The following is a 57671-nucleotide window of genomic DNA, read 5'->3' on the forward strand; positions in this document are numbered from 1 at the left end:
GTACCAAGGTTAAATGGATTCTTGACAATATAGAAGGTGCGAGAGAAAAAGCGAAGAATGGCAAACTCTTATTCGGGACGATCGACACATGGTTGATCTGGAAAATGTCTGGTGGAAAAGCCCACGTAACTGATTATTCCAATGCTTCCCGCACGCTTATGTATAATATTTACGATTTGAAATGGGATCAGGAGCTACTTGACATATTAGGCATTCCCGAGAGCATGCTTCCAGAGGTCCGTCCCTCATCTGAAATTTATGCCAAGACGGTACCTTACCATTTCTTCGGGAAGGAGATTCCAATTGCCGGTGCAGCAGGGGATCAGCAGGCGGCATTGTTTGGACAAGCTTGTTACGAAGAGGGCATGGCAAAGAATACGTATGGAACAGGTTGCTTTATGCTAATGAATACAGGTGAAAAAGCTGTAAAGTCTAATAATGGTTTACTCACAACCTTAGCATGGGGAATCGATGGAAAAGTGGAGTATGCTTTAGAAGGAAGTATTTTCGTGGCTGGTTCTGCGATTCAATGGCTTCGAGATGGTCTTAGAATGCTTAAGGACGCGAAGGACAGTCAGGCGTATGCAGAAAAGGTAGACACTACAGACGGCGTTTATGTTGTTCCTGCCTTTGTGGGATTAGGAACTCCTTATTGGGACAGTGATGTTCGTGGAGCAGTGTTCGGTTTAACAAGAGGAACATCTAAGGAGCATTTTGTAAGAGCCACCCTGGAATCCCTTGCTTATCAAACGAAAGATGTACTGACAGCGATGGAAGCCGACTCTGGAATCTCCCTTAAGAAACTGAGAGTGGATGGCGGTGCTGTTAAAAATGACTTTTTAATGCAATTCCAGAGTGATATTTTATCTGTTCCTGTTGAGCGACCGGTTGTAAATGAAACAACTGCTTTAGGTGCCGCTTATTTAGCTGGATTAGCCGTAGGGTTCTGGGATAATCGGGATGAAATATCCAAGCAGTGGAATAAAGACAAGCAGTTTGAACCTCAAATGCCTGTTGACACTCAAGGAGCACTATATAACGGATGGAAAAAAGCTGTTAAAGCAGCTATGGCTTTTAAATAAAAGAAACGTATGATATACTGATTACAAGTTAATAAACTCGGTTAGAGACCACGAGAGACCAAACCTGCATTATGGACCAGTCACCATAATGTTCGTTTTGGTCTCTTTTTTTACGGTTAAATAATAAGAGTGAGAGTGCAGACATATATAGATACCTGAGGAGGATCCACTTATGACATTTTCAAGTACTGCAAGAAGAGAAGTGAAAGAAACATTGGCCTCAAACCACTTTGATGTAATCGTGATTGGAGGCGGGATTACCGGAGCAGGGATTGCCCTCGATGCTTCGAAACGTGGAATGAAGGTGGCATTAGTCGAGATGCAGGATTTCGCATCCGGGACTTCCAGTCGTTCTACAAAGCTCGTTCATGGAGGTTTACGTTACTTAAAGCAATTCGAAGTGAAAATGGTTGCGGAAGTAGGAAAAGAACGTGAAATCGTTTATGAAAATGGACCTCACGTAACAACTCCCGAATGGATGCTACTACCCCTTCATAAAGGGGGCACATTCGGTAAATTCAGTACATCGATTGGATTAAAGGTGTATGACTATCTTGCTGGGGTAAAGAGAAGTGAACGACGCTCCATGCTTTCAGTTTCAGAAACATTGAAGAAGGAACCTCTTGTGAAAAAAGATGGCCTTAAAGGTGGGGGTTACTACGTTGAATATCGGACTGATGATGCCCGTTTAACGATAGAAGTCATGAAAGAAGCAGTTGCACATGGTGCCACTGTCATAAATTATATGAAATCCCAGCGATTCCTCTATGATAATAAGAAGGTAGTCGGAATTGAAGCTGAGGATCAGGTGACGGGAGATACGATTGAAATCCGCGGTTCGAAATTTGTCAACGCAGCTGGCCCATGGGTCGATGATGTTCGAGGAAAAGATTATAGTACGAATAACAAACAGCTTCGGTTAACGAAGGGAGTTCATCTTGTCATTGATCAAAGCAAATTCCCGCTTCAACAAGCGGTTTATTTCGACACACCTGATGGGCGAATGGTATTTGCGATTCCCAGAGATGGCAAGGCCTATGTAGGAACAACAGACACATTTTTTGATCAGGATAAAACATCTCCCCATATGACTTCAGAGGACCGGGATTATATCTTGGATGCCATTCATTTTATGTTTCCTGATGTATCTGTAGGAAAAGAGGATGTGGAATCGAGCTGGGCTGGTGTTCGCCCATTAATTTTTGAAAAAGGGAAGGATCCTTCTGAAATTTCCCGTAAAGATGAAATTTGGGAAGCGGAAAGTGGACTCGTAACCATTGCCGGCGGGAAGCTCACTGGTTACCGTAAAATGGGGGAGACAGTGGTTGACCTTGTATCAAAACGATTAAAAGAAGAGAACAAGATGAAGTTCCCCGCCTCTTCCACGAAGCATATGCCGATCTCTGGAGGACATGTAGGCGGATCGAAAAACTTTCAAGCGTTTATTGATCAAAAAGCAGCCGAGGTACATCAATTTGGATTAACAGAGGAAGAGGGAAGAAAGCTTGCAGCCATGTATGGTTCAAACGTGGATCAGCTCTATAAGCTTGCTCATGCTTATAGTGGAACAAGTGATGAAAGGTCCGTCCCTCCTTATTTATATGCTCAACTGATTTATGCGATTCAGGAGGAGATGGCTGCGACGCCGGTGGATTTCTTTATTAGACGGACTGGTGCTTTATTCTTCGATCGTGCGTGGGTGGAGAAATGGAAGGAACCTGTGATAGAAATAATGGCAAAGCTTCTGAAATGGAATGTAGAGCAGGAACATCAATATAGAGCGGAGTTAGATAATGAGCTTAAGAGTGCAGTAGTGCCAGTAGATTTGCAGTCATAAGCAGGAAAACGGCAGAATGAAATTTTCTGTCGTTTTCTTTGTTTTACACTGGGAATTCCTGTAGGAATCATGGTAAAATTAGGATATTGATACCGAATTGGGGGAATGTTGGTTGGAAGAAAAAAAGAATACCTTGGGAAGATTCCTCCTATCACTGTCACTGTCTTCACTAATTGCCTTTGCAATCACTTTCTATTTTGAAAAAGGTGACTCTATCACAAGAAAGGGTGCATTAAGGCAGCACCTTGAACAGTTAGAATTCAAGGACACTTACCATGATCTGAAAGTTGTTTCAGAAAAAGAAGCCGGGGAGCAATACCTCCTTCTCTATACCTATATGAATAAGGAAGGAAAAAGACAAATCGGACTGGCCTTTTATAGAAAAATGACCATCATTCCCCTTTATGAGCTATACCGGATTAATGATTCTCCACATTTATCTGTCGGAACGGAATTTCTCCATACTAATCAGTTTATCGTTTACGGTGACCGAGACGAAATAGGAGCAGACTACTTTACATACCGGGCAAATATCCAGTTTAGACGAATAGAGCTTGAAGAGAATGAGTATTTCATTCATATAGAACCTTACGAGGGAATGCTCCATGTTCCTCAAGTGAACTTTTATTCTATAGATGGAAAAATAGTTAGTTCAACTCAGGCAAAATAATCATCCATAAATATGCTTACAATTATATAAATATATGAATAGTTGATGAAATTGACCGTATATGACTATTCATTTCCCGAGAGAACTGTTCATCCCTTCTTAGTGTTGTTGAATATCATATGGGATTGCTGTAGATTAAGAATAGAAATTGACACGACTTCCTCGTCAAAAGGGTGGCTTCAATGGGATGAAGCCACCCTTTTTTTGCATTTTTTGATAAAAAACTCAGTGGATCAAAACGATTATTGCTATACTGATAGAAAGAAAAATGGGGAGGAAGCTGGAATGAATCTTAAAATAGCTGTGGTGACGGGGGCAAATAGCGGATTTGGTTTTCTCTCAACGCTGGAGCTGGCACAACTTGGATATAAAGTGATCGCATCCATGAGAGACCCTCATAAAGGAAGTGCATTGCTTCAACGTGCTGAGGAACTAAAGGTGGGGCATTTGGTTGAGGTTCATCCATTGGATGTAACGTCTGAAGCATCCATCAAGGAATTCTCTACCTCTCTTAATGATTTGGGCAGGGTGCACATTCTCCTGAATAATGCAGGGTTTGCCGGTGCAGGATTTGCAGAAGAAGTTACAATCGATGAGTTCCGTGAACAATTTGAAACGAATGTTTTTGGAGTCATGAGAATAACTCAAATTGTTCTCCCTTATATGAGAAAGCAAGGGGAAGGGAAGATCATCAACATGAGCAGCATTAGCGGCAGATTCGGCTTTCCTGGACTCAGTCCTTATGTTTCATCCAAGCACGCATTAGAGGGATACACCGAAAGTCTGAGATTGGAGCTTAAGCCCTTCGGCATATCCGTGCACCTGATCGAACCCGGTTCTTATCAAACCAATATCTGGACATCAGGAAAGAAAGTCACTCCACTCTCGATGCAAAAAAACTCTCCTTACTTTCACTACATGGAGGCCATCAACACAGAAATTCAAGCAGGTGAAGATACACTTGGAGATCCCAGGGAGGTTGCCTCGATTGTACGTGAAATAGCACTAAACAAGAAAAAAACTTTTAGAATTCCCATAGGCAAAGGAGTCCGATCAACCTTATTACTCAAAGCCATCCTCCCATGGAGCATAATGGAAAACATCATCTTAAAGAAACTCCGAATGAAAAAGACCAAAGAGGGACGGACCTTATAGTAAGCATGAATAATGTCTGAATATAAAGACTTTTATTATGTAGAAGGAGAATTTTGTCAAAAGAGAGAATATGCTAAATGAGACATTTCCATAAACTCATTTATTAAATTATTGAATGAGTTTAAATGCTTCCACACGAAATGAGGTGATTGATTGAATGAATGGATTGGTGCATCTGCTCTTTGCATGCATGAAGGACGTTTATTGATGGTATTACAAGGGAAAGAAGGAGAGAAACGTTGGTCGGTTCCTTCAAGGGGGATCGAATTGGACGAATCCCTTCAGGAGTGCTGTAACGTGAAGTTTGGGAAGAAACAGGCTATGATATACAAAGTGGGGGAATGAAGGAAGTATTTCTATAAGAATTCATTACTATGAAGTCAGGCTCCTGGGAGGAGAAGCAACCATACAGGACCCTGATCAACTAATACATAAAAATAAATGGATTTCACTTCAAGAGTTAAAGAATCTGCCCCTGGGATTTCCAGAAGATCTTTCCATCCTGGAAGCCTACATGAGTAAGAAGCTAAACACACTATCCATTTAAGGGAATAGTATCGTTTTAGCACAATATATTATAAAGTAATTATCTATAAAGGAGAGAGTAGAATGGTGAAACGTACAGGAGAAGTAGTGATGGGAGTAATCGGAATTATCTTATCCGCATTATTTTCCATAATCGGAATCGTACTTAATATGGGGATGAGTAATCCCGAGTTCATGTCCCAACTCGAAGAAGGTATGGAGAGTGATCCAAATATACAAAATGCGGAGATGACTGCAGGAGATTTAAGCTCCATTATCAACGCTGCTGAATCAACTGGATCTTACCTTGTTATATTAGGAATCATTGCGTCCATCCTGGGAATTATTGCTGTATTAACCATTGTGAAAAATAAAAAACCGGTATTATCCGGAATCATGTTTATCATTGCTGCCCTTGTCATCGGACTTGGCACGATAGGATTTGGTTTCGTACCTGGCCTTCTGTTCCTAATCGCAGGAATCATGGCTCTTGTGCGCAAGCCTAAGACAACAGACCCAGTGTATTAAAAAAGCATTGAGAGAATTTTTTCTCTAAACTAGATTTTTCGTAAAGTTTTGCTTGTACTCATCTTGCTTTCAGACTCGATTTATACTATCTTAAAAGTAGAGCATAATGATAAAACAAGAGACACTGGCGGCAACCAATGTCTCTTGCTACACAGCAAACTGCAAGGAAAGCAGTGGCCCAATAGAGAAAGGAACATAACTCTACCCTTCAAAGTTTAGGCGCTTCATGAGGGTGGGGTTATTTCTTTTTGTCATTCGAAATAACTACGGCAATGATGGAGACAATTAAAGAGCCAAAGGTAATCATTAGCGTTAACGCCTCATACGTTGTCACTATAAGCACCACCTCCTTCTATAAGGAAGTGGCCACTCCCACCCTACATTCACTGTATGCTTCAAATTATATCACAAACCCCCTCCGTACTTTATAGGCAAGAGGTAGGAAAAGCGTACCCCTATCAAAAAAACATTAAACCCCATTGAGAACCTTCAGTTACAATACGATTATTTCAAACTTTCTTCAAAATGTGTTAGCATAGATATGCTCATATTAATCTATTACATAACATCACGAAATTCGAGGAGGAACTCACGATGAAACAACGTATAGAAATGCTAAAAAATTGGTTAAAAGAAGAAAATATCGATGCCGCGTTTATCAATTCAACTGAAAATGTATTCTACTTAACAAACTTCCACACGGATCCACATGAGCGATTGATGGGACTGTTTGTATTTCCCGATGCCGAACCATTTGTGGTCGTACCTGGAATGGAAGCACGTCAAGTGAAGGATGCCGGCTGGAGTAACGAAGTAATCGGCTACTCTGATCACGAAAACCCATGGGAATTCATTCAACAAGCCATTCAAAAAAGAGGAATTGATGGCCGCGAGGTGGCTTTCGAAAATGAAGTCGTAACGTATGGCCGCAGTCAGGCATTTATTAACATTTTCAACTCACCGACTATAGTGAATGTTGAAGACAAATTAAATGAGATGCGTGTTGTGAAGGATGAGGGTGAAATCGCCATCATGCGTCGAGCAGCAGAAATGGCAGACTTCGGGGTTGAAGTAGGTGTAAGTGCACTTCAAGAAGGCATTACAGAAATGGAAGTTCTTGCGAAGATCGAGTATGAGTTAAAGAAAAAAGGCATTCGTGAAATGTCTTTCTCTACGATGGTGCTCTTTGGTGAAAAAGCTGGAGATCCACACGGAAACCCAGGAGACCGGAAGCTGAAGGCAGGAGATTTTGTCTTGTTTGATCTAGGTGTGGTCCTTGAAGGATATACTTCTGACATCACCCGTACATTCGCTTATAAATCGGTTTCAGACAAGCAAAAAGAAATCTACTCTACCGTTTTAAAAGCAGAACTGGCTTCACTGGAAGCAAGTAAGCCCGGAACCCGTATTGGTGATCTGGATCAAATCGCACGGGATATCATTACAGAAGCAGGGTATGGAGACTATTTCCCACACCGCATTGGTCACGGCCTTGGGATCAACGTACATGAATTCCCATCAATGAGCCATTTAAATAATGGGATATTAAAAGAAGGAATGACCTACACCATTGAGCCTGGAATTTACGTACCGGAAATTGGCGGCGTAAGAATTGAAGATGATGTGCTGATAACAAAGGATGGTTACGAAACCTTGACTAAATTCCCTAAAGAACTGCAAATTATTAAATAAGACATAGAGGAGGCTAACGGCGTGTTAGCCTTCTTTTCATGAAAAAGAAATGAAACCATTGCGAAGGTCATTCGTATATATTAGGAGAGAAAGCTAGGGAAGGATGAAATTCAGTGAAAAAATTTATCATATTAACCAGCTTCTTTATGCTGGCAGGCTGTGGAATCCTCGAAGAAGCAAACAACAGTTTGACCTATGTTGAGGAAATGACCGATTATCTCAATGAAGCAGAACAATTTGCCAACGATTTTCCTGGATTAGTGGAAAATGCATCTGCAGACCCATCCACCATACCGGCACTTGAAACTAGGTTAAAAGACATGGAAACAGAAATACAAGAAATCAATGATTTGACTCCGCCTCAGCTCGCAGAAAACATCCACAAAAAAGTGGAAGGATATAATGAGCAAGCGCTGGAAGGAATTGATCGAGCCTTAGTAGAAATTGATAAGGGAGAAGTCCAAATTTCTGAGTTACAAAACCTTGAGATCGTTAACACCTTTAATCAGTTACAAGAAATTAAAGGTAATCTGGAAAATTTAGGACAATAAGCTAATGGTGTTACGGATAATACTTTTCCGTAACACCATCATACTGTAATATAACATTACCCAATTTCCACTCTAGCTACAGTCACATCACCCCCTTGGCAAAAAAAATCAACCCTATTCTATCAAGTAGATTTGTATTAAACTAGTTTCAAATATGACCGAAAAAAACAAATATGATTTCTCACATATAGAACAAGAGTTCTTAAAAACATGCTATAATGAAGGAATCATAGAGATGGACAGGAGATTGTTATGAAAGTTGTTATTGCCGAAAAACCCGATCAAGGAGCAACCCTCGCTAAACCTTTCCCTCATCGAAAACGCCAAGGTTATATTGAAATACAATCTAATGATGTGTTCCCTAAAGGAGCTTATATTACATGGGCTGTAGGTCACCTCTTTCAGCTTCAAGCCCCAGAAAAATATGAAAGCAGATGGAAAAAATGGACGTTAGAAGACCTCCCCATCATTCCCCATCGATTTCAATATGAGCTTCAACGGGCAAAAGCTAAACAATTCGCAGTCATTAAAGAACTTCTAAAGAAAAGTGAAGTCACAGAAATCATCCATGCAGGGGATGCGGGGCGTGAAGGTGAGTTGATCATCCGGAATATTATTTCAATGTCCCGCGTGCAGAAGCCCATGAAAAGATTATGGATATCATCCCTGACAGAGAAAGCCATCATTCAAGGGTTCACCAGTTTGAGAGAAGAAACGGAAATGCGGAGCCTCTATTATGAAGCCTATTCCCGCGCTTGTGCGGACTGGCTTGTTGGAATGAATGCATCGAGAGCGTATAGCATTCTACTAAAACAGCAAGGTATGTCGGATGTTTTCTCTGCAGGAAGGGTACAAACACCGACTCTTGCTTTGATTGTAAAAAGAGATGAAGAAATAGAGCAATTCAAAAGCGAACCCTTCTGGGAAGTGAAAGCAGCCTTTCAAATGGGAGACCACACGTACGAAGGGGTTTGGCAAAAGGATGGAGAATCCCGAATTCAAACAAAGGAACTGGCAGAGAAGATTGCTTCGTTCTGCCAAGGGAAGCCTGCAAGCGTTCTGGAGATGAAAACAGAAAGAAAAGAATTTGCTCCTCCATTGCTTTTCAATCTATCAGCTCTTCAGGCAACGATGAACAAAATATATAAATTTTCACCAAAAAAAACACTGGATGTCCTGCAAAAACTTTATCAAAAGGGCATTGTATCTTACCCAAGGTCAGATTCACAATATGTAACGAAAGGGGAAGCTGAAACATTTCCGGAAATATTGTCTAAGCTTCAAGAATATAGCCCATACAATAGCTGGATCCCCACTCCTAATGAGAGCCTGCTGAATAACAAGCGTTTTGTAAATGAAGCAAAGGTTTCAGATCACTACGCGATTATTCCAACAGAACAAGTAACTGACCCTCAATCGTTATCAGGGGACGAAAGGAAAATATATGATGTTGTGGTTAAACGCTTTATCGCTGCACATCACGACAAAGCTGTGATCCATTACACTACTATCACTACCGTCGTGGACGACCGGGCTGAATTCATTTCTAAAGGAAAGCAGATTCTTCAAGAAGGATGGCGGCAGGTTCTGATGCAGAATGAAAAGGATGATGAACCGCTGCTGCCACCTGTTGAGGAAAGCGACAAGGGTAATGTCAAAAGTGTCCATACGAAGGAAGGAAAAACCCAGCCACCTAAGCGTTATACAGAAGGGCAATTGATTACCTTAATGAAAACAGCGGGTAAATACATGGATAATGATGAGCTCGAGAAAGTGTTAAAGCAAACAGAAGGTCTGGGTACCGAGGCAACACGCGCTGGAATCATAACCATGCTTAAAGATCGGAACTACATTGATATCCAAAAGAATATTGTTTATCCAACCGATAAAGCGAAAGTTTTGATTCGGGCAATAGGTGAAAATGTGTTGGCATCAGCTGAAATGACGGCAAAATGGGAACAGCGACTACATGAAATAGGAAAAGGGCAAGCTTCCGCACCCGAGTTTATGGAGCAAGTGAAGAAATTAAGCGAAAAACTTGTTCAAAACGCTCTTGAAGAGGCAAACAGATGGAATTTCGAAGATCTTGATACCGCTTCCATCCAAAGGTCCAAAGGGAGTAAAGGTAAAAGATCAGCGAAAACCATTGTCGGCACATGTTTGAAATGTGGTGGGAAAGTGGTTGACAAAGGAAAATTCTACGGTTGCTCCAATTATCAAAAAACAAAATGCAGCTTCACCATTTCTAAGACCATTCTCTCGAAGCGTATGACACAAGCAATCGTAAAAAAAGTGCTTGCGGATGGAAAATCCGAACGCATCGACGGTTTCAAAAAAGGAGAGAAGGAGTTTTCAGCTTACCTTAGTTGGGATCCTGTTGAAAAGAAAATTCAATTCGTATTTGATATACATTAATCCATATAAACGACTCTCAATAAAGGAGTCGTTTTTTTCTGCTTAAAACCTTGTAAAAGAAAAATAATTGGATTACGGAAGTTTAACTTCATGAGAAGAGGATAAAACAAAAGGGTAGGAAAACAGCTATATAAAAATGGAGGGTACACATTGAAAAAGATATTAATGGTCTTAACGAATGAAAGTAAAATTGATGATGAACACGAAACAGGTCTTTGGTTATCTGAGTTCGCTGAACCATATGAAGAATTTAAGAATCAGGGATTCGGTGTAGATGTGGCTAGCTTAAAAGGAGGCCGAATTCCTTTAGATCCTAACAGCCTTGATGATGAACAGGTGGAAAAGTGGAAGGGTGTGACCAAAGAATTGGATCAAACAATGGTCCTTTCGCAATTGAACGTTAACGAATATTCAGGGATATTCTTACCTGGCGGACACGGAACGATGTTTGATCTACCTGACAGTCCAGAACTTCAACAAGCACTGGCCCACTTTGCTGAAAACAACAAAGCCATCGGATCTGTATGCCACGGTCCTGCTGGTTTCGTTGGAACGAAACTCTCAAATGGAAAATGGCTGGTTGAAGGAAAAAGCATGACAGGGTTCACCAATGAAGAAGAACAACAAACGGGCCTTGACTCATTAATGCCTTTCTTATTGGAAACAAAATTAAGAGAGCAAGGGGCTCAATTTGAAAAATCTGAAGCATGGAGTGAGCATGTCATCACTGATGGGAAATTCGTGACTGGGCAGAATCCACAATCCAGCCAGTCAACAGCAGAAGCGTTCGTAAAATTAATTTAATAACGAAATAATTAATGAAAGGGATTTTCTTTAAGGAGCCAATCCATACTATTCTTACTAAAAGAGCATGGGGTGAGAACACCTCATGCTCTTTTTTTGATTTCAACCTATTCTCTATTGACCTGCCATTTGTGATAAAATCGTGAGAAGACTATAAAGCGAGGAGAAAATTATGCAGGTTGTTCGGACCATCATTCAAATTGCCATTCTATGCTTATTTTATGAAATTGGAAAGTGGTGTACAGACTTCTTTCAATTACCCATTCCCGGAAGCGTAATCGGGATGCTTTTTTTGTTTCTACTATTATTAACGGGTGTAGTGAAAGAAAGGTTATTAATGGACGGGACAGGATTTTTCCTAAGACATTTTTCCTTCTTTTTTCTTCCCTTGTCTGTTAGTGCAATGGTTCTGGGGCCATATTTTATAGATTTCGGATGGAAACTCATTGTCATTCTGGTTATTAGCGGGATAACTGGATTTGTAGCAACAGCCTTATCAGCAGAGAGTTTAATAAGATGGAAGGAGAAACGAAACCATGATCCATCTCATTAGTACACTGTTGGCATTAGCCATTACAGTATTGTATTTTATCTTTGGGGTAAAGATTCACCGACTTTGGCCAAACCCCGTAACGATACCTATATTTATTAGTACGATTGCTGTCATTGTCACATTATTGATCATCGATATTCCTTATGAACAGTATGCAGACTTCACTTCTTTCATAACGTATTTACTAGGACCTGCTACTGTTGCCCTTGCGTATCCCCTTTATCAGCACCGAAAATTATTAGTACAGCATGTACAGCCTATCCTTATCGGTATCCTGTTCGGAAGTGGAATGTCTATGCTTATTTCTTATTTCTTCAGTATGTGGTTGGGGATCCCATCTGAATGGAGCCGCTCCTTGCTTATTAAAACCATTACAACCCCAGTAGCAGTTGATATAGGAAAGGTGATTGAGGCGAATATAGAAGTCATTCCAACGGTGGTCATTGTGACGGGTATGTTCGGAGCTATGATCATACCGACTATATTAAAGTGGCTGCATGTAAATCACCCCATTGCAAAAGGGCTTCCATTCGGGGTGATTTCCCATGGAGTAGGGACGGCACAGGCTATTAAAGAGGGCGAAAGAGAAGGGGCAGTAAGTGGTGCCGCCATGGCATTAACCGCCACGATCATGTCCTTCGTCATTCCGCTCCTATTTCTTTTTGTTTGATATAGTAATTGAAGGGAGCGAATCCCATAATAATTAACCACCCTACTAAACAACAGCTTTCCCTTTTAAAACATAGTGTGTTTCGGTATAGTAAGGGAAGGTAAAATTTCAAAAGAGAAGGAAGATAATATGATTGTCAAAACTGATGAAGATTTAAAAGCGTTAAAAGAAATCGGCCGCATTGTGGCGATGATCCGTGATGAATTACGCTCTCAGACAAAGTCTGGAGTAACGACTAAAGAGCTTGACGATATTGCTGGAAGACTGTTTGAAGAAAACGGAGCCATTTCAGGCCCTAAAGGAGAATATGATTTTCCTGGTTTCACATGTATCAGTGTGAATGAAGAAGTGGCCCATGGGATACCCGGTGACCGTGTGATCAAGGAGGGAGACCTTGTCAATATTGACGTATCCGGTTCTAAAGATGGCTACTATGCTGATACAGGAATCTCATTTGTTGTTGGGGAGGGAGACCCAAAACTTACAGATTTATGCGGGGCGGCATTAAAATCATTCCAAGCGGGACTCCAGAAAGCAAGAGCTGGATCAAAGCAAAACGGAATCGGCAAAGCGGTTAATAATGAAGCGCGAAAAAATGGTTATACGGTGATTATGAACTTAACTGGCCACGGTGTAGGACGGTCTCTTCATGAGAAACCTGATCACATCTTAAATTATTTCGATCCATGGGATAATGCACTGTTAAAAGAAGGAATGGTCATCGCATTTGAACCCTTCATCTCAACCAAAGCACAAAACGTAATCGAAAAGGGAGACGGCTGGACCTACATCACACCCGACAACAGCTTCGTTGCCCAAATCGAACACACCATCATCATAACCAAAGACGAACCAATCATTTTAACACAATAAAGCAGTGAGGGACGGACCTTGATTCCTAGGAGTAGCTCCTAGGATCAAAGGTCCGTCCCTCTTTTTGTATATTGAACATCATTTGAACGAATTAAAAGAAGTTCTCCCCGTCTATAAGCAGTTATCCGATTCTTTGCTTGAAACGGTAATGAATCATCTCTACAAACATCCAGTTTAGTCGAAATCGATGTTAACCACTCCAGCCGTGAACGTTTAAAAACCGTTTTCCATGATTACTTTCGTTCACTATTCTCTGGTGAGTTAAATGAAGAATGCTTCTCCATGAGGGAGAGGATGGGGAAGACCCATAACCGGAATGGCGTATCAATCGATTGGTTTATTTCCACCTACACAACCATTCAGCATTTATTGATCCCAAAGATTGTAGAACTCTATCAAAACGAACCATCTAAACTCGCTTCCGTACTAGTCGCAATTGATCATGGTATACATTTAGACGCAAGTATTGTATCTGAATACTATATCCAAAGCAGAATGGATGAGCTCGAGAAACTTCATCAAGAAAATCAGGCACTACAAGTAGAAATGCTCAACATGAATACAGAACTCGGCTGGTCATAAAGTCAAACTGAGATAAGCCTAAATGAGACAGCTACGAAAGCGGAGCGTATTCGTGTGAGCAACTCCATTCATCAGCTCGTGAATGAAAGCAACAAGCAAGTAGGAGTTGTCTCAAACCGGGTTCGTAACATAACTGAATTAACTGAGACTCCCGCAAAGAAATAGGGAATGTACAAAACGGCATTATGACCGTTCAAATGGAAATGGAAAACTATATGGGTATGTTCAAGCGAAATCAATCTGAATTAAATCATATTGTAGAAGCCATCAGGCAAATTAATCATACTACAGATGAATTGGTTCAGTTTGCTTCTACGACCATTCAAAAAATGAATAAATAGAAAAAAGGGAAACCGATTTTTGATACCGGTTTCCCTTTTTTCTATTAAACGATTTTCGTTTTACCACACTCTTGACACTTTCGATAAAACTTTCCATCTGATACACGTGATTTAAATATATTGTTCCCACATTCGCAGCGACCACTGTGTTCGTCGGGATCATCTTTATAAAGTACGATATTTTCTTCCTGATTCTCCAACCTTGTCATCCTCCAGTTCAACCAGTACTTCTTATAGTATAGTAGGAATCTTCTAGCTTGTTAAGATTAAACTTCCTTCTTTTTTAAGACTATATCTTCTTCAATTAAAAAATATTTGAAGCATTTACGATTTATTCACCTACCAAAAAGACAACTTGACCTCTAAAATCAGCGTCAAAATAGAATAGAACTCTTTAACTTTTTTATCCATAAATACCCTTTAGGTCTATTATTTTCATCTGAAATTACCATAGTATTCCTATAAATGATAGTTTATACAAGAAATCGCTTTCTATTACAGTTGTGAAATATTCTTGACGCAGGATATTAAAGTTCCTGTTATTGAATTGAGATTTTACTATGTTAGTATTTTCCCTGTTAGCAAAAACAAATAAACCGCTAGCTACATAAGGAGGAATTTTACAATGAAACTAAAAAAATCGATTATTTCTGTGGCTGCATTTACTACACTTGCAGTGTCTGGTGGAGCTAGCGCTTCAGCACAAGACATCGAAGTTAAAAAAGGTGACACTTTATGGGGAATTGCCCAGGAATACGGTACATCCGTTGATAAACTCATGAAATGGAATAATTTAAATTCACACTTAATCTATCCTGACCAAGAACTCACGGTATCATCCAAAGAGTACTATACAGTTAAAAAAGGTGACACACTCTGGGGAATCTCTTCACAATATGGAGTTTCCGTCGACAGTTTAATAGGCTGGAACGCTCTTGAAAGTGACCTGATTGTCCCTGGACAAGAATTAATCCTCAATCTAGAAGATAAAAAAGCACCTTCAGCTACTGCAAATACTTCTGAGCAAGCAGCAGCTCCTGCTCAAGAAGAAACAGCAGAAGTAGCTCCAGAAGCTGAAGCGCCTGCAGCAGAACCAGCTGAGGCACAACCTGCTGAAGAAGAACCGGCAGCAGAAGAACCAGCTGCACAAGAGGAAGCTGTAAAGGAAATCACTGTAGAAGCAACTGCTTACACAGCAAGTTGTGAAGGCTGCTCAGGTACGACAGCCACTGGTGTAAACCTTTTAGAAAATCCAGATGCTAAAGTGATTGCAGTAGACCCGGATGTAATTCCACTGGGATCAAAAGTATTTGTTGAAGGCTACGGCTATGCAACCGCCGAAGATACAGGTGGAGCGATTAAAGGAAATCGAATCGATGTATTCATCCCATCAAAAGACCAAGCCGTTGATTGGGGCAGAAAATCAGTTAACGTAAAAATCCTTGAAAGTAAATAATAGATTGGAAACCACTGAGAAGTCATTCTCAGTGGTTTTTTATTCTTCAACACATTTTTAATAGCTTATCTCTAAACACAATATGCAAATGGAATAACTTTCTTAATAGCTTCTTCATTACCAATTTGCTTTCAATTCATCCACGCTTTTCAACTAGTATTTCCCTTCAAATGAAAGACTTAGAAGCACTTCCAGCTGAATCGACAGAAAACAATAAATATTACAGGCTTGTCATCTAATTGTTATCGGTTTATAAACACTCTGTTATATATCTGAGGTAAGTCTATGTTACTATTTCTACTGTTGGTTTCATAGACCAAACACAAAAGGAGGAATTTTACAAGATGAAAAAAGCATTATTTTCCATTTTTTCCTTCACAGTTTTTCTAACAATCGGACTTACTTCTGCCTCCGCAGAACCAAAAGATACTGCAATGAATGATTATCATAATATAGAAAAAGGCGATATTCTTTGGGAGATTGCAAATCGATATCATGTTTCGATCGATGAGGTTGGCACTCGCCAACAACTTTTAGAAGAAGGTTATACTGTGAATAACGTACAAGAAGAACAAGCTGTTAAATCCGCTGATACGGAAACTTCCGGGGACAATGTTGTAAAAGAGGTTAACGTAACCGCTACGGCGTATACAGCTTATTGTGAAGGCTGTATAGGCATTACAAAGACGGGGGTGGACTTAATCGAGAACCCCGATGCCAGAGTCATTGCCGTCGATCCGAGTGTCATTCCACTGGGATCTAAGGTTTATATAGAAGGATACGGTTATGCCCGTGCGGAAGATACAGGTGGAGCCATTAAAGGGAAACGCATCGACATTTATATGGAAAAAGAAAAAGATGCCCTTAAATATGGTGTACAAGATGTCAATGTGAAAATTATTGAAGAGTAACGAATAGGAAAGGGCGCCGACTTTGGCGTCCTTTTTGTATCAAAAACTATTTTCCTTGAACTTCAGAGCCTTTTCTAGCAGAAGGAGCTACGGATTTCATCTCAATTTCCTCACCCATTTGTTGTTGAGCTAATTTTACAGCTGTTTCATGTTGTGTTTTGTCTTGCTTATTTTTCATGACTCGACCTCCTCCCATACATTCTTTTATTAACCTTTACCGAAACATGAAAATTACTACAAGAACTTCATCCATAATTCCCAGTTAAACTTCAAATGAATTTAGAGAAAATCATTAATTATATCCTTCATAACGTATATTCTCCCAACATAAAAGTTAAACCATGTTTGTCAACCATATTCGACTTAACGGATTTATTAAGCGTATTTATTTCCAGTTTCTAATGCTAGAAAATTCCTGAATGGACTTTCAAGGAAAAAAAGAATTGGAATGAAAACGTTTAAATGACAAACACTATAAAAAAATATAATGGTTATTACTTGCAAAGTTAAACTTTTTTCTGATAGGGTAACAAATGTTGGTTTATGAGAGTGTGGTGAGGGAATAGGTAATAAGTAATTCCTCCACATTCCTCAGAATGCACATATTCCCATCTGCATTAACTGAGACTCTTTCATGATGAAGATTATTGCCGCTGGTGTACATACTATGATAAACACCCTTAATCCGGCTGTCGTTACCTTCATACAGAAAAGAGCAAAAAATACATTGAAAATGGAAAGGAGAATTTTATGAAGAGGATATCAAATGTTTTCTGGATTACCGTTGCATTGGTTGCAGCTTCTGTTGCCTATGGTGTCATCGCGCCAAAGTCATTTGAAAATGTAACAGCTGATATGCAAAGCTTTATCACCTCAACATTCGGTTGGTATTATCTTATTTTAGTCACAGTGATAGTTATTTTCTGCGTATTCTTGATCTTTAGTCCAATCGGAACGATAAGATTAGGAAAGCCAGACGAGAAACCTGAGTACACGAAAGGAACATGGTTCGCCATGTTGTTTAGTGCAGGGATGGGAATCGGTTTAGTATTCTGGGGGGCAGCAGAGCCGCTGTCACACTATTTGACGCCTCCACTTGCTGAAGGTGGAACGAATCAGGCGATCAAGGAATCAATGCGTTATACGTTTTTCCATTGGGGAATACATGCATGGGCGATCTATGCGATTGTCGCTTTAGCACTCGCTTATTATAAATTCCGTAAAGATGAGCCTGGCTTAATCTCAGCTACATTGAGACCGATCTTTGGAGATAAAGTGAACGGTCCACTGGGAACGGTCATCGATGTACTGGCTGTATTCGCCACTGTTGTCGGTGTTGCCACAACGCTTGGATTTGGTGCAGCACAAATTAACGGAGGACTCTCGTATCTACTGGGAGTTCCAAATAATTTCACCGTTCAATTCATTATCATTGCGGTAGTAACCGTCTTATTTATGATATCGGCATGGTCTGGATTAAGTAAGGGAATTAAATATCTATCTAATACGAATATGGTACTGGCAATTGGACTGTTCGTGTTAATGTTCTTTATTGGACCTACGTTGCTCATCCTGAATATGTTCACTGATACACTCGGTGCCTATATTCAAAACATCGCTGCCATGAGTTTCCGGATTGCCCCATTAAACGAGGAACATCGCGGGTGGATCAATGGCTGGACGATTTTCTATTGGGCATGGTGGATTTCCTGGTCTCCATTTGTCGGAATCTTCATCGCACGTGTATCACGAGGCAGAACCATTCGTGAATTCTTAATCGGTGTACTACTGCTGCCTGCTTTAGTCAGTTTCATTTGGTTCGCTACTTTTGGTACATCTGCCGTTGAAATTCAACAAGCAGGAACAGATATATCAGGTCTAAATACAGAAGAAGTGTTATTTGCTGTATTTAACGGTTTTGAATGGTCAACGATCCTTTCAGTCATTGCCATCACATTAATAGGAACATTCTTTATTACGTCTGCTGACTCAGCTACATTCGTTCTGGGAATGCAAACAACCTATGGATCGTTAACTCCGCCTAACTATGTGAAGTTAACTTGGGGACTTGCTCAGTCTACTGTTGCATTAATCCTGCTCTATAGTGGAGGACTACAGGCATTACAAAATGCATTAATTGTCGCAGCGTTGCCATTCTCAGTCATTATGGCCCTGATGATGCTGTCTCTGTATAAATCACTGAATCAAGAGAAGAAAGAGCTTGGATTATACATCAAACCTAAGCCACGAAAAACAAAAGAGCCTAAAGAGCACATGTAGAAATCGTTTTTGCGCCTGGAATTTTTCCAGGCGCATTTTTCATATCAAGCACTTCCTTTCTAGACATTTTACTCATTTTCTTCTCCTCCATGATACGCAAAACCCACTGTTCATAGGCAATCTGCTCCAGATGCATTACATTGACAAAAAGTGAATACTGATTTTAATTAACCTACAATTTGTCCACTACATACATTAATATCGTAGTAAGATAACTGGAGGTGACTGATGATGTATGGATATGGATACCCTGGATATGGATATGGCTGCGGTGGTGGTGGCTACGCTGGTGGCTTCGCGTTAATCGTAGTTTTATTCATCCTATTAATTATCGTTGGAGCAGCGTTTGTTTGTTAATAATAAATGAATGATGGCTAGGTGACCTCGACAAAGTCAATGATTTCTCTACCAACATCCGGTGAAGAAAGAAAGGATTACTGGGGTCATCTTTTTTTACATAATGATTGTCACATAGTGGTTCTCGTATTAGAATACAAGAGGAATCAATACTCTTGTAAAGGATCGAGCCTCGATGACTAAAAAATTCGCACAAACAATACGACCCAGTAAGAAAAAACGATCCTCACCATTTAAGATCGTCCTTATACCCATCATCGTCTTAGCTATTTATTTTGCAGTAAATAATGGAGAAACTACTTATAACCTGTCTTCATTTGGTAAAGAAGAGGTCCCCCCCGAATATATTCCCATTTATAAAGCAGCTGAAGAGGAATACGGGGTACCATGGTATTTACTGGCTGCCCATCACCGGGTCGAAACAAAATTTTCCACCATGAAGACTCTTGTGTCTCCTGTGGGGGCTGAAGGACACATGCAATTCATGCCATGTACATTTGTCGGCTGGTCACACCCGAGTTGCTCAGGCTTAGGGAAGGGGAATATTCCACAAAACCAAAAAACTGACCCTAACGTCATCGAAAAGTATGGTGGTTATGGGGTCGATGCAAATGGAGATGGAATAGCCGATCCTTTTCAAATTGAGGATGCAGTGTTTAGTGCTGCTAACTATTTGGAACGAAATGGAGCAGCTGATGGTAAAATCGAACAAGCCGTATTTGCCTACAATCATAGCGACAAATATGTAGAAGATGTTTTGTACTATGCAGATCGATTTGTAGAAGATGAAGAAGAGGAGTCAGGCAAGGCTATGTGATTCCTTGATATTCTTGGAGAAGAGCCGGGTATCTATTTCGGTTCTTTTTTTCCCTTACGTAAAGTTTGTTGTTTTTTACTTTATTCCACTTCCATTTTCTACTTATCATATACACTCACATAATAAATTGTTATGATAAGGTTCGTGAATTTTTTCGTATGGCAAAGGTGATTCAGATGAAAACGACAGAAATGATAGAAGAGTGGAAAACCGCTCTGGATATGGAAATTCTTCAACTAAAAAAACGGGAAACATCAGGAGTTTTGATAGAAGAAGGGAGATGTATCCGAAAAGAAGAAAATGCCTATATTTATTGGTTCACCCTTAGTTATCCTGCGTCTTTACCAGAAGGAGGAGGCGTAGTTTATAAGAGAAAGCAATCAAGAATCACAGGGGTGGTGATTAGTTCAGAGGACAGGGAGTGCATGATTGAACTCGATCAATTCATAGGAGACCCTATTTCTTATGGTCAAATATTACATGAACCATGGGAAATATTAGAGAAGTTAATAGAAAGATTAGACGAAGCAAAAGAGCGCCATGGAAAAACAAAGCGTATTCAGCATGTGATGAATCCAATGAAAGAAACAAGGCATCCTAAGACTACGTTTAAAAACCCTTTACACGAAGCATATGTGCGCAGTAAGTATAATCCTGTTACGTATCTATGGGGACCACCTGGAACAGGAAAAACCTATACGCTTGCCAGAGTAGCTGCTTATCATTATTCAGAAGGAAAAAAAGTACTGCTTCTTTCCCATAGTAATGCTGCAGTCGATGTCCTAATAGAAGAAATGCATCACTTTCTCAGCAGCCACGATCGGTGGAAGAGAGGGGAAGTTATCCGCTATGGTACTAATCAGAAAGCGTATAGTAAAGAAGTTACAGATTTAAGCGTGCTTCAATTATTAGAACAACTTGACCCCAGCCTTGCAGAGGAAAAAGGAAAGGTCGAAACCTACCGTAGAAGGTTAAAAAATAAACTGGCGAAAACGTATTCAAGTTACGATTCAGAACGGTTGTCTCAACTTGAAGTTCATTATCAAAAAATCAAAGAAAAGTTTAAACGAAGAGAAGGTGAACTTGTCACAGACGCAAGGGTCATCGGCACGACTCTCTCTAAAGCTGCGATTGATGGCATTCTTTATGAAGAAGAGTTTGACCTTGTTATCGTGGATGAGGCGAGTATGGCGTATATACCTCAGGTAGCATTTGCTGCATCCCTTGGAAAAAAAATCGTTATTTGCGGGGATTTCAAACAGCTCCCGCCTATTTCTACGTCCTTTCATCCGATGGTAACGAAGTGGCTGAAGGAAGACATCTTTCATTCGGCTCAGGTTGCACATGCTGTTGATAAGAGCAAGGACCACCCTCAGTTATTATTACTTCCAGAACAGCGGCGAATGCATCCAAGCATTTCGGCATTTACCAATCGCTATATCTACCATTCGAAGGTAGGCGATCACCATTCGGTAGAATTGATGAGAGCGGGGATCACGAATAAAATGCCTTTCCCTTCTCATGGAGCTGTATTATTTTCACTTAAAGAAGGTACGGAATGGGCAGAGACTCAAAAAGGCTCACGTTGGAATGTCTTATCCAGCTTAGTGACGATCCAGCTTACTCTGGAGGCGATGGAGGATGGTATTCAATCTATCGGAATCGTGACCCCCTACCGTGTTCAAGCGAAGTGGTATAACCTTTTACTGGACGAATTAGTAAAGACGACAAATCCTCAATTGAATTTATATGCAGCTACGGTTCATGGCTTTCAAGGTTCGGAAAATGACTTGATCCTTTTTGATCTCGTTGATGGAGTTTCCCATGGGAAACCGGGGGCACTACTTACTCGGAAAGGAAGCGATAGGCTACTGAATGTAGCGATTACGCGAGCGAGGGGGAAGTTAGTTCTTATTGGGAACGATCAATTTATTCAGGAGAAGACCCATTCCTCCCAACCCATTCATCAATTCATACGTCATCTTCAACAGGAAGGGCATAAGGAAACAAGTTCCTCATTCAGCCCTTCCTCGACTAAGAAAATGAAGTGGACTGATATAAGTGATCTAAACAGACTGATGAAAGATTTTAAGGCAGCTAAACAAAAGATCGTAGTGAACGTTGGACTTGTGACAGACATCCCTCAAGAGATATTGAGCATATTACACACAGTATCCAGTGAGAAAAACGTCATTATCCAATGTAAAGAAGGCAGTACTTTGCAACCTGGAAACAATTTCAAAATTAAAAAAGCAACAACGGGTATTCCATTCATCGCGTTAGATGAAAAAGTCATTTGGTTCAATTCTTTTGCAAAAGAAAAAAACCGATTCCCTTATCATTTAAGGATTTTATCAAAGAGAATCACGGGTCAATTCCTCAAAATGATCGAAGAAAAATAAGCGGTTGTCCTTCTGAAAGTTAGTAGCTTAAAATCTACTTCTCTCAAAAGGAGCCACCGCTTAATTATTTTTCAACTAGTATACTCCATTTTTGCTTCGTCAGCACACGACCAATTATATTTGCTGAAATCGAGTGAAGACCTAACATCTCTATATACTTTTCCGCCTCATCCTCTGTCAAGCTTACTAATAATCCTCCTGAAGTAATCGCGTCACACACGATCCATTGATCTTCCTTATTGATACTCGGATTATAGTGCACTTTTTCTTCAAGCCACTGGTGGTTCGCTTTCGACCCACCAGGAATGACTCCTTTGGCTGCTAATTCCCTCGTCCCTTCTAATAGGGGAATGGAAGAGTATGAGAATTCGATGGATACGCCACTGCCTTTAGCCATTTCAAAGGCGTGCCCCATTAAGCCAAAGCCTGTTACATCTGTCACTGCATGCGGATGAAAGTCATGTAAAACTTCTGCTGCAGATTTATTTAACATGCTCATGACTTCGACCACATCTTTTTCTTGGTCTGCCGACACCATCTTACGCTTAATACCTGTCGTTAGAATTCCTACACCCAGTGGTTTGGTAAGAACTATAACGTCTCCTTCTTTGGCACCGTTGTTCGTCCAATATTTTTTGGGGTGAACGATTCCAGTAACACTCAAACCAAATTTTGGCTCTTGATCGTCAATAGAATGACCGCCTACGGTCACAGCACCAGCTTCGATTACTTTATTTTGTGCACCGGACAGAATTTCAGTAAGTATTTCACTTCCGAGCTTTTTAATTGGAAACCCTACAATGTTTAAAACCGTTTTCGGCGTTCCACCCATAGCATATACGTCACTTAGTGCGTTTGCCGCTGCTATTTGACCAAATTGGTAAGGATCATCCACAATCGGGGTAAAATAATCTACGGTTTGTACCATAGCCAGATCATCTGTCAGTTGATAAATACCACCATCGTCAGATGATTCGTTTCCTACTAACAATGCTTCAGTAAATGGTTGAGGGGGGTAGCTGACGCAACACTTGCGTCAAGTCACTAGGACTAAGTTTGCAGCCTCAACCAGCTTTTGTAGAAAGTTCTGTTAAACGGATAATTTCTTCCCTGCTCATTCACTTCACCCCTTTATGTATGAATATTTTAATTGTACAGGATAAAAATACAATAGGGCAAAGGAGAAGGGATGGAAGGTAGAAATCAGTCTGGGAAAAGGAGGATTTGCATTTGAAATTATTATAAAATAGGCTTTGCACCTTAATAACAGGATTATATTCAATGATTGAAATCAATAAAGTACTGCAGATTGAAAAGGTAAGTATTTGGAGAAAAATAGAAGCTATGGTATTATGCACACAGGAAAATATATAATAGAAGGAGGAAAATAATGATGAAAAAGGTCTCGATTACAATTGAATTCTGTATGATGTGAAACTATGCACCTAAAGCCGCGAGTTTCGCGGAACAACTGTTTACCCATTTTCGTTCAGACATTAAAGAGCTAAAGTTAATACCATCCTCTGGTGGGGCATTTGAGATTTCAGTAGGAGAAGAAAAGGTTTATTCTAAATTAGATACAGGAGTTTTTCCTGACTTAAACCTCATCATTTCTTCGATTGAATCCCTATAAACATGGTTAAAGGTCTGAGTTTTCACTTCAGACCTTTTCATCTATTTAGAGAGAGTGATTACTCATTAGATAACCCTTGGACTCGGATGACGAAGGAAGTGGGGCTGGGACATTCCTTTTTAGGGACATTGATTTCGATGGTATGATGCTCGATTGAATAGGTGATTGCCCGTTGCTTTAAACAAAAGGGAAATCGAATGGTTCGGTTTCTCTCCTTGATTTCGTCCTTCATCAGTATCGATACGACCAATTGAGTGTCATTTTTCTTAATGATTAATTCCTCTGGATGAATATTTTCCGTTTCTATTTCTACGATAAACGCTTCAGTTGTATCCAGAAAGTCGACTCTAAATTCTTGTTCATCCAATTGAACCGTAGCAGGATCCAATAGCCAATCCTTCATATTCTCCTCCCAGTTTTCTAAATAGAAATCCTCCCTTTCCTTGCTCATTTACACCTGACCCCCAACATATTCTTTTACACATTGTATTCTTGCTAATTTAATTGGTGAGGGTGTTATAATCAGTATTAAGAATAAAGGAGGGTCATAATGAAACAACTCGTCAGACATATCCCACCCATCCACGAACTACAACAAGCCGATGAATTCCATGCCCTCCTCAACAAGCATCACCTCACAAAAGAAAGAGGGACGGACCTATTAAATAAGGTGATTACACGTAGTCGGAGTTCCCTGCTCAATGAACAATGGCAAGGGCCTCATCCTTTATCAGCCGACTTTGTTAAGGAAGTGTTCGCACAAGCAGATACCTTGATGAAAGAATCGTATTCCCTTTCTCTTCGTAAGGTCATTAATGCAACAGGAACCATCCTGCATACGAATTTGGGACGAGCCCGATTGGGACAAGATGCCATTGAACATGTCAAGAAGACTGCAGGTCACTACAGTAATTTAGAATACGATATTGAAGGGGGAAACAGAGGTTCGAGGCATACCCATGCTGAAAAGTTCATCTGTGAGTTAACTGGAGCGGAAGCAGCCATGGTTGTGAACAATAATGCAGCGGCTGTTTACCTTATTCTCACGGCGCTTACAAAACATAAAAAGGTGATTGTCTCCAGAGGGGAGCTCGTGGAAATCGGAGGATCATTTCGAATTTCTTCCATCATGGAAGAAAGTGGGGCTCTGCTCTCTGAAGTTGGAACGACAAACAAAACACACTTAAAGGATTATGAAGAAGCACTATGTGAAGAAACAGCCATGATTATGAAGGTCCATCAAAGTAATTTTGTGATAAAAGGATTTACATCATCCGTCTCCACTGATGAACTTGTTCAGTTATCCCACCGAAATCATCAAATCCTATATTATGAAGATTTAGGGAGTGGGGCTCTTTACGACTTCGCACAACTAGGTATCGGAAATGAACCTTTAGTAAAGACTGTCATTGAAAAGGGGAGCGACCTCGTTTCTTTTAGTGGAGATAAATTATTAGGCGGTCCCCAGGCCGGTATCATTGCAGGAAAAAGACAATGGATTGATCAGCTTAAAAAGCATCAGCTGGCCCGGGTACTGCGCGTAGACAAGATGACGTTGGCTGCTTTAGAGATGACACTTAGGCATTATATAAAAGGGGAGGAGCAGGATAAAAATCCGACCATTGCATCCATTACCCGGAAAAAAGAAGAGATTTTTCAGCAAAGTACAAATTTCGTAGAAGAGGGAAATTCCCTGAAACCGGATTTCAGATTTGAAATAATTGAAGGAAAAAGTCAGATTGGTGGGGGAACGATGCCGGAAGTTGAATTAGATACTTATCTCGTTTCAGTTACTCATGACATACTGTCTGCCCAGGAACTTCATGATCACCTCAGAAAGGGGAACCCTTCCATCATAACAAGAATTCAAGAAGGGACCGTTCTCTTTGATCTGCGGACTGTCACCTCCCTTGAACAAATGGACATTATCCATGCATTAAAGAATCTGCATTAGACGGCAAAAGGGAGAGTGGAGTTGTGATAATACAACTCCACTCTCCCTTATTTATTGCTTACATATCGTGATGGCTATGTTGTTTTTGTCGAGTGTGATTACGATTCTTCACTTTATGTGATCCACTTAAAGGCTCAGGTTGCCCAGACTGCTTCGGAGCATTTTTACGCATATCTTTGCTATCATTTTTGTTCATAAAGCATCCCTCCTGTTCTTAGAATGCTTTGCTCTGAAACAGTTTATTCATGGGTATAATTTTCAGCCGATCTGACCATACTAAAAAAGCTAATTTCACAATAAGGAGAGATCATCCATGCCTTACCACAAAAACAAACAACAAGCGTACCAAGCTGCTGAGCAAAGTGTTACTGAAATACAGAATACAATCAATGAGCTTGTTTTAGATGGAGCTAGTTACGGTTCACAACTGGCTCACTTGAAGAATGAAGTGAACGAAGCGTATCAACAAATTGAAAATGCACTTGAAGTGGCATCTGACACACAAAGAGCACAGCTCCAACAATTCAAATCAGACCTTTCTTCGATCGTCAGTGAAGTAAATGGGCAATCGTAAGAAATAAGAAGGAACAAAACCCGCTCTGCTAAACATTCGCAGAGCGGGTTTAATATTTAAACAAACAGGGTAGGGGAAAAGAGATGAAGATACTTACATAAATGAAGGTGATTAAACCAAACTTAGTATGTTTAAAGCCTCGTTTGTTCAATCACCGATCAATTGAATTACTGATTGGTTTTGCGTTTTTTATTAAACTGACGTTGAGCTTCAGTTAATGGTTCATTTGAATATTCTTCATTGTATCCGGCACCTTTTCCTTGTGCCTTCGCTGCATTCATCCCGTTAATTACATGGTTTGCTTTACGTTTAGCCATTATTGGACACCTCCATAAGGATAGAATGCCACCATCATCAATCGTTTATAAGAGGGAAAGGCTAGCAGATTTATTTTTTCACGATAATAATTTCGTGCAACTGACACGTTTTGACATGGGGAAAAATGTTGATTTACCAATATTTTTCTAAAAACCTAAAGGAGTTTATTATTTTAGATAAGAAAAACTTATCAAAAACAATAACTTTATTGTTATTTACTTATGTAATCGCTTGTATTAAGATGTAAATGTGAGAAAAGTTCGTTAGTTTTTTGAACGAAAACTTTTCGACTTATTGTTTGATGTAGTTTAGAGGGGGAATTCGAAATGGCAAAGAACGATGTATTTAATGCACGATCTTCTTTCGAACTAGAAGGAAAACGTTATCATTACTATCGTTTAAAAGCACTTGAAGAAGCAGGAGTAACAAAGATTAATCGCTTACCTTACAGTGTAAAGGTCTTGCTGGAGTCAGTACTTCGTCAGTTTGACGGACGAGTGATTAACAAAGACCACGTTGAAAATTTAGCAAACTGGGGATCAACTGAAGTGAAAGATGCGGAAGTACCTTTCAAACCTTCCCGTGTCATCCTTCAAGATTTCACTGGTGTACCGGCAGTAGTTGACTTGGCGTCTTTACGTAAAGCAATGGCTGATATTGGTGGAGATCCACAAAAGATCAATCCTGAAATTCCAGTTGATCTTGTTATTGATCACTCCGTACAAGTAGATAAATATGGTACAGTAGGTGCTTTAAAAGCGAATATGGATCTTGAGTTCGAACGGAACGCTGAACGTTATCAGTTCCTTAGCTGGGCACAAAAAGCATTTGAAAACTATCGTGCTGTACCACCAGCAACAGGGATCGTACACCAAGTTAACTTAGAGTATTTAGCGAATGTCGTTCACGCTGTTGAAACAACAGATGGCGATTTTGAAACATATCCAGATACACTGGTCGGTACTGACTCTCATACCACTATGATCAACGGTATCGGCGTGTTAGGTTGGGGTGTAGGTGGAATCGAAGCAGAAGCAGGAATGCTTGGTCAACCTTCATACTTCCCAATTCCGGAAGTTATCGGGGTAAAACTGACAGGTGAACTTCCTAATGGAGCAACAGCTACTGACTTAGCTCTTAAAGTTACACAAGTATTGCGTCAGAAGGGTGTAGTAGGGAAATTTGTTGAGTACTTTGGAACAGGAGTTGCAACGCTGCCACTTGCCGACCGTGCAACAATTGCCAATATGGCTCCTGAATATGGTGCTACATGTGGTTTCTTCCCAGTCGATTCAGAGTCATTAGATTACCTTCGTTTAACTGGTCGTGACGAAGATCATATCAAAATGGTTGAGGAATATTTAAAGAAAAATGATATGTTCTTCACACCTGAAAAGGAAGAACCAACATATACAGATGTAGTAGAGATTGACCTTTCTGCAGTGGAACCTAACCTTTCCGGACCTAAACGTCCACAGGATTTAATTCCGCTAACTGATATGAAAGAATCTTTCAATAAGTCAATTACAGCTAAAGAAGGCGTTCAAGGCTTCGGCTTAGATGCGTCTGAAATTGATAAAACGGCAAAGTACACAACGGAAGATGGTAAAGATGTTGTTATGCCTACTGGAGCGATTGGTATCGCTGCCATTACATCTTGTACAAATACATCTAACCCATATGTTATGCTAGGTGCTGGCTTAGTAGCGAAAAAAGCAGTGGAGCTCGGCATGAACGTTCCTGATTACGTAAAAACTTCTCTGGCTCCAGGATCAAAAGTTGTAACTGGTTACCTTAGAGATTCAGGTTTACTATCTTACCTTGAAGATATCGGCTTTAACCTTGTAGGGTATGGTTGTACGACTTGTATCGGTAACTCTGGTCCATTACGTCCTGAGATTGAGAAGGCTGTATCAGATGCTGACTTACTCTTAACATCTGTGCTTTCAGGAAATCGTAATTTCGAAGGTCGTATTCATCCATTAGTGAAAGCAAACTATCTTGCTTCACCACCACTTGTTGTTGCTTATGCATTAGCAGGTACAGTAGACATTGATCTTCAAAAAGATTCTCTAGGTAAAGATAAAGACGGAAATGATGTATTCTTCAGAGACATCTGGCCTTCTCAAGATGAAGTCAAAGATGCTGTAAAATCTACTGTTACTCCAGAGTTATTCCGTAGAGAATATGAGCATGTTTTCTCTGAAAACGAGCGTTGGAACCAAATCAAAACAAGTAATGAGCCACTTTATAGCTTTGATGACAAATCGACATATATCCAAAATCCATCTTTCTTCACTGGATTAGCAACGACTCCAGAAGATATCCAAGGATTAAATGGACTACGTGTTGTTGGTAAATTTGGTGACTCAGTAACAACTGACCACATTTCTCCTGCAGGTGCTATCGGCAAGGATACACCAGCTGGTAAATATCTGCGTGCTAACAATGTTGAGCCTCGTGATTTCAATTCATACGGTTCTCGTCGGGGTAACCATGAAGTGATGATGCGTGGTACATTTGCGAATATTCGTATTCGTAACCAAATCGCTCCAGGTACAGAAGGTGGATTCACAACTTACTGGCCTGAAAACAAAGTAATGCCAATGTACGATGCTTGTATGAAATATCAAGAAAATGGTACTGGATTAGTTGTACTGGCAGGAAAAGATTACGGTATGGGATCTTCTCGTGACTGGGCAGCTAAAGGGACAAACCTTCTTGGAATTAAAACGGTTATTGCAGAAAGCTATGAGCGTATTCACCGTTCAAACCTTGTAATGATGGGTGTACTTCCACTTCAATTCAAAAAGGGTGATAGTGCTGAATCTCTTGGCTTAACTGGTAAAGAAACGATTTCCGTAAACGTAACAAACGATGTGAAACCTCGTGACATCTTAACTGTAACAGCTGTTGCAGAAGATGGTACAACAACAGAATTTGAAGTGCTGGCTCGCTTTGATTCTGATGTAGAAGTAGACTACTACCGCCATGGTGGAATTCTACAAATGGTTCTACGTAATAAATTAAAGGCATAATGCATGCTGTAAGCCCCGGGTCTTCCCGGGGTTTTTTTTGCTTCAATAATTAAGGATAAAGGTCACTTGAAATTCCATGACTAAATAGAGACAAGCTATCATAAGATGATAGTAATATTATACCTATGAGAGGAGCACTCCTTTGAAATCTATCTTTGGCATGTTGCTTGTAGCTTTATTAGTCTTCACGTTCTATATGGAAAATAAGTCAGAGCCCACTTCCTTTTCTGAAAGCACGTTCGGGCAAGCTGCTGAGTATGATCAATTAATCGATATAGAAGAAGGGGAGGTGTCGGAAACTACTCCTGTAGAGAACTATCCTGGACCGAATGTCGGGGACAAGGCCATCGACTTTAAATTGGATACTTTATCCGGGGAATCCGTCACTTTATCTGAATTGAAAGGAAAGAAAGTGGTTCTCAACTTCTGGGCTACTTGGTGTCCACCGTGTAAAGAAGAAATGCCGATCATGCAGGAGTTCTACACCAAAAACGGAAAGGACGTTGAAATCCTGGCAATCAATATCGACCCCCAATACAACGTAAAAGAATTCCAAAAAGCAATGGGACTCACATTCCCGATCCTATTAGACAAAGACGACAAAATCAACACGGCCTACGACATCCTAACAGTCCCAACCACCTATATCATCAACGAACAAGGAATCATCACCCACAAACAAATCGGCGCCATCACCAGCCTCGAATCCTTCACCGCGTTAATCAAGTGAGGGACGGACCTCTACACATCCTGGAAATTTTGACATCAAATCAAAGCTCTTACAGAACCCGCTTATCGATTGTGACCTTTGTTTAAAATATCTGACATTTGGATATACTACTTATAACAAACCACAATTGAGAGTGAGGCGATTGAACGTGCGCAGACCAAGAAAAAAATCTTTTGCAGATCTTGTGAAAGAAAATAAAAAACAGCTCTTGTTGGATCAAGATGCCATTGATGCCATTGAAGAGCGAATTGATGCAAGACTGGAAATAAAACGCCCAATGGGAAAAGCCGAGTAAGAAATTACGAGGCTTATTTTTTTGGTTTTAAATATTCATACTGCCAATTATTACGCCTTTTTTTACTTCTCTCTTTGGTAATCATATTAGTAAGGAGGGGAAGTTTATGAGTAATCCTAAAGGAAGTAGAAAGCACTTTGTACCTAATCATCTTGGAACACAACCAAGAGCAGCAGGCGGAAACAACGGAAAACAAATGCAAGATAAATCAGGTAAGCATGCACAAGTCATCCAAACAAAGGGTGAATAACGCTTACCTTTAATCAAAAATGAAAAGGGACCGGCCTTAAGGTCCGTCCCTCAATACAAATAGCAGGAGGAATGCAGGATGGCATGGGATAAACCGAATCCGGATGATCGTAGTGATAATGTAGAGAAGCTTCAAGGCATGGTTCAGCACACGATTGAGAATATGGAGAAGGCTGAGGAGTCGATGGCTTTTACAGACAGTGAAGAGCAGCTTCAGTCTATTAAAGCGAAGAATGAGCGTCGCAGAGAAAGCCTGGAAGCTTTCCGTAATGAAATTAAAGACGAAGCTAATCAAACAGAATAATAAACGGGATCATCTGCAACCCGAACGGAGAAGGCTCTTCAGAGAACCTTGCTGTTCGGGTTCTTTCATCAATCAAACAGTCATCAGGTCCCACTCACTCCTAAGCCTATTTGTTCAATGCCTTCTCCAATCTATGTTAAAATAAATAAGGATACTGATTACATGAAGAGGGTGTAGAGGATGCATATTGCTGAAAAAACCATAGAGGTACGATACGCAGAAACCGATCAAATGGGAGTTGTGTATCATGCGAATTATCTTGTATGGATGGAATTAGGAAGAACGCAGCTTATAGAAGATCTCGGCTTTAAGTACGCTGATATTGAAAAAGACGGGATTCTTTCTCCAGTTATTGATCTTAATGTCAGCTATAAAACACCGGTTCGTTACGGTGAAAAAGCGTTTATAAAAACGTGGGTTGAAGAATATGATGGGCTCCGCATTACATATGCTTACGAAATCTATAATGGTCAAAACCAGCTGGCCATCACGGGACAGTCGAAACATGTTTGCGTTAAGCAAGAAAACTTCCGTCCAATTTCTATACGTAAAATGTTTCCTCATTGGCATGAAGCATACGAGAAGGTCAAGAAGTAATTTCTACATAATTGAAATATCCTCTTGAAAACTACTTTACAGAAGCATAATAGAAAGGAAAATCTCCATGGCATTCGGCTTAACCAAACATGAATTACATGCATGGAAGCAGTGTGTAAAACGGGGTGAGATTGCATTTCTCACTCATTATTGGCTTGATGACCGATTCCCCCATGCACGATCTGTCACGAAAGTGGGTTGTTGTGATTTAAATACATTATCAAAGTGGGGAGATAAGTACGGGTTGAAAAAAGAATGGATTCATGAGAGGGAAGACGGATTTCCCCATTTCGATCTACTGGGAGATATTCAATATGACATTCTACTTAAAGAGGGTCTCCACGACCATATCTCACGCTTTATAAACCGAAAATAAAGAGGCTGGCGAATGCCAGCCTCTTCCCATGCTACCTTACTTTTTGTACTCATATGAAGGTTCTTGAAGCTTATCGTCAAACTCGACGAATAAATCATGACCATCAAAAAACCATAAATCTCTCTCTTCAATAAAAAATTCCCTGTTCTCGATTTCAATTCGTTCGCCGAGATCAACCGGTTCGTCTTTGTTCACTCCTAATGAAAAACTATCATGCAGAGGACTGGAACCTCCATATCGTACATAAAAACGAACTTGATCGCCTTCCTCTACAAGCATTTCGTTCTTAAACCACGTCAGAGCTTCTTTTGAAATATGTATCTTCATTGATGAGACTCCTTTCTCTACAGGTATTCCTCCAGAGTGTTTCATGTTTCTTTACAAAGAAGGTTTCATTTCATATTATATACATAGAAAAGAAGGAACATCTACTAATACGCATAAAGGATGAGATGGATGAATACACAAGCATTATTATACTACATAGGTGCATTTATATTTGGCGGATTAAGTGTATTGACGTTCCTGCAATTACACGATGCGAAATATCAGATAGAAGCCGGCACCTTTATTATCATTGCTGCCCTCATTTATTATGGGATGGTCACTCTATTCTTTAAGGGCAGCCGCAAAGCTTTCTTGATGGCCAATGCCTTATTGGCTGTATTAGCCCTTGGAGGCATATTCTTTAATTCATTGCTATTCGGTGGACATTAAAAAAACGAGCTTCCCGTAGTGGAGGCTCGTTTTTTTATACCTTAGAAATTCAGGATGACACATGGGCAGATGGCTTTAGAAATGTCACCTTCAGCTGGCCTTTTATTATTCAGGCAGACCATTCACCATATGTGAAACCATTTCTTCTTCTGAATAACCAATCAACCCATTCTTCTTAGCAAACTCAAGAGGGTAGATTCGGTAGTTATTGTAATGATTTTCTGAAACAAAGGTTGGCTGGAATTCAATGGAAGGGTACGTAATCTTGGAACTCCCCGGTTTCATCGTTTTTTCTACTTGAACCGTAACCATTCCTCCAATATCTTTGAAATCATCTTTCTGTCCTGATAGAAAATTCCCTAATGAATAGATTACTACTGCATCCCGGCCATCGCTCGTTTTGTATGTTTGAATTGGCTGCAGAACGTGTGGATGATGGCCAAAAATGATATCAACACCATTTTCCGTTAACACCTTTGCCAGTCTTTCCTGTTCCTCAGTAGGGAAGCGTTGGTACTCATTTCCCCAATGCAAACTCAATACGACTAAATCAATGTTCATACTTTTAGCTTTCTTGACTTCTTGAATCATGTTTTGCTCATCGATCAGATTGACTAAGTAGTCTTTTCCCTTTGGCACAGGGATTCCATTTGTGCCATATGTGTATGAAAGCAGGGCAAACTTGATACCATTTACATTGAAGGTACGAATTCGCTCCTTGTCTTCCTGACTTTTAAATGCACCCACATATGGCATGGATATCTTCTCATAATAGTCGATTGCACTCAGAAGACCTTTTTCACCTTGATCCAATGAATGATTATTGGCAGTCGTGACAGCATCCACTCCCACGTCCTGTAAGGATTTCACAATTTCTTTCGGACTATTGAAGAGCGGGTAACTGGAAACGCCAAGTTCCACACCAGCCGGGGTTGATTCCTGATTGGCAATCAGAAAATCAGGGGAAGCCAGCATGTCCTTGACCGGAGAAAACATTGGGGCGAAGTTATACCCATTTTCATCTTTTGCATCCTTATATACTGTATCATGGAGAAGAATATCTCCGATGGCTGCAAGAGTTGCATTTGACTTTATCGATTTCCCTGAAGCTTGAACTTCTTTCGTCGTATGGAGCAAAGAGGAGAGGTTCTCACTCTGTTTTCCTTCAGCAGAGGTGTTCCAGTCTGCGTATTGCTTATTTACAAGAAACCCAATCACTAAGAGTAAAGGAACACAAAGGAATACTCCTGTCATTATTCGCTTTTTATTCATATTCATCATCCTTTATATATACACTACCTCTATTTTACAAAAAAATAGGGGAAAGCGGGACATATTTATGAAAATATTGAGGTATAATCTCGTATTTTGGTGAAAATTGAACTATTTCGTTTAATCATGATCCTATTTTCCTTTTTATATCCATCATCTTTCTCAAACCAATGGAAGGGTATACCTTTTTGATTTATTTAAAACCAGAAAAAAAAGCCACCTCTACAGGCAGAAACTCTCCAATAGAATAAGGGAGAGCCTGTCGCTTAGGTCGCTTTTTTAACTACAGCCACTTGATTTTAGGTTCAGTTTTATTTTTGATTCGGACAATATTCGCACGATGTCTGTAAACAACGAATATGGTCAGGATGCCTACGACAATAATGAGTGGAATATCTCCGGTGAAGATCGAGTACGTAAAGGCGAGCACTGCTGCTATCATAGAAGAGAGTGATACATACTTGGTTGCATACAAGCAAATAAAAAAGACTGCCAGTAAAATTAAAAATAAGATGTAATTATAGCCTAGAAGAACACCCGCAGAGGTTGCTACCGCTTTTCCGCCTTTAAAGTTTGCAAACACGGGATACATATGACCAATCACAGCAAATACCCCAGCCAATAACATATGTACATCACTTTCAAATAGCAATGGTAAGAGAGTTGCTACCGTTCCTTTTAAAATATCCATGATTGTGACAATCATCCCGGCCTTCACACCCAAGGTTCTGAACGTATTGGTTCCGCCAAGGTTTCCACTTCCATGCTCACGGATGTCTTTTCCGTAGAACGTCTTCCCAATCAGTAATCCTGAAGGGATGGAGCCTAATAAATAAGCTAATACAAGTATAAGGGCAAATATCATCATCACTGCTCCTTTTAAAATTACTAATCCGTTATTATTTTAACATGTTTACCATAGGATGGGGAGAAAATAAGCGAAAAAATTAGTACCTGTTCATAAAAGTAGATAATATCTTTTATTCCTCATAAATCTGATTCACAAGGAAGGAAGTATGTTAAAATAGACACACTTTACATAGTTGAAATGAAGGTGTACACATATGCAATTATTTTTATCGGCGTTTCAATGGGTGGCCTTTATGGTCGCAGGCTCAATCGCCGCTCCTATTGCCATAGCTGACCTTTTTCAGTTGTCTCCAGCAGATACGGCAGGGTTCATTCAGAGGACCATCTTTGTGTTAGGAGCAGCCAGTCTTATCCAAGCATTGGTTGGTCATAAGCTTCCCATTAATGAAGGACCCGCCGGACTGTGGTGGGGGGTATTCGCCATCTATGCAGGTTTTTCAGGTACCCTGTACAGCAGTCACGAAGAAGTGCTGACCGTTTTACAGGGGGGGATGATTGTTAGTGGTGTGATTTTCTTTATTCTGTCTTCAACAGGACTATTAAAGAAGTTATCAACTTTATTTACACCGGCGATTACATTTATTTACTTAATGCTATTGATTCTCCAATTAAGCGGATCTTTTATCAAAGGGATGTTCGGGATACAGCATGAAGGACAATCTCTTCAGCCGTTTGTCTTATTAGGAAGTATCATAACTATCCTTTTGGCATTATACTTTTCAGGTCATAAACGAAAGTGGATTCAACAATACTCCATTATTCTTGCCCTACTCTCAGGCTGGCTAGTCTTCATTCTCATGGGACTGGGTGAAAGCGTGACTGTTTCTGACAGCTGGTTTTCATTACCGGATATGTTCGTCTTTGGAGCACCTGTATTCGATACGGGTGTCATAGTGACATCCATTTTCATTACATTCTTGTTAACGACCAATATGATTGCTTCCATTCGAGTGATGGAAGAGGTTATGAAGTCAAAGGGACAACCCACATATGAAAGGTATACAAAGAGCGGCTTTGCTTCGGGATTAAATCAGCTGTTCGGTGGAGTATTCTCTGCCATTGGATCAGTACCCATTTCCGGGTCTGCCGGATTTGTTGCCGCTACAGCGATGTACTCGATTATTCCCTTTATCCTTGGAAGTGCGATTATTATGATTATCAGTCTGATCCCAAAAGTGATGAATCTATTCGCAAGTCTTCCAGCTCCGGTTGGCTATGCCGTTACTACGGTCATCTTCATCAAAATGGTCGGACTTGCTCTCGGAGAGTACAGAAAAGAAGATAACGTCGAAAGAATCCATTTTGTCGCCGGCATCTCTCTCATTGTAGGGGTAGGAGCCATGTTTGTGCCCCCTTCCGCATTTAAAGACATGCCTGTAGTGGTTGCCTCCATTTTGAACAATGGATTGATACTCGGAACCATCACAGGAATCATCGTAGAACAATATATTCTGTTAAAGAACAAACAATGCCCTGAAGCCAGTAAACAATAGTTTGCTGGCTTTTTCTTACCTTGTATGAGGAATCCACATTATTCATAAACTATGGCCATAAAGGCAATTTCTTGGACAACATGTTTACCTTTTGTATAATGAGGGTATCCCTTCTATGTTTAGAAAAATTTCTCAGTTCATAAAGCAGGTGGAAAAATGATTGAATTTAAGAATGTCACGAAAGTCTTTGAAGATGGTACAGAAGCCATAAAGGGTATCAACCTGACGATTCCAAAAGGAAAGCTTGTTGCCTTGATCGGTCCTAGCGGATGTGGGAAAACGACCACGATGAAAATGATCAATAAGCTAATTTCACCTTCCAGTGGAACGATTCTGATTAATGGTAAAAATACTTCAAAAACCGATGAAGTGGAGCTCAGGCGTAATATCGGCTATGTCATACAGCGTATAGGATTGCTTCCACACATGACAATTGAAGAGAACATCAGCCTGATTCCACGTTTAAAAGGGTGGAAAAAGGAAAAATATGAAGGCCGTGTAAATGAGCTTCTAACCCTTGTCGGACTTGATCCTAAAGTGTATCGTAAACGATACCCGCTTGAGCTAAGCGGCGGACAACAACAACGGGTGGGTGTCATTCGTGCCCTGGCAGCTGAACCGCCTATCATTCTGATGGATGAACCCTTCAGTGCCCTTGATCCGATCAGCCGGGAGCAACTTCAGGATGAATTGAAAAGCATACAAAATACGATACATAAAACGATTGTGTTCGTCACACATGATATTGACGAAGCGTTAAAGATCGCTGATGAGATTGCGGTGATGCGTGATGGAGAAATTGAACAGATCGCTACACCATCAGAGCTTTTGTCCCAACCTGCAAATGAATTCGTTCGGGCATTTATCGGTGAGGAACGCCTGAACGATCGACAAACTCAGATGCAAGTAATTGACATAATGGAAGACAACACAAATTACGTGCTCTATGAAGAATCGGAATATACCTTAATACCTTATGACGCAACGGTCCACGAAGCGGCAAGAGTACTACTTGAGAGCGGAAAACCCTATCTCATGGTGACTAAAGACGGCAAAAAGATTGGAACCGTCACGTCCAGCGGGATTCTTCGTACAGTAGCCTCAGAAGGGAAAAAGGAGGCACGTTCGGTATGAATACATTTACACTATTGTTTATCAACACTATTTCAAATCGCTCAGACGCCATCTTAAATGGGTTATTTGAGCATCTGTACTTATCATTCGTATCCATTTTCATAGCGATTGCCATCTCTTTGCCGCTTGGTATATACATATCACGAAAAAAGCAAACAGCTGAATTTTACATCGGGATTACAGCCATTTTCCAAACCATACCCAGCTTAGCACTATTTGGTTTTCTCATTCCCCTTTTAGGTACAGGTAGTATCACAGCGATTATTGCCCTGACCGTGTATGCACTCTTACCGATTCTCAGGAACACGTACACGGGGATCATCGGGGTTGATGAGGGAGTCATAGAAGCGGGCAGAGGGATGGGGATGACAAACTCACAGCTTCTGTTTAAAGTAGAGCTTCCTCTCGCCCTGCCGTTCATTATGGCGGGTATCAGAACTGCAACTGTATTAACGGTGGGAGTCGCGACGCTTGCAACCTTTGTAGGCGCGGGTGGACTTGGTGACCTCATTTACCGGGGACTATCCACCTGGAATAATTCTTTAGTTCTTGCAGGTGCCATTCCTGCTGCATTACTTGCACTTTCTTTCGATTTTTTATTAAAGCTTCTAGAAAGAATGACAACACCTAAAGGATTAAAAGCACGGAAATAAAGCACAATCAAAGGAGAGTAAGAATGAAAAAGAAATTAAAACCATTTATTTTATTAATAGTACTATCCTTCATGATCGCAGGTTGCGGAAATGGAGGGGGTAAAGACACCATTACGGTTTCAGGTAAGATGTGGACTGAGCAGTTTATTTTAACGCAAATGATGGCTGAACTTCTCAAAGTGAAAACAGACCTGGATGTTAAAGTGGAAGAAGGACTGGGAGAAGTATCGATTTTGACACCCGCTCTTGAAAAAGGCGACATCGACGTATATATCGAGTACACAGGAACCGGACTCGAAGCGGTGTTAAAAGAGCAAGCGAAGGAAGGGGCTTCAGCTGAAGAGATTTTATCACAAGTTCGTAAAGGATACGAAGAAAAGTTCAATGTGACATGGTTAAAGCCACTGGGTTTCGAGAACACATATACCCTTGCTTATACTCAAGAACAGGACTTTGATGCAAAAACGTTCTCTGACCTTGTTCCTTTATCGAAAGATTTAAGCTTTGGAGCGCCGCATCAATTCTATGAGCGTGAAGGTGATGGGTACGATGCATTTGCAGAAGCATACGGTTACGAATTCAAAGCGAAAGAAAGCTTTGACCCGAATATTATGTATGAAGCAGTGAAGAAAGGAGATGTAGATATTATTCCCGCCTTTACAACCGATGGAAGAATACAACGTTACAATCTGAAAACGACTACGGATGATAAAGGATTCTTCCCACCTTATGATGCCGCTCCTATCATCCGTCAAGAAGTTCTGGAAGATCATCCTGAAGTAGAAGAAGTCCTGAATGAATTAGCAGGGCAAATTTCTGAGGAAGAGATGAGTGAGATGAATGCCAAGGTGGATATGGATAAACAAGAGCCTAAAGATGTAGCGCGTGAATTTCTCCTATCCAAGGGATTAATCGAAGAGTAAAATGTTAAGAAGTGTCAGAAAGGATAGAGGAGTAATAACATGTCCTTTTTTCATCTGACACTTCATTCTGTTTAGATATATTTATAAAATTTTGAAAAATTAAAGGGAAATATGGTATAAAAGAAGAATAGGACTTATGGAACAGTTAAAGAATGAATGGATAAGGAACGATGAAGGAGTTGTAATCATCTATGGAAAACCCATCCCGACAAGAAATTGGAAACATCCTTAAACAATCAAATCGCATTGCGGTGATCGGATTAAGTGACAATCCTGCACGAACATCTTATATGGTCTCAAAAGCGATGCAGGATCAAGGTTATGAGATTATTCCTGTAAATCCAACCATTGACGCCGCATTGGGCGTTAAAGCGGTGTCTTCTCTGAAGGAGATTGAAGGACCGATTGACATTGTCAATGTATTTCGCCGCTCAGAATTTTTGCCAAAGATTGCGCAAGAATTTGATGAAATCGATTCAAACGTATTTTGGGCGCAACAAGGTGTAATGAATGAAGAGGCTTATCGCTTTTTGAAAGAACGTGGGTATACAGTCATTATGGATCGCTGTATTAAGGTTGAACATGCTTTAACCAAATAATTCTCACTCGTAACAAGCGGCTCTTACCGCTTGTTTTTTTTCGGATGGACTTTACTTCTTTTATTCACTAAAAAATCCGGTCCATACAAATGAAAACAGTCTGATTTCAGAGTTGTTCTAGGAAATTACATTTGCGAAAATCAAATAAAACGCTACAATATAGCATAGTGGTTTACCTTAGAAATGACCAAAACAGGTAAACGAACAAATGTTCTTGTGTTATAGTTAATATATACATAACCAATACTACCGTACAAGCACCATTTACGGTTAGAGAAGTTTTTGAAAGGGGAATGTTCGTGGCCAACCAGAATAAGACCATGGATTACAATGATGATGCCATTCAAGTATTAGAAGGTTTAGAAGCCGTTCGTAAGAGACCTGGAATGTATATAGGCTCTACAGATTCAAAAGGATTGCATCATTTAGTATACGAAATTGTCGATAACTCGGTGGATGAAGCATTAGCAGGCTTCGGAAACGAGATTATTGTTACGATACATAAAGATAATAGCATCTCAGTGCAGGATAAAGGACGTGGGATGCCTACTGGAATGCATAAGCTTGGCAAGCCCACTCCTGAAGTCATCTTGACTGTGCTGCACGCAGGAGGGAAATTCGGACAAGGGGGGTACAAGACCAGTGGCGGATTGCATGGTGTAGGTGCTTCAGTCGTAAACGCCCTATCTGAATGGCTTGTTGTGACGATTGAAAGAGATGGAATGAAGTATGAACAGCGTTTCACAAAAGGTGGAAAACCGGAAACCACTCTTGAGAAAATCGGAAAAACGAAAAAATCCGGAACGTGTATCCATTTCAAACCTGATCCGGAGATTTTCAGTAATACCACCTATAATTATGAAACGCTATGTGAGCGTCTAAGGGAATCTGCATTCCTTCTTAAAGGATTAAAAATTGAAATCATTGATGAGCGTCATGATCAGAAGGAAATCTTTCACTTTGAGAGCGGGATCCAAGCCTTTGTTCAATACTTAAACGAAGAAAAAGATGTGCTTCATAACGTAGCTTTCTTTGAAGGAGAAAATAATACCATCGAAGTGGAGTTCGCCTTTCAATTTAATGACGGGTTTTCTGAAAACATTCTGTCATTCGTGAACAATGTTCGTACAAAAGACGGAGGTACCCACGAAGCCGGAGCAAAGACTGCCATGACCCGTGTCTTTAATGAGTACGCCCGAAAAGTTGGAATTCTAAAAGATCGGGACAAAAATCTTGAAGGGACCGACATCCGTGAAGGCCTGGCCAGTATCGTTTCTGTTCGTATTCCCGAACATCTCCTTCAATTTGAGGGGCAGACGAAAGGAAAGCTTGGTACGAGTGAAGCACGTTCAGCAGTAGATGCAGTTGTTTCGGAGCACCTTCTATACTTCTTAGAAGAAAATCCCGATACAAGTTCCCTTCTTATTAAAAAATCCATTAAGGCCGCCCAAGCCCGGGAAGCAGCACGTAAGGCAAGGGAAGATGCGCGTAACGGGAAGAAACGAAAGCGATCTGAAACCGTTCTATCTGGTAAATTAACACCTGCTCAATCGAGAAATCCAGCGCGTAACGAGCTTTATCTTGTGGAGGGTGATTCTGCGGGAGGTTCAGCGAAACAAGGTCGTGACCGTAAATTCCAAGCTATTCTTCCACTTCGGGGGAAAGTCATCAATACGGAAAAAGCCAAGCTTCAGGATATCTTCAAAAACGAAGAAATCAATACAATCATACATGCGATCGGTGGGGGAGTCGGTCCGGAATTCAACGTCGATGACATCAATTACGACAAAATTGTCATCATGACCGATGCCGATACAGATGGAGCCCATATCCAGGTTCTGCTGTTAACCTTCTTTTATCGCTACATGAAACCATTATTAGAAGCAGGGAAAGTTTATATTGCACTTCCTCCTCTCTACAAAGTAAGCAAAGGAGCAGGAAAGAAACAAAAACTTGAATACGCTTGGACGGATGAAGAGCTTCAGGGAGCCATTTCTAAAGTTGGCAAAGGCTATATGATCCAGCGCTATAAAGGTCTTGGAGAAATGAACGCCGATCAGCTGTGGGAAACGACGATGGATCCTGAAACACGTGCACTGATCCGTGTCCGCATTGATGATGCTGCCCGGGCTGAGCGTCGCGTGACGACTCTTATGGGAGATAAAGTAGAGCCGCGCCGTAAATGGATTGAAAGTAATGTAGCCTTTGGGTTAGAAGAAGATGGAAGTATTCTTGAAAATGAAAACATTACGGTCCCAGAGGAGGGGTAATACATGACAACTGTAGAACGATATCAAGACTTACCTCTGGAAGAGGTACTTGGCGACCGATTTGGACGTTATAGTAAATACATTATCCAAGAGCGTGCATTACCTGATGCTCGTGACGGGTTAAAGCCTGTACAAAGACGTATCCTTTACGCCATGTACGTGGATGGTAACACCCAGGAAAAAGGGTTCCGAAAATCAGCGAAAACCGTTGGTAATGTTATTGGTAACTACCATCCACATGGTGATACATCTGTGTATGATGCCATGGTGCGTATGAGTCAAACGTGGAAAGTGCGAAAATATTTAGTCGAGATGCACGGAAATAACGGAAGCATCGACGGAGATCCGCCTGCTGCCATGCGGTATACAGAGGCTCGTCTTTCTGCTATCTCCATGGAGCTCTTGCGTGATATCGATAAAAAAACCGTGGACTTTGTACCAAATTTTGATGATACATCCAGTGAACCAACTGTATTGCCGTCACGATTTCCGAACCTTTTAGTCAACGGTTCTACTGGTATCTCAGCAGGATATGCAACTGACATTCCACCTCATCACCTTGATGAAGTCATTGATGCGACAATCATGCGTATGGAAAAGCCACAAAGCACGGTGGATGATTTAATGACGGTCATAAAAGGACCTGATTTTCCAACAGGAGGAATCATTCAAGGGGTAGATGGCATTAAAAAAGCTTACGAAACCGGAAAAGGTAAAGTGGTTGTTCGTGGAAAAGCGGATATTGAAAACATCCGCGGAAGCAAACAACAGATCGTCATAACGGAAATTCCTTATGAGGTAAACAAAGCGAATCTTGTCAAGAAAATGGATGAATTCCGTGTAGATCGCAAAGTGGAAGGAATAGCAGAAGTTCGTGATGAAACAGACCGCGATGGAATGCGCATTGTCATTGAGTTAAAGAAAGATGCAGATGCTACTGGCGTCTTAAACTACCTCTATAAAAACAGTGATCTTCAAATCGCCTATAACTTTAATATGGTTGCGATACATAACCGTCGTCCTAAACTAATGGGACTGCGTGAACTATTGGATGCTTATATTCATCATCAAAAAGAAGTAGTGACAAATCGTACCAGACATGATCTAAATAAAGCGAAGGATCGCCAGCATATTGTTGAAGGCTTAATGAAAGCTCTGTCAATATTAGATCAAGTTATAGCAACGATTCGTGCTTCGAAAGATAAACGGGATGCGAAGGATAATTTAATTCAGCAATTTCAATTTACTGAAGCACAGTCAGAAGCAATCGTAAGCCTACAATTATATCGTTTAACGAATACAGACATAACTGCACTGCAGGCAGAAGCTGAAGAATTAGCGAAAACGATCGCTGAGTTAACTGCCATCCTGGAAAGTGAAAACAAACTTTACAGTGTAATCAAAAGAGAATTAAAAGGCATCAAAAAGCAGTTCTCTGAAGCTCGTCGCACTAAAATTGAGGATGAGATTGAAGAAATTAAAATCAACCTTGAAGTACTGATCGCCAGTGAGGATGTCATGGTTACCGTTACTCGTGATGGTTACATGAAACGAACTAGTCTACGTTCTTATTCTGCTTCAAACGGCCAAGATCTCGCCATGAAAGAAACAGACAGGCTCCTTGGTCAGTATGAGATGAATACGACGGATGTACTATTAGTGTTTACAAACAAAGGGAATTACATCTATTGCCCTGTACATGAGCTCCCGGATATTCGCTGGAAAGACCTTGGTCAACACGTTGGGAACATCGTGCCGATTGATCGCGATGAACAGGTTCTAAAAGCGATACCGATTAGAGAATTTGATCCATCCCATTATTTGTTATTTGTAACGAAGAATGGAATGATCAAGAGATCTGAGCTTCCCCAGTACAAAGCACAGCGCTACTCCCGTCCTCTTGTAGGAATTAATTTAAAAGGAGACGATCAGTTGGTCGATGTACACTTAACCGATGGTTCCTATGATATATTCATCGCTACACACTTAAGCTATGGTCTTTGGTTCTCCGAGGAAGATGTGAACATCGTCGGACCACGGGCAGCTGGTGTAAAAGGGATTAACCTTAAAGATGAAGATTATGTTGTGTCTGGTAAGATCGTTAAAGACCCAGTGAAGGATTACATTTTCTTAGCAACCCAGCGAGGAGCTGTAAAGAAAATGAAATTAGCCGAATTCGAAAAGACATCCCGTGCCAAACGTGGAGTCATCATGCTGCGGGAATTGAAATCAAACCCACATCGTGTGGTAAGAATAGAAGTGGTTAAAGATACAGATAAGGTAAGCCTGATTACGAAAAAGGGAAAAACAGAAGAAGTGCTCCTTTCAAATCTTAGACCAAATGACCGTTATTCAAATGGATCATTTGTGATTGATGAAGGGGTTAGCGGATCTGTTTGTGAAACGTGGGCAGAATCACTACTACCCGAAACAAAAGAATAGCCACTCAGAGAAACGACCAGAAATAATTCTGGTCGTTTTTTATTTCGAAAAACGAATAATGTATGTATATTCATTCGAAATTGTTGTACAATACCCGCAAAAAATTGTACAACAATTAATATTATTTCAACAATATGAATTTATCTGTTGAATAGATATCTGTTTTTTGATAGATTATAGAAGTGTCTGAAGGGGTAAACATACATAGGATCATACATTATTTGTCATAAACACAAACATCTAGGGGGAACAAATATGGAGTTATTTACAAGTATAATAGGCACCTTGAATGATTATATGTGGTCATACATACTGATTGTGGCGCTTATCGGTCTCGGTTTATACTTTTCATTACGAACAAAATTTGCACAATTCCGTTATTTAGGAGAAATGGGAAGATTATTAACAGATAAAACCACCATTTCAGCAGAGGGAAAACGAGGCATTTCTTCCTTCCAGGCTTTCACAATCAGTACCGCATCCCGTGTCGGTACTGGTAATCTGGCCGGGGTTGCAACAGCGATTGCCGGCGGTGGGCCAGGAGCCGTATTCTGGATGTGGCTGATTGCCCTTTTGGGTGGGGCAACAAGCTTCGTTGAGAGTACACTTGCACAAATCTATAAAGTGAAAGACGGAAAAGACGGCTACCGCGGTGGTCCCGCTTACTATATGGAAAAGGGATTAAATGCCCGTTGGATGGGGATCCTGTTTGCCGTTATCATTACATTCTGTTTCGGCCTTGTGTTCAACTCAGTACAATCCAATACAATTTCTCTTGCAATGGAAGAAGCGTATTCAATTGATCGTATGACTGTTGGTATCATTCTTGCCGTGTTAACAGCTCTTGTTATTTTTGGCGGGGTGAAGAGAATTGCCAGTGTAACTCAAATTGTCGTTCCGATCATGGCGGTTCTATATTTGATTCTGGCATTCTTTATTCTAGTCACCAATATCTCCATGCTTCCAAATATGTTTGCAATCATTTTTGAAAACGCATTTGGTATTCGTGAAGTAGCAAGTGGCGGAGTAGGCGCAGCCATCATGATGGGAATCAAGCGCGGTTTATTCTCGAATGAAGCCGGTATGGGTAGTGCGCCGAACGCAGCTGCCTCTGCGGGTGTCACTCACCCCGTAAAACAAGGACTTATCCAAACTCTTGGTGTGTTCACAGATACCCTGCTTATCTGCACAGCTACAGCCTTCATGATCATCCTGTCTGACCAATACACCACAGGGATTGATGGCATACAACTGACGCAGGCAGCCTTAAGTTTCCATGTAGGGGAATGGGCAGATACATTTGTCGCTGTCGCTATATTCTTATTCGCCTTCAGTTCAATTATCGGAAACTACTACTACGGTGAAACCAATATCGAGTTTATCAAATACAGCCCGATCACTCTATTCATATACCGAATGGCCGTTCTTGGCATGGTGATTTTCGGAGCGGTTGTCAAACTGGATATTGTGTGGAGCCTGGCAGATTTATTTATGGGTCTCATGGCGATCATCAACTTAATCGCCATCACGTTATTAGCTAAAATCGCGATATCTGCATTAAAAGATTACCGGGAACAAAAGAGACAAGGTAAGGATCCTGTTTTCTACTCCAACTCTATTAAAGGGTTAAAAGGACTTGAGAGCTGGGATGCAAAACCTGAGACGACTTCAGAACAAAAATAGCATGAAAGGACCAACCTTATCGAGGGTTGGTCCTTTTTCATTTTTCTGACTGAGAAAGATGAGAAGAGAAACGATAATCATTACATAGATTTTCCTTCTTTGGTGAAAATAAAAGTGAATAATTTTCTAAAAAGGAGAGAAAATCATGAGAAAAGAATTACTATTTGCTTTCGGTGCTTTCTTTATTATGTCCCTCCATGCCATTGCAGGAAATTCTTCCGATGAACCTTTGGAAAAACAGCCTGTGAATGAAATGACTGTCAATGTGTATAAAAAAGATGTAACCGGCGATGGTAAAAAGGATACGATTACGCTTAAGGCGATTCCATTTTCTCCTGATGCCCTGTTTCTTAAACAAATTTGGGCGGATATTCAAACGTCTGAAGGAAGTAAGATTCGAATTGATTATGAAGGTGGTTATGAGCCGAAAATCCAATTCGTTGATTTAAATCACGATGGAATAAAGGATATGCTGTACTCATCTCCTACAGGGGGAAGTGGTGGACTTTATAATGTAGCCCTCCATACGTTAGCAGATAATAAACTGGTCGATATTGGATTACCTGAGCCCTTAACGATTCAAGCCCAGTTTGAAGATGACTACCAAGCTTCTATTTCATTTGTGGATACAAATCAATCCTACACAGTCGATTTACGTGACCGCAAAGAAGACTATGATCGATTGGGGATATACAAGGACGGAACCTTAAATGAACCTATGGAATTAATGGTTCTGCCATATGCATTTTTTGAGCCGACGAACATCATGGGCAAACCTGGTAAAGGATTAAAAGGTTATCAGCAAATAAGTGGTGCCTATAAGGCTGATGGCATCGGAACGGCCACGTCTTATTGGTATTATGAGAATGATCAATGGAACCTGATGAAGATAAAGTGGAAAGCAAATAAATAGCTGAACCATTTCTAGGCATTTATCATACTCTGTTGTAAGCCCATTTTTGTAAAGGAGGCTTACACATGAATGAATTCAAGCCTGAAAAGCTAGCTGTCACGTATTTGCCACCAGCTTCAATCTTCAGTCCCATTGATAATCGAAAGTACACATTAACTCATTCTGATACGACGGGTGAACTATTTTTAAGCGTTGGTTGTCACTTTGATTTGGAGAAGATCAATCCATCCATGAGGGACGAAGTATTAGGAGAATGGAGAAGAGACCTTGGTCAATACACTCTTGCAGGAACCGTGTATGTGAGTGGGGGAGAATTTGATCAACAGCTTTCCAACGTAAGGTTTATGATTTTCAAAAAGGAACTGCCATTGGCATTAACAGCAATGGTGAACGGTGATAAGGGATTCTACACGTACTATCCATGGCTTTTGGATGCACCCATCATCGTCTGCTTTGAATCTGTATTCCCGGAATTTCAGCAAACGCTTTATTTCGGGACACCAAGACAGTATTTATTGAAATAGTGCTTAAGCATAAAGAGGTTCAGGCTCAATGTGAACTCTTTATGCTTATTTTTGTGTAGTTTCATTGCAAGTATTTATTAAGAGAAGGGCTTAGATAGTACGAGTGAGAGTATGATTCCATCGGGGTTTAACTAAGCTGTTTAATAAATTAGAAATGATAGTTAAGACAATGACACGATATTATGTAAACTAATAAGTGAGTATGAACGCAGCAGCTAACAAATGAAATGATACATATAAGAAGAAAAAACAAATCAGTATTAAAATCAATTAAATAAATTATCAGATAATGAATATTCGAAAAAAACATACAAATTCACATTTGATATCCAATACAAAAATTAAGATGCATGACCAGACTGAATGTATCATGAGAGAAAAAATTTCAGGATCTGATTAATAAACCATTATAAATGAATAGAATTAACCAAATTTAATTGTTGAAGTAAAGTGTATTATTTTTTCTTTTGTCTCATTGTTAACAGTATACTTGTGATACGAGACTGAAATCGATTATTTTATTTAGGTACCGATAATATATATTATGTAAACTTAAAACAAACTTTAACATAAGAATAACTCTTACCCCTACTTTTGTCCTGACGAACGACACAAAAGTACTGACAAATGTGACACAAATGTTTAGACAATATACTTTTTGACACAAAAGTCAGGATTCTTCCTCTATTGCTTCATTTTATATTGTTGATTAAATAATTTAATGAATTCATTATCGTGATGGTAAGTTCTAATAAAAATGACTCTTCTGCTTTTTGTTGTTTTAGCGTTGCTAGGTCCTCCTTGATGCGATCGATTTTGTATTCATCGCGTATTATAATATATTCCTCACGTTCGAAGTAGTTTTGCTTCGAGCCAAAGACCGTGGCTATTTGCTCGGCTTCGATTTGACCGTTACCTCGGTTGGGCAAGTAATAGTTGACTTTACCTGCCTGTTCTAAATTATCGAAAAAAACTTGTGTGTTGAAGTCAGCGTTATTGTAATAGTGTGTCCCTTTAATGGTAATATAAGAGTTCTGATGCCTATTATTCGGTTTATAAATACCTAACTCATCTAAATAACTCACTTGTAACTCTTTTAAAGACAACAACGTCTCTTGCTCAGTCCCTTTAACCTACGCCTCTAACTTCTCAATTTCCGCTTCAAGTCTGCCCATTCTGGTGTGGATGATTGCATCTTTATTTTCCAAACGTCATATACAATCCCCTTATTATATTTCAATTGCGAAAAGTCAAACGGATAGATATTTTTATAGATGACCATTGCTAAAAGATTATTGAGATCAAGATCGATGCTCCCCAGTTTGTCCTTGTAAATAATAAATTCGTTAAAGACATTTTTTAAAATCCTCATATCATCGATGTATATCGTTACATCACTTAAAAAGGTTCGATCTATCTTATCCGTATAGGCTAATTTGTCTATTTTCTCAGTCAATTTATCTATCGAGTTAGAGGAATTAATAATTGGGATCACCGGGATGATAAAGTCAAAAAATTTGGTGCGATTTTTACTGAATTCAATGGAAGTTAAAATTACCGCGGATCAAGCTGTAAATATTTTTCAGAAAAACAATTGGAAACAACAGGGCTACTCCAATCAAGAAGAATGTCCATAAGATTAATAATGGGTTTCCACTAGTGAAATTTTGTTGAAGTAGCGTCCCTCTAAAAATATCTCTTAGATAAGTTGGGTTAAATAGAAAGATACTAGCTGTCAACGAGGATATAAATAGTGTGAAATAAAAAATGATGTTTCCATTTTTCACATGCTTAATACGCTTAAAGCGCGAAAATGGAATGGTACGATCCGCGACACGGTAAATCATTTGCTGGAGAATGCTTTTCTCTAGATCATTCTCTTCGCTCATCCCCTCTTCTAGCTTGAAGGTTGCTAACGATATATTTAAAAAGTGGTACGTATCTCCGTGCTTATTTTTATACGTCTTTAGCAAGCTACTCTTTCCTGAACCATATGGCCCGGTCAAAGCAATATTCATAACATTGTCATTCTCCAAACCCCAGGTAATTGCCTCGGCATATTTACCATTTTCATCAATGTCTGTGCTCGGCGTTAAGTCCTCGAATAAGCTCTCAGGCATGTTTTTAACGTCGGCTAACTTTGTTAGAAGCTTGGTAAATTTGTTGGTTAGTTCCATTAACGCATGGATAATCCGGTTTTTCATTCGCACACCTACTATACTGATAAATTTAAGAGGTTCTCATGTGTTCTACACTTATCTTACAGAATTTTCCTTTTTATTAAATTAATCATAACATTAGTAAATAAATTTATAGAGACTAAAGTAAAATTTATACAATTCCATGGGCATTTAAGGTTTTTTAAGACTATTTCAATGTTGATAATATCTTTGTATTAATAAACTAGGTCTAAATACCATTGTGTCAAGAGTTTTGTTTCTATCTAAACCGTGGTGTCAGATATTAAAGTTTTAAAATGCGTACTTTTTGTTTTAAAACAAGAATAAAAATGTTACTTAGTTCTTATATCAAAGTATAAACACTTAAGTTGACTGTGGACATACAACAATTTTTAAATTACAATTGTCGATTCTTTGAAAATTATTTCTCTCTTCTCTTCACAAAATTAACTCAAAGGCCAGGAACAAAAATGCTTGCGCCTGGCCTTTAAGTTTTATTTCATCTTACATGTTTAAATTATTCTTTACCTTGAAGCTTCAAATGCCTTTGATAAGCTTCCTCATCATTTATCATGCTGAAGTATTGGGCTTCATGCTCATAGAAAAGTTTTTGGCGCTCTAAATCCGTCTCTCTAGGTAGGGGCTTTTGAGATACAATCATAGAATTAACAAGATCAGTTAATGGTTTACCGATCGCACGTTTGTAATTAAATCCAAGCAATTGGAGCATATTAAAAGTTTCTTTCGACAATAACGGCTTAAATATTTCAAGATTTTTCTTGTTCTCTGCTGCTGCTTCTTCGTCATCTGTATTAGCGATAAGGTGTTCGATTAAAGGTAGAATGTTGGAAGTGATATAATCAACATCTCCTTCTGAGATTTTTTGTGCTACCAATTGTTCATCGTAAACTTGAGCAATTTGAATTAGTTGGTTCTTTTCAGCTAATAACTCTTGAATTATCTCTTCTAGTACATTTATTTTTTCTTTATCACTTTTACCCTCTTTAGAAATCCTTATATAAGATCCTAGTTTCCCCATAATAAGAGATGCTGAAACTGTCCCTTCCCTTATAAATGAACTAATCGCAAAACATCCTCATAATTTTCTTTAATAAGCTTTGTATTTATTTGTCCACGTAAAATGGCTTCTAGTTTTGGATACTCAATTGCTTTATCTATTTTAAATAACTTTGAGTCTGATAAATCTCTTATTCTTGGAGCGAATTTAAATCATCCTAATAAATGGGTCAATCCGAAAATTTGGTCTGTGTAGCCGGCCGTGTCTGTATAATGCTCTTCTATGTTTAGGTCCGTTTCATGATGCAATAAACCATCCAAAACATGAATTGCATCTCTTGAATTAGTATGAATAATCTTTGTGTAGTAAGAAGATAATTGATCACTTGTAAATCGATAGATGGTGGCTCCTTTTCCAGTTCCGTAATGTGGGTTGGCATCTGCATGTAGTGATGAAACACCTAGCTGCATTCTCATACCATCTGATGAAGATGTTGTACCGCCGCCCTAATAGGAAGACAATTGCAATTTGTGATGAAAATTTACTAATACGGATTGGGCTTTATTCATTGCATCTTCATACATGCGCCATTGAGATACATTGGCTAATTGTTTATATGTAAGCCCGGGTGTTGCTTCAGCCACCTTGCTCAACCCAATTTTCATTCCCATTCTTAAAAGAGTAACCATAATAATAATAATTTCTTCTTTATCAGGTTTTCGATTACTAAAGAAGCATGAGTGACTTGTTCATAAAATCCTGTTATTTTGGCAACATTCATGAGTAATCAGGTTAATTTTATTCTTGGAAGTAATTTTTTTATACTCCATTTAGTTCTAGTAAAGCATTTTTGTAGAACAGTATTGATTTTTTGTATTTTTCAATTGTTTGTTGCAGAGAATTAAGTACTATCAAGAGAATAAAATACATGAGTATAGTACAGAATAATCAAGAGCAAATATATAATTATGAAACTTAAGGTGAATAAATGACTTTCTTTTTTAATAAAAATAAAAAAAAAAATTAAAAAATAAACCTAAGCCAATTGAATTAGTTTTTGAACAAGCTAAAAAGTCCAGTGATTTTCACGAATATACTCCTTTTGAGGATTTTGATGGCTTATTAATTAGTTACTATAAATCTATGGTCGATGTTGAAAAGGTAAATAAGCTTTTTCTACCCTCAATTCAAAAGCACATAGGTGAAATAAGCAATCTTGATGATATAAAAAATTATATCCCTTTCGATGACTTACATATCGTAAATGAAGGTTCTGATATACAAGATAAGCTTATACAAGGCTATGCAATGATTCAACTAGACAAATCATATACACAATTTTTGGCAGTAAACATTGAAAACTCTGGTATAGGTCTCCGAGAAAACAATGACACGGAAAATGAATTTACTGTTATCGGTCCTAAGATAGGTTTTATTGAAAACATTGATGTCAACATTCATTTATTAAGAAATAGTATTTCTACTTCTGATTTAGTTTTTGAAGAGATTATTATTGGATCTATGTCAAAAACAAAGGTGACTATTGCATATTTAGACGGAATAACTAACCCTCAAAACATTCAAACCGTTAGACAAAGATTAAAGGATATAGATGTTGATGTTGTATTTGATAATTCGCATATTGACCAACTCATTTCAGATAATTCAAATACACTCTTTCCTACTTTATTATCGACTGAACGAATAGATAAGGCCGTATATTCTCTAGTGCAAGGACAGATTGCCATCTTATCAAATGGATCACCTTATGTAATAACTGGACCAGCCACATTGATGAATTTTTTCATTTCATCTGAAGATTATTATTTCCCTTGGATAATTGGGTCATTCTTTCGGGTTATTCGTTACTTTAGTGTTATTTTTTCGATATTCGCAAGTCCATTGTATGTAGCTATATTAACGTTTCATTATGAAGTTATACCAGAAGTTTTACTCACTGCACTAATTGGCTCGAGAGCCAATGTCCCGTTTCCACCGGCATTGGAAGTTATTTTTATGGAACTGACGATTGAATTGTTACGAGAAGCCGGTGCACGATTACCAACAAAAGTTGGACAAACTTTAGGTATTGTAGGAGGGATAGTTATCGGACAGGCAACCGTAGAGGCAGCTCTCACCAGTAATGTATTGCTTATCATTGTTGCTTTATCGGCGTTGGCATCTTTTACAACGCCTATCTATACAATGTCCAATGCCATTCGTATCCTACGCTTTCCTTTTATAGTACTTGCGGCTATTTGGGGAGGATTAGGAATTGCCTTAGGAGCTGTTTTTCTTTTTGGACACCTGTTAAGGTTAAAATCTTTTGGTACGCCATATTTAGCACCGCTATTTCCTTTTAGAAAAACGAACTTTAGCGACGGTTTTATCCGGTCATCATTCGAATATACAACCGATAGAAGTCAACTCTTCAGACCACTCAAGATGAGAAGATACACACCAAAGAAAGACAAGGAAGATATAAATAATGAATAGTAAAAAAAATATAATGCTGATCGGTATAATGTTTATCTTTACATTTCTTATTTTATCAGGTTGTAAACGTTTAGAGATCGTTGATCAATTACAAATTGTGAAGGTACTAGGCTTTGACAAAGAAGATGATAGATATATCGGAACAGCTCTATATGAAGACTACACGGTGCAAGGGCAAGGGCAAGGACAAGTTCATACGCTGCAAGGGGAAGCACCGACTGTAAAATTAGTTCTCAAAGATATAAACAGCCAATCGGAAAAACCTATAGACATTGGGAAATTAATGGTACTCATCGTTAGTGAAGATATAGCCAAAGAGGATATGTCTGAAACTGTCAGGACGATTTGTAACAATCCATTAGTAGGAACCAATCTAATTGTCGCCGTTTCTAAAATTCCGCCAAAAGAAATACTTAACAAATTAAAAGAGGAAGGAAGTGACTATCTTCCGAGACTAATTAAACAAAATATTATGTCGAAAAACTTACCCGAATCGAATTTGCATAATTTTCTGTATGACTATTATGGTAGAGGAAGAGATGCCTCTGTTCCTTACCTGAACCTAAATCAAAAAAGAAAGGTTACAGCAAGCGAATACGCGGTATTCCGTAAAAACAAGCTGGCTCTCATTTTAAATGATAAAGAAATGGTATTGTATAAAATCTTACAAGGTAAATCCATTAATGGAGAAGTCCCATTTAGCGTACATAAACTTCATGATGAAGGTCTAGCTGTACTAACCATTAATTCTGGAAAAATTACTAAATCCGTATCCAACCTCAAATCATTGCCGGAGATATCGTACCGCATAACCTTACGTGGAATGGTTGAGGATTATCCAAAATGGTTAGATTTAAGGAAGAAAAAAAATAAGTTATTATTAGAAAGGCAATCAGAAAAAAAGTTAAAGGAAGATTTTAAACATCTTTTATTAAACTTCCAAAAGCATAATGTTGATCCTTTAGGTGTTGGAGATTTCATAAGAGCTCATAGTGAAGAATGGAATAAAGAACAATTTTACGAAACAATCTACCCAACAATTACATTCAATGTCGATATTAGTGTCGTACTGACTGAATCAGGAATTAAAGAATAGAGAAATAGGTGATTCGTAATGAATAAACAGGTAAAGGAAAGTTTAACGGTCTCTCCTTTTTTTATATTTTTTCTTATACATGGAACACAAACCGGTGTGGGGATGTTGAGCTTCCAAAATGAAATAATAAAAAATTCTGAACAAGATGCCTGGGTTTCAGTGTTGTTGGTCGGATTCAGTTTTCATCTAATTTTATGGATGATCTACTTTTTATTAAAACGTTCCACCACTGGAGATGTTTTATCTTTACATCAACAATTATTTGGGAATTTGTTCGGAAATATCCTAAATATCTTCCTTTACGTTTATATGATTTTAATTACCTCATCTGTGATTCGTTCCTACGTAGAAATTTTGCATCTTTGGGCTTTTCCTCAAATTGAGATTTGGGAGTTACTATTAATTATTTTATTAGCAACGACTTATATAGTCTCCGGGGGGTTCCGAGTTGTCACAGGGATATGCTTTTGGGGTGTGGTTCTACCTAGTCTTTTATTATTGGGTCTTTTTTTTCTGTTACCGCATACTCATTGGGATAACTTAAAGCCATATTTGAATCACAGTTGGAACGACTATTTCAATTCAGGCAAAAATATAATCTATATGTATATGGGTGTTGGTTTTATATTGGTTTATTTCCCCTTCATTAAAGATAATGTAAATTCTAAAAAATGGGCACATATTTCTCAACTCTATACTACATTTTTATATTTTATCCTTACTGTCATTTCACTTGTTTATTTTAATTTAGGTCAGTTAGAACATATCAAATGGCCGACTCTGGTTTTTTCAAAAATCATCTATCTTCCATTTATTGAGAGATTTGAATACGTCTATATCTTTACATGGCTATTAGTGATCTTGCCTCCCTGCTGCGTCGCCCTGTGGAGTGGAACAAGAATTTTAAGAAAAACGATAAATCTGAAGCCGAATTATTCATTATGGATATCCAGTGGTATTATTTATTTCATAGTTATAAATTTTAAAAGTCAGTTAGAAGTTGAAACGTTGAACTCAGTTGTATCTCTAGCTGGCACATTTTTTTTATTTGGGTATATTCCATCATTATTTATTTGGCTTAATATTTATACTATTTTATTTAAGAGGAAAAAGAATAAGCATTCAGTTTAGTTTTGATAGCACGTAACTTTTTAAAAAAAAACTTAATTCTTGCATTCTTTAAAAAGTTTAAAAGCTGACCCATCTTCAGTATACTTTAAAGTGTCACCTGCGATCATGATATTTTCCATATAATCTTTTAACTTTGATGAAATATTAAAATTATGCAATTGTAAAACGACAACATACCTATTTGCACTTTTAAATTGTTGAAAGATCTTGTACGTACGTTCCATTATTTTTTGTTCTTCGAAGGTTAGTTCTCCTTCTTTTCGTTGTCTTTCATATGCATTTAAAACCCGCTTGATCTATTATAGGCACTTCCTCTGTGTACAGGTTATTCTGTTCAATTTCTAATGCTTCACTATCGGAAAATAATACTATAAATGCTCTCAAAATAGTTGAAAACCTGTAAGCTAAATGAGGAAGTAACATCTACTTTTAGATGTGCGTTAATGAAAAGTGTTTTGTTTATTTAAATTCGATATTTTTAAATGAATTTCAAGTTCAAATTAAAGACTAAGTGAATCACTTATTAAATTATCTACACTATAGATTATAAATATTTTTGTAAAAGTGAAATGATTTACCCAAAAGAGATTCTTTTATTTGACTAACACTCTATATATTCCTAAAATACAATTTGATAACCCTTAAAAACAAAAGCAGGTGAGTTAATATGCAGTATAGTGTCGGAGTTGAATATGCTTTACATTGCCTAGTTTATTTAATTGAAGTTCCTTCAAAGGAAAGCGTTGGGATAAAGGATTTGGCAGAATTCCAGGGACTTTCGGAGACATTTCTTTCAAAAGTTTTCGGTAAATTATCTAAGGCTGGCATTGTAAGTTCTGTACCCGGTGTAAAGGGAGGATATAGGTTATCTAAGTCCCCAGAGCATATATCCTTTTGGGATGTAATTGAAGCAGTTGAAGGCCCTAAGCCTATTTTTCAATGTAAAAACATTAAAAACAATGGCTATTTGTATAGAGAAAACTGTTGTACTCCCCCCTCATCTTGTACCATCAATTTAGTTATGCTTTCTGCAGAAGAGAAAATGCGTGATTTCTTGCGTAGTAAAACTCTTTCATGGTTAAATGAAGAGCTTGATCGTGTCTTGCCAACACAAATACGTGAAGATACTAGGAAATATTTTTCGAACAACATATAGAAAACCTCTCATAAAATTCTTTAATTAAAGAATTTAGAGAGGTTTTTTCTTTGTTAAAGGTACCGCCAACATTTCGGGAATTTTATAATTTCCTTAGCGATTTGTGCTACTTTAAATTTTCTTTTGCGCTGTTCATGAATCTTTACATATAACACTAACTTTTCCTCCAAAAATCCTAACCTCCAGTAAAATCCATCACTATCTATTTTACTAAAGTAGTAGGTTGATTGAGCAAAAGTGTAAAATCTCATTGAGCGAAAACTGTCAACTTTATTCTATCGTTCACAACTGACCCAGAGAGTCGCCAATTAACGATATATTGGGTCAGCTTCTATATTTATGAGTATATAATCAGGTCATAACTTGATGGATAAACAAATGTAATCATTTCTACCTTGCATGTTCAATGCATTTTTGGATAAAAAAGTTATAAATCACTGAATCAAAAAGAAGAACTAACGTTATCATTATTGAACTATGTATTAAGTTTTAACATTATATAACGAATAATAAAACCAATTGCCAATCCGGG

The 57671-nt window shown here is 39.2% G+C and carries 55 protein-coding genes and 7 pseudogenes (2 of these 62 cut by a window edge); 46 read left to right on the top strand and 16 right to left on the bottom strand.

Annotated elements, in window-relative coordinates:
- The 6 genes and pseudogenes from glpK to ACYH0O_RS12285 form a co-directional block, all read left to right on the top strand.
- On the top strand, positions 1 to 1082 hold the 3' portion of the coding sequence (gene glpK / locus ACYH0O_RS12260; protein ID WP_482632444.1) for a glycerol kinase GlpK. The gene continues 409 nt to the left of window position 1, outside the view; only the last 1082 of its 1491 coding nucleotides appear in the window; its start codon lies beyond the left edge, outside the window; its stop codon occupies positions 1080 to 1082.
- 172 nt (positions 1083 to 1254) lie between these two features.
- On the top strand, positions 1255 to 2919 hold the full coding sequence (locus ACYH0O_RS12265; RefSeq protein ID WP_482632445.1) for a glycerol-3-phosphate dehydrogenase/oxidase: 1665 nt from the start codon (positions 1255 to 1257) through the stop codon (positions 2917 to 2919).
- 112 nt (positions 2920 to 3031) lie between these two features.
- Positions 3032 to 3589, top strand: a complete 558-nt coding sequence (locus ACYH0O_RS12270; RefSeq protein WP_482632446.1) for a hypothetical protein — start codon at positions 3032 to 3034, stop codon at positions 3587 to 3589.
- Between the two features lie 285 nt (positions 3590 to 3874).
- Positions 3875 to 4744, top strand: a complete 870-nt coding sequence (locus ACYH0O_RS12275) for an SDR family oxidoreductase (RefSeq protein WP_482632447.1) — start codon at positions 3875 to 3877, stop codon at positions 4742 to 4744.
- Between the two features lie 153 nt (positions 4745 to 4897).
- A pseudogene (locus tag ACYH0O_RS12280) lies at positions 4898 to 5291 on the top strand (NUDIX domain-containing protein).
- 62 nt (positions 5292 to 5353) lie between these two features.
- Positions 5354 to 5797, top strand: a complete 444-nt coding sequence (locus tag ACYH0O_RS12285) for a DUF4064 domain-containing protein (RefSeq protein ID WP_482632448.1) — start codon at positions 5354 to 5356, stop codon at positions 5795 to 5797.
- A gap of 238 nt (positions 5798 to 6035) precedes the next feature.
- On the opposite strand, the gene ACYH0O_RS12290 is transcribed toward ACYH0O_RS12285, so the two are convergent.
- A complete protein-coding gene (locus ACYH0O_RS12290; protein WP_253275457.1) occupies positions 6036 to 6131 on the bottom strand; it encodes a putative holin-like toxin in 96 nt (31 codons plus the stop codon).
- Between the two features lie 260 nt (positions 6132 to 6391).
- Here ACYH0O_RS12290 and ACYH0O_RS12295 point away from each other — a divergent pair, with 260 nt between their 5' ends.
- The 9 genes and pseudogenes from ACYH0O_RS12295 to ACYH0O_RS12335 all read left to right on the top strand — a co-directional run bounded on the left by ACYH0O_RS12295 (position 6392) and on the right by ACYH0O_RS12335 (position 14278).
- Complete coding sequence (locus tag ACYH0O_RS12295; protein ID WP_482632449.1) at positions 6392 to 7489, top strand: M24 family metallopeptidase; 1098 nt, start codon at positions 6392 to 6394, stop codon at positions 7487 to 7489.
- 113 nt (positions 7490 to 7602) lie between these two features.
- On the top strand, positions 7603 to 8040 hold the full coding sequence (locus ACYH0O_RS12300; protein ID WP_482632450.1) for a DUF6376 family protein: 438 nt from the start codon (positions 7603 to 7605) through the stop codon (positions 8038 to 8040).
- A 252-nt stretch (positions 8041 to 8292) separates the two neighbouring features.
- Positions 8293 to 10455, top strand: a complete 2163-nt coding sequence (locus ACYH0O_RS12305) for a DNA topoisomerase III (RefSeq protein ID WP_482632451.1) — start codon at positions 8293 to 8295, stop codon at positions 10453 to 10455.
- 150 nt (positions 10456 to 10605) lie between these two features.
- A complete protein-coding gene (locus ACYH0O_RS12310) occupies positions 10606 to 11259 on the top strand; it encodes a type 1 glutamine amidotransferase domain-containing protein (protein ID WP_482632452.1) in 654 nt (217 codons plus the stop codon).
- Positions 11260 to 11431: 172 nt separating this feature from the next.
- Entirely contained in the window at positions 11432 to 11812 is a 381-nt protein-coding gene (locus ACYH0O_RS12315; RefSeq protein ID WP_426891375.1) for a CidA/LrgA family protein, read from the top strand.
- Positions 11796 to 12482 carry an LrgB family protein gene (locus tag ACYH0O_RS12320; RefSeq protein WP_482632453.1) on the top strand — a complete coding sequence of 229 codons (687 nt, stop codon included), beginning with the start codon at positions 11796 to 11798 and terminating at the stop codon, positions 12480 to 12482. The genes ACYH0O_RS12315 and ACYH0O_RS12320 overlap by 17 nt, the downstream gene beginning before the upstream one ends.
- A gap of 129 nt (positions 12483 to 12611) precedes the next feature.
- A complete protein-coding gene (gene map, locus ACYH0O_RS12325; protein ID WP_482632454.1) occupies positions 12612 to 13355 on the top strand; it encodes a type I methionyl aminopeptidase in 744 nt (247 codons plus the stop codon).
- A gap of 171 nt (positions 13356 to 13526) precedes the next feature.
- Positions 13527 to 13937: pseudogene (locus ACYH0O_RS12330) on the top strand (protoglobin domain-containing protein); the annotation flags it as partial.
- A gap of 215 nt (positions 13938 to 14152) precedes the next feature.
- Positions 14153 to 14278, top strand: coding sequence for a hypothetical protein (locus ACYH0O_RS12335; protein WP_482632455.1), 126 nt, complete (start codon positions 14153 to 14155; stop codon positions 14276 to 14278).
- Between the two features lie 44 nt (positions 14279 to 14322).
- Here the strand turns inward: ACYH0O_RS12335 and ACYH0O_RS12340 are convergent, their stop codons facing one another.
- Positions 14323 to 14478, bottom strand: a complete 156-nt coding sequence (locus ACYH0O_RS12340) for a DUF8096 family protein (RefSeq protein ID WP_482632456.1) — start codon at positions 14476 to 14478, stop codon at positions 14323 to 14325.
- A 425-nt stretch (positions 14479 to 14903) separates the two neighbouring features.
- On the opposite strand from ACYH0O_RS12340, the gene ACYH0O_RS12345 reads away from it, so the two are divergent.
- Together ACYH0O_RS12345 and ACYH0O_RS12350 are read left to right on the top strand one after the other, a co-directional pair.
- Positions 14904 to 15734: a 3D domain-containing protein gene (locus tag ACYH0O_RS12345; protein ID WP_482632457.1), complete on the top strand. Its 831-nt coding sequence runs from the start codon at positions 14904 to 14906 to the stop codon at positions 15732 to 15734.
- 344 nt (positions 15735 to 16078) lie between these two features.
- A complete protein-coding gene (locus tag ACYH0O_RS12350) occupies positions 16079 to 16645 on the top strand; it encodes a 3D domain-containing protein (RefSeq protein WP_482632458.1) in 567 nt (188 codons plus the stop codon).
- Positions 16646 to 16691: 46 nt separating this feature from the next.
- On the opposite strand, the gene ACYH0O_RS12355 is transcribed toward ACYH0O_RS12350, so the two are convergent.
- Positions 16692 to 16823 carry a hypothetical protein gene (locus ACYH0O_RS12355; protein ID WP_482632459.1) on the bottom strand — a complete coding sequence of 44 codons (132 nt, stop codon included), beginning with the start codon at positions 16821 to 16823 and terminating at the stop codon, positions 16692 to 16694.
- Between the two features lie 572 nt (positions 16824 to 17395).
- Here ACYH0O_RS12355 and ACYH0O_RS12360 point away from each other — a divergent pair.
- The 4 genes and pseudogenes from ACYH0O_RS12360 (at position 17396) to ACYH0O_RS12375 (ending at position 22501) form a co-directional block, all read left to right on the top strand.
- Positions 17396 to 18925 (top strand): glycine betaine uptake BCCT transporter, encoded by a 1530-nt coding sequence (locus tag ACYH0O_RS12360; RefSeq protein ID WP_482632460.1) that lies wholly within the window; start codon positions 17396 to 17398, stop codon positions 18923 to 18925.
- Positions 18926 to 19201: 276 nt separating this feature from the next.
- Positions 19202 to 19282: pseudogene (locus tag ACYH0O_RS12365) on the top strand (YjcZ family sporulation protein); the annotation flags it as partial.
- 175 nt (positions 19283 to 19457) lie between these two features.
- Entirely contained in the window at positions 19458 to 20099 is a 642-nt protein-coding gene (locus tag ACYH0O_RS12370) for a lytic transglycosylase domain-containing protein (RefSeq protein WP_482632461.1), read from the top strand.
- A gap of 176 nt (positions 20100 to 20275) precedes the next feature.
- Entirely contained in the window at positions 20276 to 22501 is a 2226-nt protein-coding gene (locus ACYH0O_RS12375; protein ID WP_482632462.1) for a DEAD/DEAH box helicase, read from the top strand.
- Positions 22502 to 22565: 64 nt separating this feature from the next.
- On the opposite strand, the pseudogene selD reads toward ACYH0O_RS12375, so the two are convergent.
- Positions 22566 to 23619 (bottom strand): annotated as a pseudogene (gene selD / locus ACYH0O_RS12380) (selenide, water dikinase SelD).
- A 329-nt stretch (positions 23620 to 23948) separates the two neighbouring features.
- Here selD and ACYH0O_RS12385 point away from each other — a divergent pair.
- A pseudogene (locus tag ACYH0O_RS12385) lies at positions 23949 to 24134 on the top strand (Rdx family protein); the annotation flags it as partial.
- 58 nt (positions 24135 to 24192) lie between these two features.
- Here ACYH0O_RS12385 and ACYH0O_RS12390 read toward each other — a convergent pair.
- Positions 24193 to 24585 carry an Hsp20/alpha crystallin family protein gene (locus ACYH0O_RS12390; RefSeq protein ID WP_149155866.1) on the bottom strand — a complete coding sequence of 131 codons (393 nt, stop codon included), beginning with the start codon at positions 24583 to 24585 and terminating at the stop codon, positions 24193 to 24195.
- 99 nt (positions 24586 to 24684) lie between these two features.
- Between ACYH0O_RS12390 and selA the strand changes: the two genes are divergently transcribed.
- Entirely contained in the window at positions 24685 to 26088 is a 1404-nt protein-coding gene (gene selA / locus ACYH0O_RS12395) for an L-seryl-tRNA(Sec) selenium transferase (RefSeq protein ID WP_482632463.1), read from the top strand.
- 58 nt (positions 26089 to 26146) lie between these two features.
- Here the strand turns inward: selA and ACYH0O_RS12400 are convergent, their stop codons facing one another.
- Complete coding sequence (locus ACYH0O_RS12400; RefSeq protein ID WP_113967854.1) at positions 26147 to 26284, bottom strand: small acid-soluble spore protein P; 138 nt, start codon at positions 26282 to 26284, stop codon at positions 26147 to 26149.
- A gap of 117 nt (positions 26285 to 26401) precedes the next feature.
- On the opposite strand from ACYH0O_RS12400, the gene ACYH0O_RS12405 reads away from it, so the two are divergent.
- Positions 26402 to 26662, top strand: coding sequence for a hypothetical protein (locus ACYH0O_RS12405; protein WP_149155868.1), 261 nt, complete (start codon positions 26402 to 26404; stop codon positions 26660 to 26662).
- A 167-nt stretch (positions 26663 to 26829) separates the two neighbouring features.
- On the opposite strand, the gene sspO is transcribed toward ACYH0O_RS12405, so the two are convergent.
- Positions 26830 to 26979 carry a small acid-soluble spore protein O gene (gene sspO / locus ACYH0O_RS12410; RefSeq protein WP_113967856.1) on the bottom strand — a complete coding sequence of 50 codons (150 nt, stop codon included), beginning with the start codon at positions 26977 to 26979 and terminating at the stop codon, positions 26830 to 26832.
- A gap of 327 nt (positions 26980 to 27306) precedes the next feature.
- Here sspO and acnA point away from each other — a divergent pair, with 327 nt between their 5' ends.
- From acnA to ACYH0O_RS12445, 7 genes are all read left to right on the top strand, one after another.
- Positions 27307 to 30018, top strand: coding sequence for an aconitate hydratase AcnA (gene acnA / locus ACYH0O_RS12415; RefSeq protein ID WP_482632464.1), 2712 nt, complete (start codon positions 27307 to 27309; stop codon positions 30016 to 30018).
- 142 nt (positions 30019 to 30160) lie between these two features.
- Positions 30161 to 30748 carry a peroxiredoxin family protein gene (locus tag ACYH0O_RS12420; protein WP_482632465.1) on the top strand — a complete coding sequence of 196 codons (588 nt, stop codon included), beginning with the start codon at positions 30161 to 30163 and terminating at the stop codon, positions 30746 to 30748.
- A gap of 148 nt (positions 30749 to 30896) precedes the next feature.
- Positions 30897 to 31043, top strand: coding sequence for an FbpB family small basic protein (locus tag ACYH0O_RS12425; RefSeq protein ID WP_082892732.1), 147 nt, complete (start codon positions 30897 to 30899; stop codon positions 31041 to 31043).
- Positions 31044 to 31149: 106 nt separating this feature from the next.
- A complete protein-coding gene (locus tag ACYH0O_RS12430) occupies positions 31150 to 31293 on the top strand; it encodes an acid-soluble spore protein N (RefSeq protein WP_149155871.1) in 144 nt (47 codons plus the stop codon).
- A 78-nt stretch (positions 31294 to 31371) separates the two neighbouring features.
- Complete coding sequence (tlp, locus tag ACYH0O_RS12435) at positions 31372 to 31596, top strand: small acid-soluble spore protein Tlp (protein WP_149155872.1); 225 nt, start codon at positions 31372 to 31374, stop codon at positions 31594 to 31596.
- A 180-nt stretch (positions 31597 to 31776) separates the two neighbouring features.
- The gene (locus ACYH0O_RS12440; protein WP_149155873.1) at positions 31777 to 32193 is read left to right on the top strand and encodes an acyl-CoA thioesterase; all 417 of its coding nucleotides are present in this window, start codon (positions 31777 to 31779) and stop codon (positions 32191 to 32193) included.
- Between the two features lie 67 nt (positions 32194 to 32260).
- Positions 32261 to 32569: a hypothetical protein gene (locus tag ACYH0O_RS12445; RefSeq protein WP_149156085.1), complete on the top strand. Its 309-nt coding sequence runs from the start codon at positions 32261 to 32263 to the stop codon at positions 32567 to 32569.
- 36 nt (positions 32570 to 32605) lie between these two features.
- Here ACYH0O_RS12445 and ACYH0O_RS12450 read toward each other — a convergent pair whose 3' ends face one another.
- On the bottom strand, positions 32606 to 32896 hold the full coding sequence (locus tag ACYH0O_RS12450) for a HesB/YadR/YfhF family protein (protein WP_482632466.1): 291 nt from the start codon (positions 32894 to 32896) through the stop codon (positions 32606 to 32608).
- A gap of 129 nt (positions 32897 to 33025) precedes the next feature.
- On the opposite strand from ACYH0O_RS12450, the gene ACYH0O_RS12455 reads away from it, so the two are divergent.
- On the top strand, positions 33026 to 33286 hold the full coding sequence (locus ACYH0O_RS12455) for a hypothetical protein (RefSeq protein WP_149155875.1): 261 nt from the start codon (positions 33026 to 33028) through the stop codon (positions 33284 to 33286).
- A 105-nt stretch (positions 33287 to 33391) separates the two neighbouring features.
- Here the strand turns inward: ACYH0O_RS12455 and ACYH0O_RS12460 are convergent, their stop codons facing one another.
- Both ACYH0O_RS12460 and plsY read right to left on the bottom strand, forming a co-directional pair.
- The gene (locus ACYH0O_RS12460; protein ID WP_482632467.1) at positions 33392 to 34558 is read right to left on the bottom strand and encodes a CapA family protein; all 1167 of its coding nucleotides are present in this window, start codon (positions 34556 to 34558) and stop codon (positions 33392 to 33394) included.
- Positions 34559 to 34841: 283 nt separating this feature from the next.
- Positions 34842 to 35423, bottom strand: coding sequence for a glycerol-3-phosphate 1-O-acyltransferase PlsY (gene plsY / locus ACYH0O_RS12465; RefSeq protein ID WP_482632556.1), 582 nt, complete (start codon positions 35421 to 35423; stop codon positions 34842 to 34844).
- Positions 35424 to 35622: 199 nt separating this feature from the next.
- Here plsY and ACYH0O_RS12470 point away from each other — a divergent pair, with 199 nt between their 5' ends.
- From ACYH0O_RS12470 to ACYH0O_RS12515, 10 genes are all read left to right on the top strand, one after another.
- Positions 35623 to 36921, top strand: coding sequence for a purine/pyrimidine permease (locus ACYH0O_RS12470; protein ID WP_482632468.1), 1299 nt, complete (start codon positions 35623 to 35625; stop codon positions 36919 to 36921).
- Positions 36922 to 37077: 156 nt separating this feature from the next.
- Positions 37078 to 38055, top strand: a complete 978-nt coding sequence (locus tag ACYH0O_RS12475; RefSeq protein ID WP_482628974.1) for an ABC transporter ATP-binding protein — start codon at positions 37078 to 37080, stop codon at positions 38053 to 38055.
- Positions 38052 to 38708: an ABC transporter permease gene (locus ACYH0O_RS12480; protein WP_482628975.1), complete on the top strand. Its 657-nt coding sequence runs from the start codon at positions 38052 to 38054 to the stop codon at positions 38706 to 38708. The genes ACYH0O_RS12475 and ACYH0O_RS12480 overlap by 4 nt, the downstream gene beginning before the upstream one ends.
- Before the next feature lie 23 nt (positions 38709 to 38731).
- Entirely contained in the window at positions 38732 to 39631 is a 900-nt protein-coding gene (locus tag ACYH0O_RS12485) for an ABC transporter substrate-binding protein (protein ID WP_482628976.1), read from the top strand.
- 191 nt (positions 39632 to 39822) lie between these two features.
- Positions 39823 to 40230 (top strand): CoA-binding protein, encoded by a 408-nt coding sequence (locus tag ACYH0O_RS12490; RefSeq protein ID WP_149155882.1) that lies wholly within the window; start codon positions 39823 to 39825, stop codon positions 40228 to 40230.
- A 299-nt stretch (positions 40231 to 40529) separates the two neighbouring features.
- Positions 40530 to 42500 carry a DNA topoisomerase IV subunit B gene (gene parE / locus ACYH0O_RS12495; protein WP_482628977.1) on the top strand — a complete coding sequence of 657 codons (1971 nt, stop codon included), beginning with the start codon at positions 40530 to 40532 and terminating at the stop codon, positions 42498 to 42500.
- Positions 42501 to 42503: 3 nt separating this feature from the next.
- Positions 42504 to 44942, top strand: coding sequence for a DNA topoisomerase IV subunit A (parC, locus tag ACYH0O_RS12500; RefSeq protein ID WP_482628978.1), 2439 nt, complete (start codon positions 42504 to 42506; stop codon positions 44940 to 44942).
- 255 nt (positions 44943 to 45197) lie between these two features.
- A complete protein-coding gene (locus ACYH0O_RS12505; RefSeq protein ID WP_149155885.1) occupies positions 45198 to 46625 on the top strand; it encodes an alanine/glycine:cation symporter family protein in 1428 nt (475 codons plus the stop codon).
- Between the two features lie 145 nt (positions 46626 to 46770).
- The gene (locus ACYH0O_RS12510; RefSeq protein WP_482628979.1) at positions 46771 to 47538 is read left to right on the top strand and encodes a hypothetical protein; all 768 of its coding nucleotides are present in this window, start codon (positions 46771 to 46773) and stop codon (positions 47536 to 47538) included.
- Between the two features lie 65 nt (positions 47539 to 47603).
- Positions 47604 to 48062: a staygreen family protein gene (locus ACYH0O_RS12515; protein ID WP_482628980.1), complete on the top strand. Its 459-nt coding sequence runs from the start codon at positions 47604 to 47606 to the stop codon at positions 48060 to 48062.
- 692 nt (positions 48063 to 48754) lie between these two features.
- On the opposite strand, the gene ACYH0O_RS12520 is transcribed toward ACYH0O_RS12515, so the two are convergent.
- From ACYH0O_RS12520 to ACYH0O_RS12535, 4 genes and pseudogenes are all read right to left on the bottom strand, one after another.
- Positions 48755 to 49168, bottom strand: coding sequence for a hypothetical protein (locus tag ACYH0O_RS12520; RefSeq protein ID WP_482628981.1), 414 nt, complete (start codon positions 49166 to 49168; stop codon positions 48755 to 48757).
- Positions 49169 to 49203: 35 nt separating this feature from the next.
- A complete protein-coding gene (locus tag ACYH0O_RS12525; RefSeq protein ID WP_482632557.1) occupies positions 49204 to 49617 on the bottom strand; it encodes a YobI family P-loop NTPase in 414 nt (137 codons plus the stop codon).
- Positions 49601 to 50266 carry a YobI family P-loop NTPase gene (locus tag ACYH0O_RS12530; RefSeq protein ID WP_482628982.1) on the bottom strand — a complete coding sequence of 222 codons (666 nt, stop codon included), beginning with the start codon at positions 50264 to 50266 and terminating at the stop codon, positions 49601 to 49603. The genes ACYH0O_RS12525 and ACYH0O_RS12530 overlap by 17 nt, the downstream gene beginning before the upstream one ends.
- Positions 50267 to 51170: 904 nt before the next feature.
- Positions 51171 to 52086, bottom strand: a pseudogene (locus tag ACYH0O_RS12535) (Tn3 family transposase); the annotation flags it as partial.
- A gap of 218 nt (positions 52087 to 52304) precedes the next feature.
- Between ACYH0O_RS12535 and ACYH0O_RS12540 the strand changes: the two are divergent.
- From ACYH0O_RS12540 to ACYH0O_RS12550, 3 genes are read left to right on the top strand one after another with little or no spacing between them, the layout of a single operon-like run.
- Positions 52305 to 53756 carry a spore germination protein gene (locus tag ACYH0O_RS12540; RefSeq protein ID WP_482632558.1) on the top strand — a complete coding sequence of 484 codons (1452 nt, stop codon included), beginning with the start codon at positions 52305 to 52307 and terminating at the stop codon, positions 53754 to 53756.
- Positions 53749 to 54852 (top strand): Ger(x)C family spore germination protein, encoded by a 1104-nt coding sequence (locus ACYH0O_RS12545; RefSeq protein ID WP_482628983.1) that lies wholly within the window; start codon positions 53749 to 53751, stop codon positions 54850 to 54852. The genes ACYH0O_RS12540 and ACYH0O_RS12545 overlap by 8 nt, the downstream gene beginning before the upstream one ends.
- Before the next feature lie 18 nt (positions 54853 to 54870).
- The gene (locus ACYH0O_RS12550) at positions 54871 to 55983 is read left to right on the top strand and encodes a GerAB/ArcD/ProY family transporter (protein WP_482628984.1); all 1113 of its coding nucleotides are present in this window, start codon (positions 54871 to 54873) and stop codon (positions 55981 to 55983) included.
- 65 nt (positions 55984 to 56048) lie between these two features.
- On the opposite strand, the pseudogene ACYH0O_RS12555 reads toward ACYH0O_RS12550, so the two are convergent.
- Positions 56049 to 56446 (bottom strand): annotated as a pseudogene (locus tag ACYH0O_RS12555) (NAD(P)H-dependent oxidoreductase); the annotation flags it as partial.
- A 204-nt stretch (positions 56447 to 56650) separates the two neighbouring features.
- Between ACYH0O_RS12555 and ACYH0O_RS12560 the strand changes: the two are divergent.
- A complete protein-coding gene (locus ACYH0O_RS12560; RefSeq protein ID WP_482628985.1) occupies positions 56651 to 57139 on the top strand; it encodes an RrF2 family transcriptional regulator in 489 nt (162 codons plus the stop codon).
- A gap of 475 nt (positions 57140 to 57614) precedes the next feature.
- Here the strand turns inward: ACYH0O_RS12560 and ACYH0O_RS12565 are convergent, their stop codons facing one another.
- Positions 57615 to 57671, bottom strand: the end of a protein-coding gene (locus ACYH0O_RS12565) for a hypothetical protein (RefSeq protein WP_482628986.1). Its footprint extends 402 nt past the window's final position; only the last 57 of its 459 coding nucleotides appear in the window; its start codon lies beyond the right edge, outside the window — the gene reads right to left on this strand; the stop codon is at positions 57615 to 57617.

The sequence above is a fragment of the Rossellomorea sp. H136 genome (genome assembly GCF_056838065.1).

Bases quoted from the DNA above. Each gene is read 5' to 3' on its own strand.
- ACYH0O_RS12445 (WP_149156085.1), top strand. From the start codon at position 32,261: ATGGCATTCGGCTTAACCAAACATGAATTACATGCATGGAAGCAGTGT.
- ACYH0O_RS12550 (WP_482628984.1), top strand. From the start codon at position 54,871: ATGAATAAACAGGTAAAGGAAAGTTTAACGGTCTCTCCTTTTTTTATA.
- ACYH0O_RS12390 (WP_149155866.1), bottom strand. From the start codon at position 24,585: ATGAGCAAGGAAAGGGAGGATTTCTATTTAGAAAACTGGGAGGAGAAT.
- ACYH0O_RS12515 (WP_482628980.1), top strand. From the start codon at position 47,604: ATGAATGAATTCAAGCCTGAAAAGCTAGCTGTCACGTATTTGCCACCA.
- map (WP_482632454.1), top strand. From the start codon at position 12,612: ATGATTGTCAAAACTGATGAAGATTTAAAAGCGTTAAAAGAAATCGGC.
- ACYH0O_RS12265 (WP_482632445.1), top strand. From the start codon at position 1,255: ATGACATTTTCAAGTACTGCAAGAAGAGAAGTGAAAGAAACATTGGCC.
- ACYH0O_RS12375 (WP_482632462.1), top strand. From the start codon at position 20,276: ATGAAAACGACAGAAATGATAGAAGAGTGGAAAACCGCTCTGGATATG.
- ACYH0O_RS12305 (WP_482632451.1), top strand. From the start codon at position 8,293: ATGAAAGTTGTTATTGCCGAAAAACCCGATCAAGGAGCAACCCTCGCT.
- ACYH0O_RS12355 (WP_482632459.1), bottom strand. From the start codon at position 16,823: ATGAAAAATAAGCAAGACAAAACACAACATGAAACAGCTGTAAAATTA.
- ACYH0O_RS12480 (WP_482628975.1), top strand. From the start codon at position 38,052: ATGAATACATTTACACTATTGTTTATCAACACTATTTCAAATCGCTCA.
- tlp (WP_149155872.1), top strand. From the start codon at position 31,372: ATGGCATGGGATAAACCGAATCCGGATGATCGTAGTGATAATGTAGAG.
- selA (WP_482632463.1), top strand. From the start codon at position 24,685: ATGAAACAACTCGTCAGACATATCCCACCCATCCACGAACTACAACAA.
- ACYH0O_RS12320 (WP_482632453.1), top strand. From the start codon at position 11,796: ATGATCCATCTCATTAGTACACTGTTGGCATTAGCCATTACAGTATTG.
- ACYH0O_RS12505 (WP_149155885.1), top strand. From the start codon at position 45,198: ATGGAGTTATTTACAAGTATAATAGGCACCTTGAATGATTATATGTGG.
- ACYH0O_RS12510 (WP_482628979.1), top strand. From the start codon at position 46,771: ATGAGAAAAGAATTACTATTTGCTTTCGGTGCTTTCTTTATTATGTCC.
- ACYH0O_RS12275 (WP_482632447.1), top strand. From the start codon at position 3,875: ATGAATCTTAAAATAGCTGTGGTGACGGGGGCAAATAGCGGATTTGGT.
- acnA (WP_482632464.1), top strand. From the start codon at position 27,307: ATGGCAAAGAACGATGTATTTAATGCACGATCTTCTTTCGAACTAGAA.
- ACYH0O_RS12295 (WP_482632449.1), top strand. From the start codon at position 6,392: ATGAAACAACGTATAGAAATGCTAAAAAATTGGTTAAAAGAAGAAAAT.
- ACYH0O_RS12475 (WP_482628974.1), top strand. From the start codon at position 37,078: ATGATTGAATTTAAGAATGTCACGAAAGTCTTTGAAGATGGTACAGAA.
- ACYH0O_RS12350 (WP_482632458.1), top strand. From the start codon at position 16,079: ATGAAAAAAGCATTATTTTCCATTTTTTCCTTCACAGTTTTTCTAACA.
- ACYH0O_RS12400 (WP_113967854.1), bottom strand. From the start codon at position 26,284: ATGAACAAAAATGATAGCAAAGATATGCGTAAAAATGCTCCGAAGCAG.
- ACYH0O_RS12450 (WP_482632466.1), bottom strand. From the start codon at position 32,896: ATGAAGATACATATTTCAAAAGAAGCTCTGACGTGGTTTAAGAACGAA.
- ACYH0O_RS12335 (WP_482632455.1), top strand. From the start codon at position 14,153: ATGGGTATGTTCAAGCGAAATCAATCTGAATTAAATCATATTGTAGAA.
- ACYH0O_RS12315 (WP_426891375.1), top strand. From the start codon at position 11,432: ATGCAGGTTGTTCGGACCATCATTCAAATTGCCATTCTATGCTTATTT.
- ACYH0O_RS12530 (WP_482628982.1), bottom strand. From the start codon at position 50,266: ATGAAAAACCGGATTATCCATGCGTTAATGGAACTAACCAACAAATTT.
- ACYH0O_RS12490 (WP_149155882.1), top strand. From the start codon at position 39,823: ATGGAAAACCCATCCCGACAAGAAATTGGAAACATCCTTAAACAATCA.
- ACYH0O_RS12455 (WP_149155875.1), top strand. From the start codon at position 33,026: ATGAATACACAAGCATTATTATACTACATAGGTGCATTTATATTTGGC.
- ACYH0O_RS12405 (WP_149155868.1), top strand. From the start codon at position 26,402: ATGCCTTACCACAAAAACAAACAACAAGCGTACCAAGCTGCTGAGCAA.
- ACYH0O_RS12370 (WP_482632461.1), top strand. From the start codon at position 19,458: ATGACTAAAAAATTCGCACAAACAATACGACCCAGTAAGAAAAAACGA.
- ACYH0O_RS12345 (WP_482632457.1), top strand. From the start codon at position 14,904: ATGAAACTAAAAAAATCGATTATTTCTGTGGCTGCATTTACTACACTT.
- ACYH0O_RS12560 (WP_482628985.1), top strand. From the start codon at position 56,651: ATGCAGTATAGTGTCGGAGTTGAATATGCTTTACATTGCCTAGTTTAT.
- ACYH0O_RS12440 (WP_149155873.1), top strand. From the start codon at position 31,777: ATGCATATTGCTGAAAAAACCATAGAGGTACGATACGCAGAAACCGAT.
- parC (WP_482628978.1), top strand. From the start codon at position 42,504: ATGACAACTGTAGAACGATATCAAGACTTACCTCTGGAAGAGGTACTT.
- ACYH0O_RS12360 (WP_482632460.1), top strand. From the start codon at position 17,396: ATGAAGAGGATATCAAATGTTTTCTGGATTACCGTTGCATTGGTTGCA.
- ACYH0O_RS12285 (WP_482632448.1), top strand. From the start codon at position 5,354: ATGGTGAAACGTACAGGAGAAGTAGTGATGGGAGTAATCGGAATTATC.
- ACYH0O_RS12545 (WP_482628983.1), top strand. From the start codon at position 53,749: ATGAATAGTAAAAAAAATATAATGCTGATCGGTATAATGTTTATCTTT.
- ACYH0O_RS12460 (WP_482632467.1), bottom strand. From the start codon at position 34,558: ATGAATAAAAAGCGAATAATGACAGGAGTATTCCTTTGTGTTCCTTTA.
- ACYH0O_RS12485 (WP_482628976.1), top strand. From the start codon at position 38,732: ATGAAAAAGAAATTAAAACCATTTATTTTATTAATAGTACTATCCTTC.
- ACYH0O_RS12470 (WP_482632468.1), top strand. From the start codon at position 35,623: ATGCAATTATTTTTATCGGCGTTTCAATGGGTGGCCTTTATGGTCGCA.
- ACYH0O_RS12430 (WP_149155871.1), top strand. From the start codon at position 31,150: ATGAGTAATCCTAAAGGAAGTAGAAAGCACTTTGTACCTAATCATCTT.
- plsY (WP_482632556.1), bottom strand. From the start codon at position 35,423: ATGATATTTGCCCTTATACTTGTATTAGCTTATTTATTAGGCTCCATC.
- sspO (WP_113967856.1), bottom strand. From the start codon at position 26,979: ATGGCTAAACGTAAAGCAAACCATGTAATTAACGGGATGAATGCAGCG.